This is a genomic window from Microcoleus sp. A006_D1 (assembly GCF_036702805.1).
Lineage (GTDB): Bacteria > Cyanobacteriota > Cyanobacteriia > Cyanobacteriales > Microcoleaceae > Microcoleus.
Window position 1 is genome coordinate 57,672 of record NZ_JAUBVZ010000003.1, and the last position, 46,674, is coordinate 104,345.

The window sequence follows — 46,674 nt, forward strand, 5'->3', positions numbered from 1 at the left end:
TCAAGTATTTGATGAAGGGTGGAGCGTTTACAGCGAAGATCGGCGCTATTATTACGATTCTCTGCACGCATCTCAGGCTAAACAAGTGCTGACCGCAATGGATAAATTAGCTGATTTACCAACAGCATTTTATGCTCCCGGTCACGGCCCGATCGTCCGTTACGGTCTCCACGAATTGAGCAATTTGTATCGGGAATGGAGCCAGCAACAAAATTCTAAAGACTTGACAGTTGCTTTGATTTATGCTTCGGCTTACGGGAATACTGCTACTCTGGCGCAGGCGATCGCCAAAGGGATTACGAAAGCTGGTGTTGCTGTAGAAAGCATTAACTGCGAATTTGCGGAACCGGGAGAAATTCAAGAGGCGATCGAGAAATGCGCCGGATTTATCATCGGAACTCCCACGCTAGCGGGACACGCGCCGACGCAAATTCAAACTGCTCTGGGAATTGTGTTATCTACAGCAACTAAGAGCAAGTTAGCGGGGGTTTTCGGTTCTTTTGGCTGGAGCGGTGAGGCGATCGACTTAGTTGAAGGTAAGCTGAAAGATGCTGGCTATCGCATTGGATTTGAGCCGATTCGAGCCAAGTTTAAGCCGACGGCGGCGACGATTCACGAGTGCAAAGAGGCGGGAACGGATTTTGCTCAAGCTTTGATTAAATCGCAAAAATTGCGGGCACCGAAACCGCAGTTGACTGGTGGGAGCGATCGCACGGAACAAGCTGTCGGAAGATTAGTTGGTTCGCTGTGCGTAGTCTCGGCGAGGCGCGGGGATGTTACGAGTGCGATGTTGGCTTCGTGGGTGTCGCAAGCCACGTTTAATCCCCCTGGCGTGACGATTGCGGTGGCTAAAGATCGATCGATTGAAGCTTTGATGTACGCCGGAGATAAATTTGTGCTGAATATCTTAGCAGAAGGACGACAGTTGCGGAAGTATTTCATGAAAAACTTTGCTCCGGGAGAAGACAGATTTGCCGGAGTCGAAACAACAGAAGCTAGCAACGGCTGTCCGGTTTTGACTGAGGCTCTAGCTTATCTGGAATGCGAAGTGATAAGTCGGATGGAATGCGGCGATCACTGGGTAGTTTATGCGGCGGTGGAAAACGGTCATTTGCTGAAAAATAACGGGGTGACAGCGGTGCATTACCGGAAATCTGGGAGTCATTATTAAATTGCGATTAGGACACGGCAATGCCGTGTCCTTACAGGTTTGTAGTGAGGAATTTATTCCTCAGATTGTGATGATGAATAAATTCCTGATTACCAGAAAGAATTGGTTTAAAGCCGGAACCCTTGTAGGGAAAAATCAAAAGAGGACTATGGATTACTCCAATCCTCTTCCTTTATATTACTTCCGGTTATATCGTAATTATCTTACCACAGAGAACGCAGAGGAAGCAGAGAAAGAGGAGAGAAATTTATCATTCCGATGCTACCGGATTTGATATCAATTATCAACTGTCAACTATCAACTGTCACTTGTCCTCAGCAGTCTTTTCGGGCCACAGATAGATAGCGCCAGAAATCAAAGTCAAAGCCACAGAAACCCAAAACGCAATTAATGCCGGAAGGTTCCACGCTTCGGATAGAGGAGCGATTAAAAGTGCGATCGCCACAATCTGACTCACCGTCTTCAACTTGCCCCAAATATTAGCTCCCGAAATCGTAGTTTTATTAACACGCCACCCGGCAATTGTCAACTCCCGCCCCAAAATCAAAAACACTGCCCAAGCCGGGACTTTACCCAACTCAATCAATACTAAAAGCGGCGCTAGCACCAACAATTTATCCACCAAAGGGTCGAGAAACTTGCCCAAATCGGTAATTTGATTCAACTTTCTAGCCAAATAGCCGTCCAGCCAATCAGTAGCCGCAGCTACCACAAAAATCGCGGTGCAAATCCAGCGGCTTTGGGTGCTTGGGTCGTACAAACCGTAGAGCAGAAACGGCACTCCCAGCAAGCGAGAAAAAGTAATTGAATTAGGCAAATTCATAAGACAGTTGACAGTTGACAGTTGACAGTTGACAGCTTGGTCGAAGAGCGCAGTCGAAGGGAGCTCGTCGTTGGGTTGACAGTTGACCGAAGGAAGAAGGATGAAGGAATAGTAAAAAAATTAAGGGCAAGCTTTTTACAAGCTTGCCCTTAATTTAACATTTTTTTGTAGCTGTTTAACGTTGAGAAAAACAGCTTTTAGATATATATTCATCGCAGCTCACAAAAAACAAACAGACAACCCAAAACAGCAGGTTAATTAAAACGCACCGTTTTTATTCAATACAACCCAAATTGTTTTGCAAATCAGACTGATGTCGTAGACAACAGACCACTTGCGCTGATAGTCGAGATCCATGCCCACAATCTCGTCAAAGTCTTTAACTCCAGAGCGTCCGTTGACTTGCCACTCGCCAGTCAAACCGGGTTTGACATTTAAACGCTGCCAGTGAAAATCGTCGTAGCCAGCGACTTCATCGGGAGTTGGCGGTCGAGTTCCCACCAAACTCATGTCCCCGACTAACACGTTCCAGAATTGAGGCAACTCGTCCAAGCTCGTGCACCGCAAAAAGCGGCCGACGCGAGTAACTCGCGGGTCATTTTCATTCTTAAAAATGTGACCCTTGGCTTGGTTGGTAACTAGGTGTTTGAGCTTTTCTGCATCCACAACCATCGATCGAAATTTCCACATTCTGAAATCTCGCCCTTTGAAGCCGCAGCGGACTTGACTGTAGAGCAGCGGGCCCGGACAGTCAAACAGCATCACTACCGCTACTGGCAGCGCCACCGCAGCAGTAATAGCCAATCCCACCAGCGAACCCAAAATGTCGATCGACCGCTTTACCTTGCTCGTTACGGATCGGTGAACCTGCTGTTTCGATACACAAACTTTGTAAGTAGATTTGGGAATAAATAGGGACAGTATTTCGGATAATACTGAGGATTTAGAGGCACCCATCGCAATTTTCATGTGATTCGTCTCAAACTTAACGACATCTCACGTCCATCTTATGAGACTCCCCGAAATCGGGAGAAGCGGAATCCTTAGGCTTTGCACAATCTTTAAAAAGCTACAACACTTTTATAAAGTTTCTGTGTATTTCCTTGGAAAACGTATAAGTTTTTAGTAAAATTAAGTACATTCACTGAAAAAAGTGAGTTTTTGGGCGCAAAAAGCCAGTTTCTACGGAGAATATTCGGCAAAGACAGGAGGATTCCACTGAGAAACCTGGTTTTTAGGGGTTCACCGATAACTCTGGGTGCGAATCTCCCAAGCAATTGTGAGCGGCTCTAACAATTTTTGCTGACTGGTAGAGGCGAGTTTCTCTAAATATTCGCGAACAACCTTAGCGTGTTCGATATTCAAGCGATAACCGCGCGAGACATCTTCAAAGAAAAGTGGAAGAGCTAAAATTGCTTGCCAATCGGGATTTTGCCTTGACTCCTGGGCCAGCAGCATGAAATCTTGCTCCTCCGGCAAAAGTCCCGCGGGCAATTTTCCTGACAAAATCCGCAGAATCCTGGACTCGCAGGTGCGGGTATTCACGCCCTGGCGTTCCAACAACTGCAAAATTTCCTCAAATCTCAGAGTTTCTGCGCCCAAAACCTGCATTAATTCCCACAGCAGAACAAAGTCGCTGTACTGCTGCTGCGGTACATCCAAAATTTGAGGATACAGAGCTAAACTCGCCAACCCGCAGGCAACTCGACCAAATTTTGCCGAAATATTTGTAGGTTTAAATACAGAATTAAATGCAGAATTGTGAAACTCAGAAATATCTCGATCGCTCTCGAACTCCTGGTCTTGAACCACGATCGCATTCGGCAGCTTTTGGCGCAACCAGCGGGCGATCGCAGGCCAAGCACCCATGCCCCCCGCACAAATCGCCTGATTGATGCCCGCCGGCGACATTCCCGCGCGGCTGAGCAAAGCATTTAATTCGCGGTTCAACTGCTGCACAAAAGGCACTAAAATCAGACTTTCCAAATCTCGGCGCTTCACATCCCAATGTCGATCGCCAATATCCAAAACAAAACTTTCTTGATGCTGCAAAATAACTTTCAAATGCCTTGCAGCCTCCAACAGTTGCAGCCCAAAAGCAGAACCTTGCAATCGCTGCTGCAATTGGTAGCGACTCGGCAAATCGGGGTATCCCGGACGCGGCAAATCGATCGACATTCCCCAAGTTTCATTTTTCGCCAACAACTGACAGACAATATCCTGATCGAAAGCATTACCAGCCGCCTCAAAACTTTGACAAATAAAATCAGCACGAGTTAAATCTTGAAGATTGGACGGCAATTCAACTAAAGCTAATTCCACCGTCGCCGCCCCCGCATTCAAAATCAAAGTTCCGCCGCTAAAAGACGAAGCATTCACCGCCAGCGACACAGATTTGTCCTCAGCGCCCTCAACAGAATCCAGCGCTGACGACGACTGCACCAACCTGGAATTTTTGACAGGAGTAACAGCAGCAAGCAAAGTGGCGATCGCATCCTCCACCACAAAAATTTGCGAAGCCGAAGCCACCAGATCCGCGCCCAAAACAGCCTCCCGCAGGTTAAACCGATAAGCATCCGACCAGTCGGCCGGAGTACCCAAAATTACACCCTGCAAGTCTAAAAGCGCCGCATCGAGAATTTCCGCTGTCAGTCCCGAAGCCCTACAGATTAAATTAGAAACTGGCAATCCTGCAAAATTTGGCGCCGGGATGGCAGCATCGGAAATTTTCCCCGCTGAGTCAAATTTGTGCCCCTGCTGACTCGGATTCAAAGTAGCCAGCAGCGCCCGCAAACCGTGCAGCGGCAAGGCGATGGAAATAGCCCGATCGGGCGACCACTGCAACAGCGGTTCGTACATCCCAGCAGCTTCGCGTTGATAAGGAATGCTGACTTTTAAAGGCAATTTAAAATTTTGCAGTAAAAATTCTCCCGCAGCTAAAGCAGTCGGGTGCAATCCCACCGACTTGACTGTCACCTGCGGCCCTGTGCCACCTGAGGTTGTTTCTTGCAGCACCGCAGCCGAGGGAATCCGAAAGCTCGCGCCCGCAGTGGCGCCCTTGGCCTGCGGTGCTTCCCAGTAAATCGGGTGCAACTGACCGCTGGTGCGATCGAGCAAAGCCGCCGACAGCCCGCTGCAACCGAAATCTATGCCCAAATACCAGCTAGAATGCGGTCGAGTCCTGGAGGAAGGGGCGATCGTACCTGCAACAGAATGCTGCTGTCCAACAGCCTCGCTCCCTGCGGTTTTCTCCTCAACAAATCCAGCTTTACTCTCTGTCGAAATTAGGTTTTTTTTTTGACTTTCTGGAGAATTCGATCGCAGTTTGTCCGTTTGTGCAGTTTGCGCCGCAGGGCGATCGATCTGGTTCAAACTAGCCAAAATGTCGTCTAGGGTTAACTTCGATTCGTCTTCCTCAGCAAACAAGTTATCCTCAAGTTCGTCTTCCAAAACAAAGGGTTCATCGTCTGAGGAGAGTTCCAACTCATCGGAGAACAAATCCTCCAGCGTGCCGAGTTCTTCTTCAGCAGGCTCCGCAAAGGAATTTTCTGCACCGCCCTCGGAGGAATTCGCCGAAAAATCCAAGCTGTTAAGCGCTGAGAAATTGGAGTTCCCGGAACTCGTATTTGACAATCCCTCCAGATTGTAGAGGTCTGTCTCCAACAGTTCCAGAGTATTGTTGTCCAAATTTAGAGCTCGATCGAGGTCATCTTCTAGAGCCTCGACGGGTAGCAAATCCTCGTCCGGCGAAGCTTGGATGTAGGCATCGTCGAGCCGCTGCGACGAACTGTGTAACTCGCCTGTTTGAACGTCACCGGCACTGGGTACGCGGGCGGCACTGGGGTGGGGAGGGCTAATTTCGGCAGGCGTTCTCAGATCCGGCCCAGGTACAGCAGCAGTATCGAACTGCTCGCCTCGGTTGTCAGGAGTTTCTCGATTTTGTCGATCGTCCGAGTCTAGTTCCGGCTCGGCGGTTGAGGCTGGCGGTTCGGAAATCGATGGTACGGTTGCAGCTTGCGGTTCAAATAAATCTTCTGTATCTAAAGTTAGATACTCTACAGAACCCGCGATCGCAAAGTCTGAATCTTCACCTGCTAGAAAATCTTCCAAGGATTCGCCTTCATCCAGCAAATTCACAAACAAATCTTCGGCACTATTTAGGGGTTCGGCACTTCGATATTCTGCCGCAGTTTGAGATGGAACCGCTGCTATTTCAGCAGCATTTTCTGTATTTTCAATCGTGAAATTTTCTAGTTCTAGTTCGGCGACTTCTCCTGCGAACAAACTCGCGTACAAATCCTCAACATTTTCGCCATTTTCTGCTAATATATCTTCCGACTCAGCGCCGGGAAACCGAGTTGCAGGTCGCGGTATTTCCGGTGCCTCACCCAAGAAAGATTCTTCCAAATCCGGGAGCGAGAGCGGAGCTATCAGGCGATCGCGCTCGCGCCTCAACTGTCCGAATTGCGGAGAAATTTCTGTACCAGCGTAGGGCAATCTGTCTTGTTCTTCGAGTTCGCGACGGAGATTGGGCTGCGGGACTGAGGGTTCGATCGCGGTATTTGAGAGTGCGGGAGTGGCATCAGAGCGATCGACTGGGGTGCCGCGAGCACTTTCGAGATTTGTGAAGTCGATCGTCGGCTGCACGTAGGAAGACGCTGCTGTACCCAACTGTGCCGCCAAGTGGTTAACCAAAGCCGCGAACATCGCCTCGCTCTGCTGGCTCAAACCGTGCATATTTTCGATGCCTTGTCCCAAGGAAGCTTGATAGCTTTCGAGATTGGCGTGCAAAGCCTCGAACACGATACCCATCGTCGAATCAAGCCTCATCAACAAACTGTCGGCACGAGCTTGAAACTCTTCCATTTGCTGGACTCTCTGAGCCGGTGTCAGCAGCGGGTGTTCAGAGGAGGTTTGTGAGTTAAGTGTTACGTCAACAGCCGGTTGCTCAGATTGTGCTGCGCTGCTTGGCAACAACTGATGTTCTAGACTACCGAGAAGTTGGGAAAAATCCCGCTCCAAAGTTTCTTCCAAGCGGGTTCTGAGTACCTGCAAGAATTCAGAAATGATTTGCTGTTGGTTTGCTTGTTGCTGAGCTAGCGATTGTTGCTGCTGCCGTTTTGCTTCTAGCTGTTTGATTTCTTGAATTAGAGCTTGCTGCTCTTGCCGCAGAGCTTCTATGTCTTCTTGAAGCGGCAGAGTCAGGGTGGAACGCAGGTGGCTGATTTCTCCGGTAACAGCCAGCACGATCTGCTCTGCTGCTGAGGGGCGAGCGGGTGGCATCGGCACTTTGGGAACTGGAACTGGTACCGGGCGGACATTTGGGCTGGGGGGCCCCTGGCGGGCCGCTACCTTTGAGTCTGGGGAAACCAGATAAGCGCGAACTCGCTCTAACAGTTGGCGCTGGTGGACAGTATCGATCGAACCCGTCCAAGGCAAGCGGGGTGCGGGCTTGCTGAGTACCTCGTCAATCTCAGCAATCAGTGCTTGAATTTTGTACTTCTGAGAATTCAAGGGGGAACCTCTGGGAATGCGGCTTGGGAGAAACTTTACCGGAAAAAGACTGAAGTCAGGCGGCAGATATGCCAATAGATAGAATAATCTGAATGCGAGTCGGTCAATAATTTACTAACATTTTCTGACAACCGTGAATCAACCTTTTCGCTTCGGATGACTTCTATTGCCATCATAGGTTAGGCGGTACTTCCGCATCAAATGCCCGCTGCTATCGACTGTAAGTGCTCTCAAATTCTGCTGTTTTCCTGGAACCAGCGCAGCTATCGGGCAGGCCGCAACCGTCACCCGGAGTTTGGCGTTGCTGTGGGCGCGCCCCGCTGTGCGATCGGGTAATCTGTCTCGATCTTTCACCGACTCGGAAACAACCTCAAACAATCTGCGATTTGGGATGCCGGGATGCGGGATTGTCCGCGTGCAGTCGATGCGAGCAACCCTTTATGATAGCTTTTTATCTATGTTCATGGCTAGAGATTAATGGTACAATAATCTCGGGGCATCATAAGAGGTTGCTGAAAACTGCGTCGGTTTCGGTGGTATGCGACGATCGCCAACCTTGAGCCGGGAATGGCTGTGGATGTTGTTGGTAGTGCTGACATTTGACAAGTTCCAGGCAGTTGCAGTCGGATTTGGTGGCTGTGTTCCCGGTGTGAAAACTTGTAGTTCCGCTAGCGGACGATCGACTGCCGGGTCGGCTGACCACAAATCTCTCAGCAGTGTTAAGCTTGTCATCGCCAAGTGCTGGTCTTCGGTAACTCGATCGCTCAGTCGCTTGCCACCTTGCTAAAATTTGGTGAATAAAATTTGCTCCGCGGTATATATCTAAACAATTATGGTATAGTCTTTAGTTTCTAGCTCCCAATCTGAGCTTGAGGCTATTAATTTCCATATTCGACCTTTGACGCCAAACTTGAGAGGAAAAATTGCCGATTTTAGATACTTGTTTCTCCGATCGGGAATCTCAAATCGAATGACTCGGCTGCAAGCTATTTCTAACTGCCCAGCGCAGATCAAGCGCATAAATTAAAATGATGGCCTCATGGAAGACCGCTTTAACGCCCGAGATCCGCAGTCCAATATAAATCAATTGATAGTTTCTACTCCTTTTTTTGCAGGCTTGCCAGATCCTGTAATCGAGAGAGCAACTGTCCACATCGTTACCCGCAGTCATCCGTCAAATCAAGTGATTTTACTCGAAAATGACTGGGGGACATCAGTGTATTTTATATTGGATGGTTGGGTGAAAATTCGCACCTACAACCTAGACGGAAAAGAAGTAACACTGAATATTTTAGGAAAAGGAGAACTGTTCGGGGAAATGGCCGCGATCGAAGAAGCACCGCGATCGACAGATGTCATCACCCTAGCCCCGACACTGATCGGGAATATGCCAGCTCAGGATTTTGTGCAGTTGATTCATACCGAGCCGCTCGCAGGCATTCGACTAGCTCAACTGATGGCGCGCCGCCTGCGGCAAGTCAATCGTCGCCTGCGTTTGCGAGAGTCGGACAGTACCTCGCGAGTAGCAGATATTCTCTTATTTTTGGCAGAGGGACAAGGCAAAATCATGTTAAGTGGAGGTACAGAAATTCCCAACCTGCCACACCGAGAATTGAGCAGCCTCAGCGGGCTGGCTCGGGAAACCGTAACACGAGTGCTCAGCAAGCTGGAAAAAAAAGGAACAATTCAGCGCGAACGTGACGTTTTGTGCATTCCCGACCTGCACGCACTGGAGCGTCTGTTAGTCTAGAAGTATCAGAGATTGCTAATTTTAATTAAATTCAAAAGCATTCTCTGTTAACTACTAATAATGATTTACCGCAGGAGGTAAAGCTGTGAGTTTTAAGAAAATTTTCGCCGCCGTCGATGATTCGGATCTCGGCCACCGCGTCTTCAGTCAAGCTTTAGAATTAGCTGTGGGCGATCGAGCCGAGATGATGCTATTTCACTGCGTTACTGTCAACACGCTGGGCGAGACGGCAGTGCCAATTCCGGTAGATTTGGGCATGAATGTCGAGTTAATGAATCAAGCTTATCAAGCTCAACGTTTGCGGCTGGAAAGCGAGGTAAAACAGTCTGAGGGTTTGCTGAAAAATTACTGCGACGCCGCAGCAAAACAAGGATTGCAGGCAGAATTTGACTGCAAAATGGACGGCGATGCGGGGCATTGTGTCTGTGAATACGCCCAAAATTGGGGCGCAGATTTAATCGTAGTGGGGAGGCGCGGCCGCACGGGGTTCACAGAAGCTTTCCTCGGCAGTGTCAGCAATTATGTCGTTCACCACGCATCGTGTTCGGTGTTTGTAATTCAAGAAGTCAAAGCTGAAAAATGATACTGCTGAAAATTTTGGGTGAGAATATCCATCTAAAATCAGACTTGCGTTCGTACTTAAGCCCGGTTTCTGGGAGCAATATTAAATTTGGCGGTAAGGCATCCAAACAGTGAAACCGGGAATCAACTGTATAGGGCGCAAGTCCTGTAAAATCTAAAATCTAAAATCTAAAATCTAAAATCGGGAATCAGGCGTATAGCGCGCAAGTCCCGTAAAATCTAAAATCTAAAATCTAAAATCTAAAATCGGATGAGTGATTTTTTGTCAGCAGATGCCGGGTCTAATTCGGGCAGTTCACCCAGTACAAATAACGAGCCTCCAACCGCCGATATTTCAGAAATGGCGGGCGATCGCACAAATCCAGATACCCGGACGCCCGCTGCTGGGGAAGCGCCTTTGAGGCTGGTAGAAACGGCATTTTTGGCAAGTACCGCTAGTTTGATTTGGCTGGTAAATTATTACTTTCCGCTGGGGCCGTTGCTGCGGGTTTTTTTCCCAGTGCCGATCGCCCTAGTTTACCTGCGCTGGGGCAACCGAGCAGCTTGGATGTCAGCATTAGTTTCGGGTTTGCTGCTGTCGGTACTCATGGGCCCGACGCGCAGCATTTTATACGTGATGCCTTTTGGAATTATGGGAGTTGTGCTGGGAGGACTTTGGAGGCGCAAAGCGAGTTGGTCTCTCTCTATTAGTTTGGGGGCGCTAATTGGTACTGTCGGCTTCTTTTTTCGGTTTTGGCTGCTGTCAATTTTGGTAGGTCAAAACCTGTGGGTTTACGTAACCGTCCAGGTAACAGAGATGGTGGAATGGGTGTTTGTGAAGCTGGGCTGGCTAAGCGTGCCGAATTTGAACACCATTGGGGCGATCGCCGCCGGGATGATTTTAGTTAGCAACCTTGTTTATTTATTTGTAGTGCATTTAGTAGCTTTGCTGCTGTTAGATCGTTTAGGAAATCCGATTCCGCGGCCGCCGCGCTGGGTGCAAGTTTTAATCGATTATGAAGAGTAATACGAAGTTCGGCAACGGATGAGTGTAACGGATGTAACGGATAGAAGTCACAGGGAATAAGTCAGAAGTCACAGGGAAGAATTCAGAAGTAAATCAGAGGGAAGAAGGAAGATTAATGACCAATTCCCGATTACCAATGACAACTGTAAACTGTCAACTGACAACTATCAACTGACAACTGCCAACTGCCAACTGTCAACTGCCAACTGTCAATTGACTAATTATGATTTGTATTTATACAGAAATTGAACAAGGCCAGCGGTGGCTCGATCGCTATCGAGGACAGCAACCGATATTTGCTTGCGTGTTAGGATTTACGGCGACTGGCTTAATTCCGGGGATTTCAGCAGCAGGAGCAACCCCGCGCGATCGACAATTTACTTGTTTAGCGGATGCAGAATTTTTGTACAACGGCCCCCAACCCTCGCCCCAATATCCTTTGCCGCCCCTAGAAGCCGGAGCTTCGCCGGTACTGATATCTCGCGCTGTAATCGAAGCTTTGGAAATTCCCCTTTACCTGTTTAATGCAGGTTTACCCATCCCACCTCCGGTACCTGCAATTGATTTGGGCGGTACTGCGGCAAAATGTCTGATTTCCGGGAATGCTTTAGAACTCGAAACAGTCAAACATTTGCTGGAACAAGGATTAATTTGGGGAGCTAAATTAGCCGCCCAAACTAATAGCAGCTATTTGATTTTAGGGGAGTGTGTAGTTGGGGGAACGACTACTGCTTTGGGCGTGTTAATGGGTTTGGGTATTGCAGCGGCGGGGAAGGTTAATAGTTCTCATCCTCGCTGCAATCATACTCAAAAATTGGCTGCGGTGACAGCGGGACTCGATCGCGCTGGGTGGAAAATTGACCCAGAAAATAGCACTCCCCTGGAATTGGTAGCGGCGGTGGGCGATCCGATGCAGATAGCGGTGGCGGGAATGGCGATCGCCGCGAGTCGGACTTGCGGGGTGCTGTTGGCTGGCGGCACGCAAATGCTGGCAGTGTACGCTTTGATGCAGGCGATCGCCCGAGAATATGCTTTGGTATGGTGTCCCGAACAAGTTGCCGTGGGGACTACGCGCTGGGTGGCAGAAGACCCTACAGGGGACACGGTAGGACTGGCTCAGGATATCGGCGGTGTGCCTCTGTTGGCCGCACAGCTAAGTTTTGCGGGTTCTCGCTACCGGCAACTGCAAGCTTACGATCGCGGATATGTGAAGGAAGGTGTAGGTGCGGGAGCGTGTGCGATCGCCAGCGGCCTAGTTGCCAATTGGACTCCAACCCAACTCCTGCAAGCTGTAGAAGCTTTAGCCTCGCGGTGTGAAATTCAACATTAAGTAAGTAGTAGCAATAGATGCCGGATTTGCGAACTTCTCTATTTCTGCTTTCTCTCTGCGCCCTCTGCGCCCTCTGCGGTTCATAAAAAAAATCTTGTTCACCAAAGAAAGAGGATTGCTATTTCTCTACCAAATCTCGCCTTAATATGCTCTTCCCATCCTAATTGTGCGAGACCAAAAACTCCCTACAATAACTCTATAAATAGACGAGCAGAAATCAACGCAACTTGTATTTTTTACCTTGATTAAAGCTCGATCGCCAGCAGCAACATTTAATTAGACCTGCCTACCTGTTGCGAGTGCATTCTTTTGGCTAGCAACTGTTCTTCCAAGGCAGCAATTCGATTATAAGCCGCTGTTAGCTGAGCTGTAAGGCGCTGGATTTGAATCTCTGAACTCAGCTCTTTTTCCAGGCTTTGAGAATTCTTCTCGAAGTAGCTGTCATCTAACAGTACGTCCTTGTGTTCGAGGAGTCCGTCTAGACGGCTGTAGCTTTGATAGGGCGAGATTTTGTCATTTCCTACCGTCAGGGAGCGATCCTCGCTCTGCTCATGGGCCAGCTTCGTCTCCTTGGCGGACTCCAATAATTTTTCATTAAGGTTTTCTATGAGTTTGTACAGGGAATCGACTTGTTGAGTCAATACTGTAACTTGCTGGCGTAGAGCTTCCATACAGTTATCCGGGGAATTGTAACTTATATCTTTACATTCTAGGGAAATCTTTACATAACTGGGATTTACCACTAAATTATTTAATTTTTGAGGTAATTGTTGTGTTCCAAATCCAGAGGGTAGATTGAGGGACTCAGCTTGAGGATTTGAGATTTGAGATTTGAGATTTTAGATTGTCTTGGACGCTGAAACGGGGTTTTTTAACCGCTACTTCGTTCAAACTTTCAATCAGAGTTAAAAAACTAGGTTTCTGAGAGTCGGAGGGCGGAGTGTCTCGTGAGATTGACGGAGCGCCCCCAGTCCTTTGAGTCAAACCGATCGCGATCGCAGCAGAAGCGAGTACAATAGCTTTGTGTTTGAGGAAGAAATAAGATTAATCGCGCCAACTACCGGACTCGACAAACAATTATTTCCCGCGCCGCAGAACACAAAACATCGGTGTCAATATTTAGAAAAGCGGGTTCACAGGTGAAACGAAGGTCTTTGCTATTGGGGGCCGCCACCCTAACTTTAAGTCAATTGGCGGCAGGGTGCGACTCGAAGCCCACTCTCAAAATTCGATCGCTCAAAAACGGTATTCCGGCCCAAATTGTCAGCAAATTCAGCCGCGATTTACAACCGTCTCCGGTGTTGCAGGTAACGCAAGAAGGACAATTAAAAGAATTATTCGCTTTGTTGCAGGAGTGGAAACGGACACCCTCCGCCAAAAATCAAGCTGACTTGGTGATGTTGGGAGATTATTGGCTGACTTTGGCAATTCGGCAAAAATTGATTCAGCCGATCGATCCTGCTAAACTTGCTAATTGGTCGCAATTGCCCGAAAGATGGCAAAAACTCGTCCGGCGCAACGATGACGGCCAATTAGACGCTAAAGGTAAAGTTTGGGCTGCACCTTACCGCTGGGGAAGTACGGTAATGGCCTATCGCACCGACAAATTTAAGGCTTTGGGGTGGACTCCGACAGATTGGAGTGACTTGTGGCGAGTCGAATTGCGCGATCGAATTTCGCTACCTGATAGTGCTAGAGAAGTTATCGGTTTAACATTAAAAAAACTCGGAAAATCTTACAATACGCAGCAATTAGATCAAGTTCCCAACCTCAAAAAAGAACTCGCCAACCTGCACGCGCAAGCTAAACTTTACAGTTCCGACGCTTACCTGCAACCGTTAATTTTAGGCGATACTTGGTTGGCTGTCGGTTCATCTGGCGACGTACTGCCGCTGCTGCAAACTCAAAGCGATATTGCTGTAGTAATTCCCGCTTCTGGAACAGCACTTTGGACAGATTTGTGGGTACAACCCGCATCAGGAAAGCCAGTTTCGTTAGTTGAAAAATGGATTAATTTTTGCTTGCAGCCTCAGATTGCGCCTCAATTATCCTTGCTGGCTAAGGCTAGTTCCCCGATAATTATCGGCATGAAACCGGAGGATTTGCCGGCAGATATTCGCAGTAATCCTGTGTTGTTACCGGATGCTAAGATTCTTGCTGCTAGTGACTTTCTGCTGCCTTTCGGCGAGGCGGGGATTCAGCAATATCGATCGCTCTGGCAAGAAATTCGGCAAGTAGTTAAAACCAAAGAAACTGGTTTTTTTAGCTAATAGACCTCTTGCACTCATTCACAAATTATCTTGAAACTATCTGCGTTGCATCTGTGTTCATCTGCTTTTCATCTGCGGTTCCTGTATTAATCAAAGATTTATGCAATCTTGTCTAATCTGCGGACTACAGCGAAGAATTCTCGTCAAAAAACCCAGTTTCTGCCCCCACGGTATTACTCTAAAATCCTTTGATTTTGCCTCGAAGACCCGGATTTGAGAGAGATTCTAAATCAATTTTACAGCTTAGCCGATCGCCCTTACACGAATAAACCGCCAAAGCCGTCCCTTGACGGTTGCAAACTCGCAGATTGTAACCGTACTCGCTGGAAGCAGCGCCGAAGCGGTTGACAAACTGATAGCGCTCCATATAATCGAGCAAACTCCACAGTTGGCGGTTGACGATGACGATTACCCAAGTGTTGGTGCGATCGACAAACCAGCGATCGAGCAATTTGCCACCAAACTGTTTTTGAGCTAACCACAGACTCGGCACGCTTGGTTCGGCTTGCGAAAGCGGCGGCGGCGGCAAATTCGCAATGTTACCAGTCGGGCAGACGGGCTGCTGGGAAAACGCCGCAGATTGTCCCCACAGCAAGGCTGTGAAGCACGTAGAACTGGCAATTAGGAACAAAAATAAACTTTTTGTCAAAATGCCCTGCCTGCGGCGGTAAACTTGATTTTTGTGGCGAAATTTGTAGTAATTCAGCATATTATTTTAGATTGGAAATTTCGGATCGGTGCTTCCAGCATAGTTCTGAAGCTGCGCCATCCTCAATTTGAGAGAGCATCGGGACAATTTACCAGAAAGAATTGGTTTAAAGCCGGAACCCTTTGAGGGAGAAGTTAAAATCAGACTATTCATTACTCCAATCCTCGGACTTCTAAGTCAACTGTCAACTGTCAACTGTCAACTGTCAACTGAATGAAGGTTGTAGATCGTCCTGTCAGGTGTTCAAGTGCTCTAAAACAATCGTTTGGTTTGGATGAATTATCTTAGTTGACAACAAAAGAGAGAAAATCTGTGCGAGCATCCTCGATCCGATCGTGCAGTTGAGCTAGTTTATTTCTAGCTTTTTCCCTGCCTTTACTACCTTTTTGTTTAGGGAAAGATTGCGATTGAATTTTCTTACCAAAAACAATTATAAATCACAACAAAAGCTGATTTGTCATACCCCAAAAGTTAGAGATTTAATTGAGGTCAAAATTTGTTGTTTTTGATTGAGATATCAGTTGTAAAAAAGAATACAAATGCAGACAAACTGCAAACCGTGAGAGTCGTCAGTCAATCGATTTTAGATTTTAGATTTTAGATTTTAGATTAACCCCACGGATAAATGCGGGGGCTTGAGGATTTTAGATTTTACATTTTGGATTGATTCCACGGATCAATCCGGGGGCTTGTACCATCAATAAATTCTTGGTCAGTCATGCCAATCTAAAATCTCAAATGGTATGGGTGCAGGGATGCTCTCTTGGAAAATATCGAGTTCAGCAATAGGTGGTTGGCGATCGAAATACCGTGCCGGGCACAATTGCGATCGCACTCCGATGTTTCCCATCGTGCAAGGGTTTTGTTTTGCTCTGGGATTTATCCGTGGCGCCCGGTTCCAACTATCGACTAGATACCAATTGCACCCGACCGGCATCCATTTCATCCATTAGTAACTCTAAAGCTTCATAATCAATATCCGAGATGTACCCCAAACGGGTGAGCTCGTAGTTGATTTCGTTTTCAATGTCAGGCGTCAACTGCTTAATGTAGAGGGCTTTTTCTACAAGATGACGAATAGCATAAGTTGCTTGCATATTAGCTCGGAGAACTCCGTACAATTTAATTATCATCTGAACAGTCGATCGCGCGCGTGATCTAAATCAGAACTAACAAGTGATTTCAATTACATCGTGCAGTTTGACCCAACAGCTAGGGCAAAGTCGATCGCAATTTTGGCAATTTCTAAGACTCAACTTGGTGACCGACCAAGAAATAGTATAGTAGCTAACGTTTCCGTTCCAAATCTTACGGAAACTTTCATAAAAAACAGTAAATAAATAAAGATTCAGTAAAACTACTGAAAACAACTGGTCGGTTTCCTTGCGAGCAAGTTAGGCTCAGAGGAGTCAAGTAAGTTTAGGCTTACAACCTTCTAGCACAGTAGTTGAAAATACACAGCAACCATAGGTTTGATATATGCAGACACTTCTTGCCCAAAAAACAATTACGGTGATTCGACCCTTATACCACCTGAATGCAGCCACATCCGGAGAATTCGGAGTGCAACTAACCACAGCAATTTGTGCCCCCGAAGTTGGAGGGGTACTCGTAGATTTGGGGGAAGTAACATTTGTTGACAGTGCGGGTTTGATGGCATTGATTTCTGGCCTCAAGCAGGCGAAAAAAATGGGACGCAGGTTTAGTATTTGCTCGCTATCCCCTGGGATGAGGATGATTCTGGAACTCAGCCAACTCGATCGAGCTTTTGAGATATTTGAAAATGTCGAAAGCTTTGAAGCGGAAAACTCCTGTTTCAGTTGACAGTTGACAGTTGACAGTTGACAGTTGACAGTTGACAGTTGACAGCTTGCCCTCCGAGCGAATGGGTGATCCCAAGATTTTAGACTAAAGTTCCAGCTCGCAGATTAATCTGTGGAGTCAATCTAAAATCTAAAATCTAAAATCTAAAATCTAAAATTGACTGAGTGCGGTTGGCGTGTTGGCAGATTTTAAGGTAGGCTGCTTAAGAGTCGCAACAATTAGCGAGTCGAGCCGTGGCAGTAAAAGTCGAAGAATTACTTACAGCAGAAATTAATCAGCCTGCTCGTTATCTGGGAAACGAGTTAGGGGCTGCGCGCCAGCCTTGGGATGCAGCGTCTGTGCGCTGGGTGCTCACCTACCCAGAAGTATATGAAGTTGGTGCTTCCAATCTGGGGCACATCATCCTTTACAACATTTTGAATGCTGGGCCGAGACAGTTGTGCGATCGAGCTTATTTGCCCGCACCAGACTTGGCAGCAAAACTGCGATCGACCAAAACACCCCTGTTTGCAGTAGAATCCAGGCGATCGCTCACAGAATTTGATATTCTGGGCTTCAGCCTCAGCTACGAACTCGGAGCAACAAACATTCTGGAAATGCTGGATTTAGCCGGCATTCCCCTAACTTGGCAAGAAAGAGCGACAAATGACCAAAATGGCGGTCAAATGCCGCTGGTTTTTGCTGGCGGACAAACAGCAACCTCCAATCCCGAACCCTACGCTGACTTTTTTGACTTCATCGCTATGGGAGATGGAGAAGAATTACTGCCAGAAATTGGCTTGATTTTGGCAGAAGGCAAAGCTAATAATTTGAGCCGAGAAGCATTGCTGCTGGATTTAGCGCAAATTCCCGGCGTTTATGTCCCGCAATTCTACGATATGGCGGCAGATGGTTCTGTTCATCCCAACCGCCCGCAAGTTCCCGATCGAATTCTGCGCCGCGTGGCGACTCCCATACCAGCTTATTCGATCGGGCTAGTTCCCTATGTCCAAACAGTACACGACAGATTGACAGTGGAAATTCGCCGGGGATGCACCCGCGGCTGTCGCTTCTGTCAGCCGGGAATGCTGACTCGCCCCGCGCGCGATGTGGAACCTCAGCAAGTTGTAGAGGCGATCGAACAAGGGATGAAAGCCACTGGGCACAGCGAGTTTTCCCTGCTTTCCCTGAGTTGTTCCGACTATCTGGCACTCCCAGCAGTCGGGATGGAAATCAAAAACCGCCTCAAAGACAAAAATATCTCTCTGTCTCTACCCAGCCAGCGGGTTGACAGATTTGACGATAATATTGCTGACATTCTCGGCGGTACGCGGCAAAGCGGTTTGACTTTTGCGCCGGAAGCCGGTACGCAGCGGATGCGCGATATCGTTAACAAGGGTTTGACAAACGAAGAATTGTTGCGGGGTGTCAAAACTGCGGTCGATCGCGGTTGGGATAAAATCAAGCTGTATTTTATGATCGGTTTGCCCGGAGAAACCGATTTTGATGTGCTGGGCATCGCCGAAACAGTCCGCTGGCTGCAAAGGGAATGCAGGCTGGATGGCCGCCGGACACTGAATTTTAACTTGACAATTTCTAATTTTACGCCTAAGCCTCACACTCCTTTTCAGTGGCATTCGGTTTCTACTGCCGAGTTTTCTCGCAAGCAAAGACTCCTAAAGGGAGAATTTCGGGGGATGAGAAATCTTAAGGTGAATTATACTGATGTGCGGATTTCGGCGATGGAGGATTTTGTCGGTAGGGGCGATCGACGTTTGGGCGCTGTAGTCCGCCGCGCTTGGGAACTTGGCGCTGGTATGGATGCTTGGTGGGAAAGCTTGGATACAGCATACAAGGCTTGGACAAGGGCGATCGATGAATCGGGCCTTACCTGGAAATATCGTAAAGTCGAAAGCGGCGAGTGGAATCTGTTTGAGAAGGAAGAAGCAAGTTCGGCAGCGGATTCTGTAACGGATTTAACGGATACAAGTCAGAAGTCAGCAGTCAGTAGTCAGCAGTCAGAGGAATCAAGGAAGATTTTCCCAATTCTCCGCATCGAGGGCGGGGCCGCACCATCCACCGCCCCTACAAATTCCATGTCTCTCGATCAGGCTCTGCCTTGGGATCACCTAGACACGGGAATCGACAAAAACTGGCTAAAACTTGACTTGCAAAAGGCTTTAGAAGCAGCGACGGTTCCTGATTGTTCCTTTGAAGGGTGTTCGCGCTGTGGGGTTTGTGGCACGGATTTCGGACACAATGTGGTTGTGGATGCGCTGCCAATTCCTGAGTTTGCTGGGGAGTTTGTGCCGAATACGGAACGGAAACAGCGTTTTCGGGTTTGGTTTGGGAAGGTGGGCGATATGGCTTTGGTTGGTCATTTGGATTTGCTGCGATTGTTCGATCGAGTTGTGCGTCGAGCCGATTTACCCATTTCGTTTACCGGCGGCTTCCACCCGAATCCTCGGATTTCTCTGGCAAATGCCCTGCCTCTGGGCGTTACCAGCACTGGGGAAATTGCGGATTTTGAGCTAACTGAGCTGATGGATATTGAGATTTTTCGGGAAAAATTAGCGGCGACTTTGCCGGAAAATATTCCGATTTACAAGGTTGAGCCGATCGACCTCAAAGCTCCTTCTGCCAGTCAGTTGTTAGAAGCCGCGGAGTACGTGATTACTGTCGCAGCAACAGGCTCTTTGACGGAAAATCGCGAATTAGAGGGCGAAAATTCTGCTGCTGTCGGAGTCGCGGGAAATGCCAATTGGGAAGCTTGGGTGAGGACGATCGCCGAAAGTTCAGCTTTTTGGCGGGTGCACACTACTAAGTCGGGAAAGACTCAGGATGTGAATTTGCGCGATCGGCTGCAAAAACTCGAACTTGTGGAGCAGCAACCAGAAAGCACCGCCTCTGCTATCGGCGGTAAATCTGAAAGTATAGCCGTCTTGCGCTATACCGGCAGTTGTCGCAGCGATGGCAACTTGCTGAAGCCAGAACATATTGTGTTTATGCTCGAACAAGTCAGCCAGCAGGAAATTCAGCTTCTGCAAGTTCAGCGCAGTCAGCTAATCCTGGGTTATGGTTAGAATAGGGAAGCCGTAGGGGAATATTTCACCTCCGGCTCTCGATCGGGGTCGTTCCACGCTATAATTGCTTGTTATGGAAGCCCCGGCGGCTCGAGCGCTTTAGTCGCTCGCCGCCGTCGTCAACCAGCAACGCGGGCTGGGTGCAAATTGCTTCTGTTCAAGACTTCAAGCCTTTTTGTAGATTCACAGGCTAAATCTAGCGCCAAACCCGCAGGAGCGGGCTATGAACCAAGTTGAGGGATTAATTTCGAGCGATCGACTGGTTGTCGATCGTCGGCTTACTCAAAAATCTCACGGTTCAAGCAGCAGAGCGGGCATTCAACAATAGATCTTTTTGACAAGGTTTTAGGGTTGGCAAGGGCGGAGGTTGCAGTCGAATGCCAAGAGTAGAGTCTGTTGAGTGCGATCGCGCTTGAATTCAACAAAAGTCTAGGCGCTTTCACTCCTACTAACTTTCGCTCAAAACCAGCCCTCAACCACCACGCAAGCGGAGTTATCAGTTGGTAGTGTTCAGTTGTGTGTTAAGAAATTGGTACGGTGTCACTGAATTTATGCGCTGAGTTCAACGGAAGAGTTGCAAATATTGAATATTGAGTATTGAGGAAAGCAATTCTCAAATCAAAACTCAAGATTGCTAACTCGATAAAAACCTCCTTATTTCTATCTCTCAGATTTATCTGCTGAGCATAACTCATAACTCTCGTTCGGGCGGGTTTAACTAATTTATCTGTAACAGTTAACAGTTAAATTTCCTGACAGCACCAACTCACAGCTAATAACTCTTCCTGCTACTACTAATTACAGTTAAAGTCAGAGGCACTGAGAGCGCGTAAGTGTCTCTAACTTGCTGCCAGTTTTTTGAGGAAATTGAATGACAAAGCAGATAGTTATAGCAGAGCAGCATCGCATTGCTGCCGTCTTTTCAGAAGATCAAATTCAAGAACTCGTGGTAGCCACAGGCAGCCATCAAGTCAGCGACATTTACCTAGGAATTGTCGAGAATGTACTCCCCGGGATAGATGCGGCCTTCGTCAATATTGGCGACCCTGAACGGAACGGGTTCATGCACGTCACAGACCTTGGCCCGCTGCGGCTCAAGCGATCGGCAGGAGCAATTACAGAACTCCTCACCCCCCAGCAAAAAGTGCTGGTACAGGTGATGAAAGAACCGACGGGCAGCAAAGGCCCCCGGCTGACAGGCAATATCACTCTGCCGGGCCGCTATTTGGTACTGATGCCCTATGGCAGAGGAGTCAATCTGTCGCGGCGGATCAAGTCGGAAGCCGAGCGCAACCGCCTCAGAGCCCTGGCTATTTTGGTGAAACCGGCCGGCATGGGGCTGCTGGTGCGTACCGAAGCCGAAGGCATGACTGAAGAAGCGGTCATGGAAGATTTGGAAGTGCTGCAAAAACAATGGGAAGCCGTTCAACTCGAAGGCGGTACCTCGCGAGCGCCAGCACTGCTCAACCGCGACGACGATTTTATCCAGCGGGTGCTGCGCGATATGTTCAGCGGTGACGTGAACCGGATTGTGGTGGACTCGCAAAATGGCATCAAGCGGGTGAAACAGCAGTTGATGAGCTGGAACGGCGGTAAACTTCCTGCGGGAGTTTTGATCGACCACCACCGAGAGCGCGCCTCGATTTTAGAGTTTTTCCGCGTTAATGCTGCGATTCGAGAAGCCCTCAGACCAAGGGTAGATCTGCCTTCTGGCGGTTATATAATTATTGAGCCGACAGAAGCCCTGACTGTGATTGATGTCAACTCAGGCTCGTTTACTCGATCGGCCACAGCTCGCGAAACTGTACTCTGGACAAATTGCGAAGCAGCCACCGAAATTGCCAGACAACTGCGGTTACGCAATATTGCCGGGGTGATTATTGTTGACTTTATCGACATGGAATCCCGCCGCGATCAGTTGCAGGTGCTGGAACATTTCAATAAAGCTCTCAAAGCTGACAAATCTAGGCCGCAAATCGCTCAACTCTCGGAATTGGGACTGGTAGAACTCACCCGCAAACGCCAAGGTCAAAATATTTACGAGTTATTCGGCCACACTTGCCCTACTTGCAATGGATTGGGCCATCTCGTGCAACTCCCCGGCGAAGATGACATGGCCCCAGCGGTGCGGGAATCGGCCGATCGCACTGTTGCTACCTCCAACCGGGTAATGTTGAACTTGCCAGAAGGATTGGAACGCCGCAGCTTGGCGCCTGTAGCTGCTGCAACTCCTGCACCCGTAAGAGAAGAACGTTCCCCCGAACCTGCTCGGGCTGCTTGGGAACCGAGCAGCGAAAGTTTGGATTTTGTTGAGATCGGCGGCAACGCCTCGGCTTTAGACTTGCTCAACCATCCCAGCTATCAGGATTTGGGCAACGGAACTAGACGGCGCCGCCGCCGCCGGATTGGAGAAGAGACTTTTGCCCTCCCGGTGGTGGAAGAGGAACCGGTACGCAGCAAGTTGCGGCTGCCGAATACTTCGATCGCCCCCGTCGCGGAAACGCGCTCTGAGTACCAGGCACCTCCCGGCATCCGCGCAGCTTCCGAGGGCTTCGGGCTGGTGAATATGGCGACAGTTGGCCGGCGCGAGGATTTCGATCGCGTGCGCCCAACTAAGTCTGAGTTGCTGAAGCCGATGGTGGAGCCTCCAGAGGTGATTGCGGTGGAAATGACTGCCGAGGAGCAGGATGTTTACGCTTTGATGGGGGTTTCTCCTTTGGTGCTTACGGATCGCGGCCTGAAAAATCCTAAGAATGCGATCGTTTCGGTGACTCTTCCGGGAGCAGCCCCAAACAAGCCGCCTTTCGAGCAACTCGAATTTGAATTTGAACCGCCGGCGACAGCCGAAAATGTTGAGGAACATGATTATCCAGAAAGCTTGGTAGCTGAGCCTGCATTTTTAGAGGACGATGAGGCCCAAATTTACGGCGAGAGTTCGATCAACGAAACTGATGATTTTGCTCGCCCGGATGAAACCAGCGATGATGTGATGGGCTTCTCTTATGAGCCAGAGGAATCCAGCGAATTCGATGAGCCGATCGAATTCGATGAGCCGATCGAATTCGATGAGCCGATCGAATTCGATGAGCCGATCGAATTCCATGAGCCGATCGAATCCCATGAGGCGATCGAATCGAGCGAGCCGGAGGAGCCTGCTATCAACCGCCGCCGCCGCCGTCGCTCGTCTGCTGTTTTGGATGAGTGACATGAAGTCCGAGGGAAGGAAGAAGGAAGAAGGAAGAGGGAAGAAGGAAGAAGTAGAAATTTTTACTCTCTTTCCATCTTTCCATCTTCCCCTTTCTCCCTCGGGGGCGGGCACGCACCATCCACCGCCCCTACAATCTCCCTCTCTCCCTCAGATAATTGCAGGTGTTGACGAAGTAGGAAGGGGAGCTTTGTTCGGGCCGGTGGTGGCTGCGGCCTGCATTTTGCCCGACCAAGTTCTCGATGAATTAGTAAGTTGTGGGGTGCGCGACAGCAAGCAGTTGAGTGCCGCAGCCCGGAGTCGGTTAGCCGTGAAAATCCGGGCTGTGGCGGTTGACTGTCAAATTGGTGCGGCTTCAGTGCGGGAGATCGATCGCCTGAATATTTTGCAGGCTTCTTTGTTGGCCATGAAACGGGCGATTTTGAAGTTGAATGTCACGCCGGATTTGTGTTTGGTTGACGGGAATCAAAGAATACCCAATTTGTCGATCGACCAAGAGACGATGATTAAGGGTGATTCGCGATCGATTCAGATTGCCGCTGCTAGCATTGTCGCCAAAGTTTGGCGCGATGAATTAATCCTGCGGATGGCTGTCAAGTATCCTGAATATGACTTGACAAACAACAAAGGATATGGTACAAAAAAACATAAATTAGCTTTAGAACGCTGCGGTGTGTCTGTCTTTCACCGAACATCCTTTAGTCCCTGCCGAGAATCTTAAAATTCACAAGTCGTAGGGTGCGTCGCCATCAAAAATTCCCAAAGAAATATCGACAATCTTATAGCGACGCACCTGACAAACAGGGTTGAGTCTATAGTAGACCTCTTGCAAAATTCATTTTAATCAAATTTTGTAACAGGCAAGATGCCTGTTCCACAAGAAAAAATGTTTTTTGTGGAACGGGCCGAAGAGCCCGTCCTAGTTATTTTTGCAAGAGGTCTAGTAGTAGCGTGCGTCAGGTTAGAATGTTTTGACTACCGACTCAAAAAACACCCCCTGACGCACCCTACGGTTAGTTACTAAAATCTAAAATCTAAAATCTAAAATCCCATGACAGACACTTCACTAACAATTCCTGGGTATCGCATCCTCGATCGCATTTACAACGGCACCAGAACCCAAGTTTACCTAGCCGTTTCCCAATCAGACCAAAAACCAGTCGCCATCAAAATCCTGTTGAGCGAATATCCCACTTTCAACGAACTCGTACAGTTTCGCAATCAGTACACAATCACCAAAAATCTTGACCTGACAGGCATAGTCAAACCCCTGGCACTCTCAAACTACCGCAACGGTTTTGCTTTAGTCATGGAAGATTTTGGCGGCATCTCTCTTTCCGAATATACCGCCCTTCACCAACTAAGCACCGACGATTTTTTACCAATAGCTATTCAAATAGTCCAAGTATTAGAAGGACTCTATCGCAATCGAATTATTCACAAAGATATCAAACCCCAGAATATTCTAATTAATCCCAACACCAAAGAAGTCAAAATCATCGACTTCAGTATTTCTTCCCTTCTACCCAGACAAAACCAAGAAATTATCAGCCCTAACGTTCTGGAAGGCACACTACTTTATATGTCTCCCGAGCAAACCGGGAGAATGAATCGAGGTATCGACTACCGCACCGATTTCTACTCGCTGGGAGTCACATTTTACGAACTGCTAACAGGACAATTGCCCTTCAAATCTACCGATGCGATGGAGTTAGTACACGGACATCTTGCCAAAACTCCAACTCCCCCTATCGAACTCGTCCCAACCATCCCGGCAATTCTGAGTGACATCATAATAAAATTGATGGCAAAAACTCCCGAATCGCGCTATCAAAATGCTTTCGGACTCAGGTACGACTTGGAAACCTGTTGGAAACAGTGGCAAGAAACAGGCAAGATTAACCAGTTTACCTTGGCCAGTAGAGATATTTGCGATCGCTTCGCCATACCCGAAAAACTCTACGGCAGAGAAACAGAAGTTAACACATTATTAGCAGCATTCGATCGCATCAGCACTCCCCTCGATGGGCAAGGGGGAGTCGAAATCATGCTAGTCGCCGGCTTTTCCGGCATCGGCAAAACCGCCGCAGTCAACGAAGTACACAAACCAATTGTCGGAGCGCGCGGTTACTTCATCAAAGGGAAATTCGACCAATTCAATCGCGATATTCCCTTTTCAGCTTGGGTGCAATCCTTCCAAAATTTGATGCAGCAACTCTTCGCAGAAAGTAAGGCTGAAATACAAAAATGGCAAGCTAAGATTTTAGAAGCATTGGGTGAAAATGCCCAGGTAATTATCGATGTCATCCCAGAATTAGAACACCTAATTGGCAAACAGCCAGAAGTACCCGAACTCGAAGGAAGTGCCGCTCAAAATCGGTTTAATTTACTCTTGGGTAAATTTATCCGAGTTTTCGCCACAAAACAGCATCCTTTAGTGGTTTTTTTGGATGATTTACAGTGGGCAGATTCTGCTTCGCTGAAACTAATGCAGTTGTTGCTGGGCGACACAGATACCCGCTATCTGTTGTTAATCGGGGCCTATCGGGATAACGAAGTTTTTCCCGCCCATCCACTGATGCTGACATTGGATGAAATTCGGAAAGATGCGGCAACAGTCAATCAAATTACTTTAGCACCCCTAGATCAACATTCCCTAAATCGCCTGATTGCAGATACCCTGAGTTGTCCGTTAAAAAGAGCAGTTCCTTTAACAGAACTGGTGCTTAAAAAAACCCAAGGCAATCCTTTCTTTGCAACTCAATTTCTCAAATCCCTTCACAGCGATGAGTTAATTACCTTTGATTTTGACCGCAACTATTGGCAGTGCGACATTGCCCAAGTCAAGGCGCTAGCTTTGACCGATGATGTCGTAGAATTTATGGCGATTCAGTTGCAAAAGTTGCCTATAAATACTCAAGAAGTTTTGAAATTAGCTGCTTGTATTGGCAACCAATTTGACTTATCAACTCTGGCTATTGTCAACGAAAAATCTCAAGTAGAAACGGCGATTGACTTGTGGATAGCATTGCAAGAAGGGTTAATTATTCCCATCACAGAAGTTTACAAGTTCTTTCAGGACTCAGAATCCGTTGAAGTTACACAAACGTCTGAGTTATCGGTTCCCTACAAATTTTTGCATGACAGAGTGCAGCAAGCAGCATATTTTCTGATTCCCAAAGAGCAGAAACAGTCAACTCATCTCAAAATTGGGCAACTGCTGTTAAGCAATACGCCTGAAGCAGAAAAAGAAGATAAAATTTTTGATATTGTCAACCAGTTAAATATTGGAGTCGATTTAATTGACTGTCAGACTCAGCGAGATGAACTAGCTCAATTAAACTTAATGGCCGGAAGTAAAGCTAAAACTTCAACAGCCTATATAGCCTCCCTAAATTATTTGAATTTAGGTAGAAAACTTCTGGCAAAAGATAGCTGGGAAACCAGTTATGACTTAACACTACTTTTGTATGTAGAAGCGACTGAAGCAGCGTACCTCAACGCCGACTTTGAACAGATGGAGCAATTAGCTTCAATTGTGCTGCAACAGGCAAAAAATATTTTAGATCAAGTCAAAGTATATGAAGTTAAAATTTCCGCCTCCATAGCAGAAACTAAACAACTAGAAGCTATTAAAATTGGTTTGCAAGTGTTGCCTCTACTCGGAGTCAACTTGCCGCATCACCCAACTCATCAGGAAATTGAACAAACAGTAAAAGCCACAGCCGAGGCTTTAGCAGGAAAGAGCAATGAGGAACTAATGAACCTGCCTCCGATGACAGATGGGTATAAATTAGCAGCCCTGCGAATTATATGCAGTCTGACTCCGGCGACGGCTCAATCTGCACCATTTTTAACTCCGCACCTGGGGTGTGCAGAAGTCAATTTGTTGCTCCAATATGGCCATTCACTTTTCTCACCTTATGCTTTTGCTGATTATGCGATCAATCTCAATATAGTAGTCGAAGACTTTGAAGCATCTTATCGTTATGGCTGTTTTGCTGTCAATTTAGTTGAGCACTTAAATGCTAAAAAAATCAAGAGTGCTGTGTTATTTAAAGTGGCAGCATTTTCAGTTCATGGTCAACAGCATCTGCGGTTAACTCAGCCAATTTTTGCAGCAGGTTATCAAAGTGGTTTGGAAAATGGAGATTTAGCGCACGCCAGCTATTGTGCTATGGAAAAATGTCACTATGCCTATTTTGCCGGACAGGAACTATCAGCACTTGAAAAGGAGATGGCTAACTACAGTTATGTAATTGCCCAAAAACGGCAAATAACTCCTTTGAATTGGCTGAAAATATTTTGGCAAACAGCGATTAATTTATTGGAGAAAACAGAAAATCCGCTGCTTTTAATAGGTGAAGCATATAACGAAGCACAAATGCTGCCAGTTCTAGAAAAAGCCAACGATAGAGTTTCACTGAACTCGCTCTATCTGCATAAAATGATTCTTTGTTATTTATTCGATCGCAGCGATATCGGATTAGAAAATGCCGTAAAAAGTGAAGAGTTTCTCGATGGCTGCCTGGGTTTAATGAATGTTCCTATCTTCTATTATTACGATTCTTTAGTGCGACTTTCTGTTGCTAATTTTTCACCAGAACTCGGGCTGCTGAAGGTGGAAACTAACCAAGCAAAGCTGCTGAAATGGGCACAGTCTGCTCCGATGAATTTTCAACACAAGTATGACTTGGTAGAAGCTGAAAAAGCGCGAGTTTTGGGCAACACTATCGAAGCGATGAATTTGTACGATTGTTCCATAAAGGGAGCCAAAGAAAATGAGTACATCAACGAAGAAGCCCTAGCCCACGAACTCGCCGCTAAATTCTATCTCACATGGGGCAAAGAAAAAATTGCCCAAGTCTATTTAACCGATGCTTACTATGCTTACGCACGCTGGGGTGCCAAGGCAAAAGTTGAGGATTTAGAAAAACGCTATCCGCAATTACTCGCCCCGATTCTCAACCAAAAAACCAGCTTGCAGACAGGCGGAACACTTTCGCAGATGACTGATGTCACCCTCTCAATGACTAGCAGTTTGGAAAGCTCGGGATTTCTCGACTTGGCAACAGTTATTAAAGGATCTCAAGCTCTTTCAGGGGAGATTCAGCTTGACAAACTGCTCTCAACTTTGATGCAAACGGCAATTGAAAATGCTGGAGCTTCCAAAGGCGCTCTGATTTTGTACCGAGGAGGTAACTTAGTAGTTGAAGCTCTGGGAACTAGCGACTCTTCAGAAACAATATTCCTGCAATCCATTGCCCTGGAAACCAGCGTCAGAGTTCCCATAAATCTGATTAACTACGTAGCCAGAACTCAAGAATTTTTGCTCTACAACAATGTACCTAAAGAAAGCCAAAATATCCACGATCCTTATATCATTGAGCGACAGCCGAAGTCTGTTTTGTGCCTGCCTATCCAACACCAAGGCAAAATAATCGCCATTTTGTATCTCGAAAACAATCTGACAACAAATGCCTTTACTCCCGACAGATTAGCAGTATTAAAAATCTTGTCGTCTCAAGCAGCCATCTCCATAGAAAATGCCCAACTATATGCCAACTTAGAAGCCAAAGTCGAAGAACGCACCGAAAAACTTCAGCAGTCAGAAACTCGTTTTCGACAACTTTATGAGCAATCTGCTGATGCTATTCTGCTGTTAGATAACGGCGCTTTTATCGACTGCAACCCCGCCACGGTCAAAATGATGCGTTGCACTGACAAACAACAGCTTCTTTCCCTGCATCCGGCTCAACTTTCCCCGGAGATTCAACCTGACGGTAGAGACTCTTTTGAGAAAGCGAAGGAAATCACAGCCATAGCTTTCTTGCGAGGTAGTCATCGGTTTGAATGGATGCACCGCCGCATGGATGGAGAAGACTTTTGGGTGGAAGTATTGCTGACAGTGATTCCTGTAGATGGTAAGCAAGTTTTGCATACGGTTTGGCGAGAAATTGGCGATCGCAAACAAGCTGAATCAGCTCTGCACCAGAAAAATCAGGAACTAAGCGATACTCTGCAACAACTCGAAGCCACCCAAGAAGGATTGATTCAATCAGAAAAAATGGCAGCTTTAGGACAACTGGTTGCCGGAGTTGCTCACGAAGTTAATACACCCTTGGGCGCAATTCGCTCCTCGGCGGGAAATGTTTCTAAGTTCTTGAATCAAACCCTAGAACAGTTGCCGGCACTGTTTCAATCTCTCTCCCCAGAAGAAGCAGATAATTTCTTAAAATTACTCCAGCGTTCCCTGCAACAAGCAGCCAGCTTATCAACAAAAGAAGAACGCAAATTGAAAAGAGCTTTGAGAAGCCAACTGGAAGAATTAGGAATAGCCGATGCAGATATCGCAGCCGATCGCCTAGTGATGATGGGAGTGTATCAGGAAATTGACAGCTTTGTGCCGCTGCTGCAAAAACCCGATAGCTGGCAAGTCCTAGAAATGGCCTACAAACTTTCTGAACTAAAAAGAGGCATCGCCACGATCGACACAGCCACTGACAGAGCGTCAAAAGTCGTGTTTGCCTTAAAAACCTATGCCCGTTACGAACAGTCGGGGGAAAAGACAACAGCCAGCATTACAGAAGGCATTGAAACAATCTTAACTCTCTATCAAAATCAACTCAAACAGGGAGTTGAAGTAGTGAGAAACTATGCCGAAATCCCGCCGATACTTTGCTATCCAGATGAACTCAATCAAGTCTGGACAAATCTGGTTCACAATGCTTTGCAAGCCATGGATTACCGCGGCACTCTTACAATTGATTTGGCGGAGCAAGACGGGCAGGCTAAGATTAGTGTGACGGATAGCGGTAAGGGGATACCAGAAGAGATAAGAGCGAAAATATTTGAGCCGTTTTTTACTACTAAGCCGCCAGGAGAAGGTAGCGGATTGGGGCTAGATATTGTGAAGAAAATTGTGCAAAAACATCAGGGGAAAATTGAAGTCGAATCGATTCCCGGTCAAACTACATTTCATGTTTTTCTGCCCATGGGCGGTGTCTGAGCTGATGAGGGCGATCGCATCGCAGAATTATAGCGCCAGGGATCATCGCGATAGTCCCGATCGCACTACACTCCAAAGTATATTATTCCAACAAGGGAAACAATATTAGTCGATATTTTTACTGAATAAGCCGGATTTAGGCGGAAACTAGCGATCGAGCCGGAATACTTGCACTATGTGGATTATACTTGGCTAAGGCTCTGCGTAAACCCTTGTTGAATCAAAGTTGTGGGAGGCTCGATCGATCTAACTTGCTTGATCTTAAAAGGCGATCGGGCCCACTAAGTTAATTAACTATTTTTGCGTTAATTACTAATGATAAAGGAGGAATAATAAATGTCCAAACCAGTTATTTTGTGTGTTGATGATGAAAGAATGGTGTTGGACAGTCTGCGGACGCAGCTATCATCATCCTTTGGCAATAGTTATATCTATGAAGCAGCCGAGGATGGTGAGGAAGCTTTAGATTTAATTCAAGAATTAAATGAAGACGAGGTGAGTATTGTGGTGATTATCTCTGATTGGTTAATGCCCGGCATGAAAGGAGATGAGCTACTAATTCGCATCCACGAGCAATTCCCTAAAGTTGTTAAAATTATGCTGACAGGTCAAGCTGACGAAGTAGCTGTTAACCGAGCTAAAAAATTTGCAAATCTCCATTGCTGTTTATCTAAACCTTGGTCAGAAGCCGAATTATTGGAAGCTATTAAATCAGGTTTATCTCAACTATGAAACAACAGGTAATTGTCTGTGTAGATGATGACAACACTGTCCTCAAAAGCCTCAAAGCAGAACTCCAAGAAGCTGTCGGGAATGCTTATCTCATCGAAATTGCCGAGGGTGGGGAGGAAGCATTAGAGTTGATTGAAGAATTATTGTCAGATGGGTATGAAGTACCGTTAATTATTTCCGATCATATCATGCCGGAGATGAAGGGAGATGAACTATTAAAACAAGTCCATATACTCTCGCCTAAAACTATCAAAATCATGCTAACTGGGCAAGCAGATATTGAGGCTGTGGGAAATGCGATCAAAAATGCAAATTTATATCGTTATATATCCAAACCCTGGCAACGAGAAGACTTGAGTTTAACAGTAAAAGAAGCAGTAAACAGTTATCAGCAAAATCAACTGCTGCTAGCACAAAATGCCCAGCTTCAGCACATGAATCAGGAATTGGCGGATTTAAACCGCGAGCAATCGCTACTGATTGCGACACTCCACGACAACGAAAATCGCTTTATGCAGTTTTTGGAAGCAATGCCGGTGGGCGTGGGAGTGCTGAATGCGGATGGCAAAGTTTACTATATCAACAAAAAAGCAAAGGAGATATTTGACAAAAAATTCGTGCCTGATGTGCCAGGGGAACAACTATCAGAGGTTTATCAAGTTTATCAAGCCGGAAATCTTCAACCTTGCCCCGTGGAAAACTTGCCCGTCATCCGGGCATTGAGGGGCGAAACTTCTGTGGCTGACGATTTAGAAGTCCGGCACGGCAATCGGGTTATTCCCCTAGAAATTCATGCTACCCCGATTTACGATAAACAAAATCAAATTGTCTATGCTATCAACACTCTTCTAGATATCACGGAACGCAAAGAAGCTGAGGCAGAGCGCAAAAAGTTCATTGAGGAGCTGTTTGATGTCAATTGCAGTTTGGAACTTTCATTGGATGCAGAATTACAAATAGTTGAGGCGACAAGCCGTTTTGTACCCAATCAGTTTTTATCTTTTTTGGGATGTGACAGCATTGTGGGTGTGAAATTGGGAGACGCGGTGGAGCTGGAAATGTCGATTTTGTTTTCTGATATCCGCGACTTTACCACTCTCTCAGAACAGATGACACCGCAGGAAAATTTCAATTTTATAAATTCATATTTGAGTTATATGGAACCGCTGATTGTGGAAAATCAGGGGTTTATTGATAAATATATTGGTGATGCAATTATGGCTTTGTTTAGCGAGGGCGCGGATGATGCTGTGAAAGCGGGAATTGCGATGCTGCATACTCTTGCTGAATACAATCGACATCGCGCTTCTGTGGGCGATGTGCCGGTTCAGATTGGGGTGGGAATTAATACTGGTTCTTTGATGCTGGGTACTGTTGGCGGATGCAATCGGATGGACGGTACTGTGATTGGCGATGCGGTTAATTTGGCTTCTCGGATTGAAAGTTTGACGAAGAATTATGGGGTGTCGCTGTTAATTACTCAACAGACTTTTGAACGCTTGACAAATCCTGCTGATTATGCGATTCGGGTAATTGATCAGGTTCAGGTTAAGGGTAAGTCTGAATGGGTGACTGTTTATGAAGTTTTTGATGCGGATTTGCCGGAAGTGAAAGCGGGGAAGTTGGCTAGTTTGCAACTATTTACTGAGGCTTTGTCTTTGTACAATATGTATAATTTCAGGGAAGCTGCGGGGTTGTTTGCGGATTGTTTGCGGCAAAATCCGGGGGATAAGGTGGCTCGAATTTATTTGGAAAGGTGTCAATAGTTAAAGTCAGGGGGAAGATTATTAGAAGAAGAAAGACCGGGCGATTGAAATCGCGTCTACACAGACAAAACCCGCCTCCGCGGGTTGAAGAATGAGTGGAAATTACGTTATTTTCTTGAGTCCGCGGAGGCGGACATCGTTTGACGAGAAGCGGTTTCAACCGCCGTCCTGTCTTAAAAGACCGGGCGATTGAAATCGCGTCTACACAGACAAAACCCGCCTCCGCGGGTTGAAGAATGATTGGGCGTTTGAAATTACCTTATTTTCTTGAGTCCGCGGAGGCGGACATCGTTTGTGTAGCCGCGGTTTCAACCGCCGTCTTGTCTACGAACCGTTACTCGTTATCTCGACGCGATATTTATGGTTGTTCGATCGGCATTTCGATGATAAACTCGGCTCCTTGACCGGGTGCAGACACGCAACTCAGTTGGCCTCCGTGTTCTTGGAGGACTTTGTAGGAAATTGACAAACCCAAACCGGTGCCTTTGTTGGCGGGTTTGGTGGTAAAAAAAGCCTCGAACAACTGCTGGCAAACTTCATCGGGTATCCCGGGGCCGTTGTCAGAAATCCGAATTACAGCCTGTCCGTTTTGGACTTCTGTCTTAATTTTAATCTTGCTGCGGTTGGCTTTGGCTTCGGCAACGGATCGCCCGGCGTTGTATTCCTCGATCGCGTCGATCGCATTTCCGATCAAATTCATAAACACCTGATTGATTTTACCCGAATAGCACTCAACCAAAGGCAAATTTGCATAGTCCTTAATTACCGCAATTTCGGGATAGTTGCCGCGCGCCCTCAGCCGGCTTTGCAGGATTAGCAGCGTTCCTTCAATGCCTTCGTGCAGATTCACCTTGGTCATTTGAGAATCGTCTTTGCGAGAGAAATTTCTGAGCGATCGCACAATTTCCCGAATGCGATCGGCGCCAATCTGCATCGAAGACATCGCTTTCGGCAAATCTTCTAGCAGAAACTCTAGCTCGATATCCTCAATTTTATCTTGAATTGGTGCCGGTGGCTGCGGGCAGTGCTGCTGGTACATATCGAGCAAATTCAGCAAATCTTCGGTGTAGTGGCCGACGTGGACGAGATTGCCGCAGACGCTGCTAACGGGATTGTTGATTTCGTGAGCTACACCGGCTACCATTTGACCGAGTGTTGACATTTTCTCAGTATGAATCAATACTGCTTGAGTTTGCTGCAATTCGTGCAAAGTATTTTCGAGCTGAATTTTTTGTTGGGTTAACTCTGTTTGCGATCGCAGCAAAGCTTCCTCGCTGCGTTTTTGTTCGGAAATATCCGTAATCAACCCTTCCAAAGCGATCAATTCGCCCGAGTCCGAATACACTCCCAAACCTTGCTCCCAAACCCATTTAACTTCGCCGTTTTTAGAAGTAATTCGGTAATTTAGCTGATAGGGTCGATTTTCTTGCAAGGCAACTTCTACGGCATTACAGAAGATTTCGCGATCGTCGGGGTGAGTCAATTCCGAGAGAGAAATTTGCCCAGTCCCGATAAATTCTTCGGGAGAATAGCCCGATAACTGATAGCAACCTTCGCTGACAAACTCCATACTGCGATCGGCATCGTTGCGAAAACGGTAAGCCATCCCCGGCAAATTGCTCATCAGCGTGGACAAGGCGCGCTGGCTTTCCCGCAGTGCTTCTTCGGCGTGTTTGCGATCGGTAATATCCGTCATCACCGCCAGCATACAGAGTTCGCCATCCAAATTAATCAACTCTGAAGACAGCAAACACACCACCACCGATCCCGACTTCATCTGAAACTCGCATTCCTGACTGCGAACCACACCTTGTTCGTGCAAACTTTGCCTAAAATCAACTCTGTCTTGCGGCTTTACCCAAATATTTAATTCCGGTACTGTATGACCGATTATCTCCTCCCTAAAGTAACCGAGTGCCGACAAAAAACTGTCGTTAACTTCCAGAAACTGCCCCTCAGCAAAAGTAGTAATAGTCATTGGATCGGGACTCGATCGAAAAGCCTTAGAAAACTTTTCTTCCGACAAACTCAACTTTTTAATTGCTGCTTCCAACTGACTTGTCCGCTCTTTAACCCGGCACTCCAACACCTCGTTAGCTTGTTTCAGAGCCACCTGGGCTTGCACGCGATCGGTGATATCGCGCACCACGGCTTGCAGCCCCATTTTGCCGCCGATATCCATAGAAGTTAGCAGCACTTCCGCCGGAAACTCGGAACCGTCCAAACGGCAGTGCATCCAATCAAAACGGCAATTTCCTGTTTTCATAGCCGTATTAATTCGCTCTTGAGACAGACTTATAGAATCTTGTCCATTTGGTTGCAATAGCGGGCTAAATTCCGAAGGATGCTTGCCGCAAAACTCCGATTCTGTGCTGCATCCAAATAACTTTAAAGTAGCCGGATTGCAATCCAAAAAACCCTGTTCGTCTAGCAGCATTACCGCATCTGTCGTCGATTCGTACAGAGTGCGGAACTTCTTTTCTGATGCTTGCAAAGAAGCAATCAACTGCATCCTTTCCTCTCCCGCCCGCTTTTGCTCGGTAATGTCCTGCATTACTTGAGAAAAGCCCTGCAACTCTCCGCTTTCATCCCGCAAAGGAGTAACAATAATCTTCGCCCAAAATCTGGAGCCGTCTTTGCTCAAGCGCCAGCCTTCACTTTGATATCTACCTGCTGCGGTAGCTGCGGCTAATTTTTCTTGCGATTTGCGAATTTTAATATCTTCCAGCGTATAAAAGCACTCAGAGTTGAAACCGACTATTTCGCTGGCTTCATATCCCAAAATCCTTTTTGCTCCAGAATTCCAGCTCGCTACATATCCCTTAGTATCTAACATGAATATAGCATAATCTTTAACACCTTCGATCACCATACGCAGGCGTTCTTCACTTTCTCGCAGTCCAGCTTCTGCTTTTTTGCGCCCAGTAATATCTTCCACAAAACCTTCGTAGTAAAGCAGTTCGCCGTCTACATCGCAGACGGCCCGCGCATTTTCTGCAATCCAAATTACTGTTCCATCTCGGCGATAAATCTGCGACTCAAAATCGGATACGATGCCTTGTTCTTGTAAAGCTGAAACAAACTGATTGCGGCGATCGGGATTGACGTAAAGCTGATCGCTGATATCAGTCAGACTACCCATCAATTCTGCGGCGGAATTATATCCGTAGATCCGAGCTAAAGCTGGGTTAGCGCTGATGTAGCGACCATCGGGCGTTGTCTGGAAAATGCCGGACACAGCATTTTCAAACATACTGTGATATTTTGCTTCCATTTGGTGAAGTGCCTCTTCGATATCCAAGCAGTTGAGTGCTTTATTTTCCAATGTACACTCGATCATTGTGTTTTCTAATTTTTGGTGTCTCACTTTTGAATACCCTGCCCTATTTTTGTGTAAAATTCAATATTTTTGGCGATGATCTATTGGTAGCATGGAGGCTGTGTCGCCTCCGATAAATCAACGACCAAGCCGTGCGATTGTTGTCGGAATTCTCTAGGGGATGCAACAGATATCTGGACAGAACACTGTTGTGTCCCTACAGAATATGTGTATTCGCTCCGATCGAGAACTGCTAGAGTCCGAAAAAGTAATCACAACGCTGTATTTATTGACTTCATCTACTGCACCGTTAGTTGTTAGTAGAGTTATGAAACTTTAAGCAGTCCGACCAGTTTTTGTTTGGGCTAAAAATGACTATCAAAATCGGATTTGCTAATGTCTCTGCTGAAAGTTACAGTCGTTTGAGAAAAACCCGCCTGTTAAAAGCTCCTTGAATATATGAGAAATTACACACCCTGAAATTAGTTAACTGCAAGCTAGTTTTTGCTGTTTCGGCAGTGACTTCTAGAACGATCGAGCTTCCGGTACACCACCAACTGTCGATTTTTAGCCGATCGCTCTGAATGCTTGCCACCATTGCCAGTTAAAATTGATTTTGAGGCGGCAGATAACAGAGCTGACGGGCGATCGCTCTTGACGAGGCGGGCACCATATCTAAAATTGTCACAATCCCGGGGACGATTGTTGTATCAAAAACTTCATATTCGGATACTGCGGGCGGATAAATTCTGTAGCAGTGCTGTCATTTCGGCAAAAATCTGGGCTCCGGGGCGCAAAATTGGGTCAGCAAGTCTGGTAAAATCCCGATCGACTCTCGGCGCAGGCCCGACATCAACCAACCCACCCCAGCAAAAAAATCATTGTCGCTACATGACTGATTCTCCCGTACTTGCAACACCAGATATATCCGCAGCTTCAAGTTTGAGGGCGGATTCTCCCCTGTGGCCAGCCCTGCTGCAACAACTGTTAGACAGACAATCTCTCTCGCGCCCCCAATCCGCCGAATTAATGCACGGATGGCTAGCAGAAGCCATACCCCCGGTGCTTTCCGGCGCGATTTTAGCAGCCCTCCAAGCCAAAGGCATCTCCGCCCAAGAATTAGCAGGAATGGCTCAGGTATTGCAGTCTCAGGCCCTTACAGGCGAGCCAGAGAGCATTTTAGATCGCCAATCTCCCATCTCCAATCTCAAATTAATCGATACTTGCGGCACCGGCGGAGACGGCGCGTCCACATTTAACATTTCCACCGCTGTCGCCTTTGTCGCCGCCGCCGGTGGAGTTCGAGTCGCCAAACACGGAAATCGATCGGCATCCAGCAAAGTCGGCTCTGCTGACGTGTTGGAAGCTTTGGGAGTCCACCTGGGCGCCGATGCCGCCAAGGTAAAAGCTGCGGTAGACGAAGTAGGCATCACCTTTTTATTCGCGCCTGGGTGGCATCCCGCACTTAAGGCTGTTGCGCCGCTGCGGCGTACTTTGAATGTGCGGACTGTTTTTAACCTTTTAGGCCCGCTCGTCAATCCGATGCGCCCTACAGGGCAGGTAATCGGGGTGTTCGATCCCAGTCTGGTATCAACTATTGCCCAAGCTTTGGGCGAGTTGGGGACTGAGTTGGCGATAGTTGTTCACGGCCGAGAAAAGTTGGATGAAGCGGGTTTAGGTGATGTTACTGATTTGGCGATTTTGTCGGGTGGGCAAGTTGAACTGACTACTTTAGATCCTGAACAGGTAGGATTGACACCAAGTGCGATCGGCTCATTGAAAGGCGGAAATGTTGAGGAAAACGCCGAGATTTTGCGGAATGTTTTGCAAGGCAAAGGTACAGCAGCACAAATGGATGTTGTAGCTTTGAATGCGTCTTTGGCTTTTCAAGTCGGAGGTGCAATTCCTTTGGGCGATCACGCGGCAGGAGTTAGTTTGGCTAAGGACATTTTATCGAGTGGCGAATCTTGGTTGAAGTTGCAGCAGTTGGTAGAGTTTTTGCGCTAAATAAAGAAGTTCGTTCATTCAGTTGACTGTCAACTGTCCCAGGTCAACTGTCCCAGGTCAACTGAATTGCATCCGCTGCCGAACTTCTCTTTATGAGCGCGATCGAAATTCAATCACATCTTGCTTAATAGTCACATCTTTATTACCAAAAAAGTCGTGACCCAGCAGCCCGATGTCTAGTGCTGGGGATATGGGTACAACTACATTTTTAATCGCCAAACCGCCAGCTTCGATTGAAGTAAGATTGCCGAGAGAAAAAGTAGCCACTCCGTTGGGAGTTTTTGCTTGCACAGTTCCTTGCGGAACTATCCCCAAAGCGGTAGCCATTGCTGGGGTAATTACTGTGCGGCTGGCTCCAGAATCCACCATCATCTCGAACTTTTGTGTGCCGTTAAAGGTAACTTCTATGACTGGGATATTAGCTTCTCGGCGTTTAATTTTGACCAGAAACACTCCCGACTTGGCATCAGACTTAGGATCGGACTTAGCATCAGACTTGGCATCAGGCGAAGCAGCGGGGTTCAATTCTTGGGGGAGAAAACCGCAGACAGAGCGGCTCAAGCTGAGTGTTTGGCCGCTGGAGTTCCGCATGAAGCACCCCTCACTTTCTTGAGCCGTCGCTGGCGAGGAGTTGACTGCGGTGTAAACTAAAATTGAACTGCTCAGAGAAATAACCGCTGTTAAAGCCAGTACAGGTTTTCGCAGGTTTTGAGCGATCGGCAGAGGCTTTTTTGAGTTGGAGGGTAAAGGCAAGGGAGATTTGCAGGCCATGGTTTGATAAAACGGTTTAGGTCGATCGTAACAACGACAACTGCCTTTTGGTATAGATAGTCCGGGACTCCGGCACCAGCACTTTTTACCCTCGGCTGGCACAAATCAAAATAAGATCTGTATATTACCGGCTAGCATCAAATCCCAGGCAGTGGTAAGAATTAAACCAAACGAAAGTAATTCAAGGATGCCATGTCACTTTCAACTGCACAACCCGCCCTCCTAGTCCTGGCTGACGGTACTGCTTACCGCGGCTGGTCGTTTGGTGCTGACGCCACCGTCGTCGGCGAAGTAGTCTTCAATACGGGAATGACTGGCTACCAAGAAGTTTTGACAGATCCCAGCTATTGCGGTCAAATTGTCACTTTTACTTATCCAGAATTGGGCAATACCGGGGTAAATCTCGAAGATGAAGAATCTTCGCGGCCGCAAATTCGAGGGGCGATCGCCCGCAACGTATGCAGCCGCCCCAGCAACTGGCGCTGTTCCCAATCCCTGCAAGACTACCTGAAACACTACGAGATCCCCGGCATTTACGGCATCGACACCCGCGCCCTCACCCGCAAAATTCGCACTGTGGGAGCGATTAACGGCGGCATTTCCACCGTGATTCTCGACCAGGCGGAGCTTTTGGAGCAAGTGCAAGATGCCCCCAGCATGGACGGGTTGAATCTGGTGCGGGAAGTGACCACCCGCGAGGTCTATGAGTGGTCAGAAGCCACAGATGCGGTGTGGGAGTTCAGTCCCACAGTCAAGCCGGATAACGGCGAAATGTGGACGGTGGTAGCGCTAGATTTTGGGATCAAGCGCAATATTCTGCGGCGTTTGGCGAGTTACGGCTGTCGGGTAATTGTTGTACCCGCTGACACGTCAGCCGAAGCAATTCTCAAATACAACCCGGATGGCATTTTTCTGTCCAACGGGCCCGGAGATCCCTCGGCGGTAACGGAAGGGATCGCGACTGCGAAAGCTCTGCTGAAGTCGGACAAACCTGTGTTCGGCATCTGTATGGGACACCAGATTCTGGGCATTTCCTTGGGTGCAGAAACTTTTAAACTCAAGTTCGGCCACCGGGGATTGAATCATCCGGCGGGTTTAACTGAGCAAATAGAAATTACTAGCCAAAATCACGGTTTTGCGATCGACCCTGATTCCCTAGTCCCGGAAGTAGAAATTACTCATCTCAATTTGAACGATCGCACCGTCGCCGGATTGAAGCACAAAACCTTGCCGCTGTTCTCAGTCCAGTACCACCCGGAAGCCAGTCCGGGCCCCCACGACGCTGACTATTTGTTCGATCGATTCGTGCAGTCAATGCGAGAAAATCAGAAAGTACCAGCTTAGCCAGTGGGCAGTGGGCAGTTAGTAGTTGGTAGTTGGTAGTTGGCAGTTGGTAGCCAGCCCGCTTGCTTGCCGAAGTGTCGAAAATTTAGCCGTAGTTAGCCGTAGTTAACAGAGGCTATTGGTGCAGATGGCTACCGACAACTGGCTACTGACAACTGACGACTGACAACTGGCTACTGACAACTGACAACTGACAACTGACTGCTGACAAAAAAAACAGTAGACAAAAAACCAAAAAACTCGTATAATGAAGCCTCGACTTTAAGCCATATCTAGCTAGGAGGGTGTCATTCCTGAGTCATTGACCCTGACCGTTAGCCTCAGAGGCACTCGCGAAGTCAAGAATAACCATCAGTTATTTCGCTTGACTGGCCTGCTGGACGCTTTTTCTGAGGCAACTTTTCGGAAGGTACTAAGCAAATGTATTGACGAGGGCCCAAAACACGTAATTTTGGACTTGTCTCAGATTGACTTTGTGGATAGTTCCGGCTTGGGTGCTCTTGTGCAACTTGTCAAGAAAGCCCAAACCTTGGAAGGGACATTGCAAATTGTCTCAAATCCCCGCGTAACTCAGACTGTTAAACTGGTTCGCTTAGAGAAATTTTTGTCTTTGCAGCCTTCGGTTGATGAGGCGGTAAAAAACGTCAAGGATGCTTGACGCCAAAGTGGATTTAATTAGCTATCCGGTTCTCAACGCTGGATAGCGAATTTTTATGGTTGTGCTGGTAAAACAATACCGATTTTCAGAGAAGCTGCTCAAAGCGCCAGCCACGATTTCCCCCGCTGCTTTGAACTCCTTTCTGTGGAGGGGGATGAAAATATGTGTGGCAAACACGCGAAAAAATGGTATAAGAAAGGGAACTAGCAGGTGTAAGCGATCGCCTTAACAAAGCCGTGCAGTCGCTATAATTGCTGAAGAGACGAAAGACGAAATAAGTAAGTTGTAGAAAAACCAAGCTGTGCGGAAGTTTTATTTAAAAAAGTATGTCGCCTCTAGCCGATGACGGGCTCAAACTGAGTCTGACTGATATCAGTTTAAATCGACAGCATCCTGCGAGGGCGACAGCAGCAGAAATAGAAAGGATTTCGCCCGCAGCGTGGGCATATTTGGGAGATGCAGTATACGAACTCTACATTCGGAGTTCGTACTTAATGCCACCAAAAAGATTGCAAGCTTATCACGAATTGGTGGTGGGGCAAGTACGAGCCGAAACTCAAGCGCGTCACTTGCGATCGATCTCTCCTTACTTGAGCAGTACAGAATTAGCAATTGTCAAGCGCGGCCGCAATGCCGTATCGGGCCGTTCCAAGCGAGCCGATCCAGAAATATACCAACAAGCCAGCAGCTTAGAAACTTTGGTGGGATATTTGTACCTCACCGATCCCGAAAGATTGACCGAAATTATGGCACTTTTAGAACTAGAGACTGAAATAATTTAGCAGTTAAGAGTTGGGAATGGCGAGGGATTAATTAACAATTATTGCACGGCGACCAACCTAAAACAGCAAAAATCTCGCTCCCGTCAAACAGGATTTATCAGTCAATAATTAGCAAGTTTAGCACCGCAAAATCCTTGCTCCCGAACCTGCTTTCTCTAAAATCTTAAAGCCCCAAGATTGCTCAGTCAATCAAGAATCAACAACCTCAAACCCCCAAGATCGATCGATCTCAAATCTAAAATCGTTTTCACTGCGACAAGAAACCAATGAGAAAATTTACCAAACCAAACTCCTCGCGCCCAAATTCCGACAGCAAGCCATTCAGAAGCGAAGGCCGCCGTCAGGACTCGCAACCATCCTCTCCCCGTTTTGAACGCAAGCCCCGTCCCGACAGCTCAGGAGACGCGCCTCAAAGGCGATCGAGCTTCTCCCCCCAATCGCGAGAAATGCCCGTGCGAGCAATTTACAAACGGAATGTCGAAGGCGACAGCCAACCCTCCGCGCGCAGACATTTCAAAGACAGAGCTCAAGACAGCAGCCCGCAGCCAGCCCGCAACAATTTCCGAGACAGAGACAGAGCTCAAGACAGCAGCCCGCAGCCAGCCCGCAACAATTTCCGAGACAGAGACAGAAACGCAGACAGCAGCCCGCAGCCGGTGCGCCACAATTTCCGAGACAGAAACGCAGACAGCAGCCCGCAGCCAGCCCGCAACAATTTCCGAGACAGAAACGCAGACAGCAGCCCCCAGCCAGCCCGCAACAATTTCCGAGACAGAAACAGCAGCCCGCAGGAATCCCGGGGCAATTTTTACAAAGACAGAGACAAAAGCAGCAGCCCGCCGGAATTTCGGGGGAATCATTTCAGAGACAGAGACAAAGACAGAGACACTCGCCCTGTTGACACTGCCTCAAATACAGTCGTACAACCAGACACAGACACAGACGACATGATTTACGGCCGCCACGCCGTGCAAGCAGCCTTAGAAAGCGACCAAGTTCTGAACCGAATTTGGGTTGTCCCCCACCTGCGCTACGATCCCCGCTTTCACAGCTTGCTCACCGAAGCCAAGGCCAACGGCAGCATCATCGACGAAGTAGACGATTTGCGCCTCGACTACATCACGCGCAAGGCAAACCACCAAGGCGTAGCCGCCCAAGTATCCGCTTACGAATACCTGGATTTGAGCGAACTAATCGCACAGGCTAAGGCTGCTTGCGAAGATCCCGTAATTGTGGTAGCAGAAGGACTCAACGACCCCCACAATCTAGGGGCGATTATTCGCACCGCAGAAGCACTGGGAGCTCAGGGCATGGTGATTCCTCAGCGGCGGGCCGTTGGGATTACCTCGGCAGTGAGAAAAGTGGCAGCAGGGGCATTGGAAAACCTGCCAGTAGCCAGGGTGGTCAATCTTAACCGGGCGCTGGAAGAATTGAAAGAGGCTGGATTCTGGATTTATGGCACTGCCGCGGGCGTCGGTGACTCGGTAGAGACAATCAAGTTCTCTGGGCCCACTGTTTTAGTTGTGGGCGGTGAAGCTGACGGTTTGAGCCTTTTGATACAGCGCGGATGCGATGGATTAGTTTCAATTCCTTTAAGGGGAAAGACTCCTAGCCTGAATGTCTCGGTAGCAACGGGAATGGCTTTATACGAAATTTACCGCCAGCGCGGGCCCAAAAAATTTCACGTACACGGATCGTAACGGTCAGTCGATTTTAGATTTTAGATTTTAGATTTTAGATTGACTCCACAGATTCATCTGGGAGCTCGAACTTTGCTCTAAAATTTGGGAATCATCCACGACTCAAGTAGGGGGGTTGTACCCGTTTCTTGCGGGGCATTAGCCCACATCCTAAAGCTGGGGGCTTCTGGCCCCCAAACTTCCCATCTTTGGTGATTGAAAAAAAGAATGCAACACAGTATAACAAAGTGTAAATAACGAAGGCCTAGGCCTTGCCCGCAGCACTCTGGAAAAAACCGTAAAATACATTGCAAAATCACATGAAAGAACTTTTGATTAGCTTACTCAACTTTTTCGGATTGGCTTGGTGGGTTGAAGTTAAAACTTCAGCGCCTCGGTGCATTTACTATTTTGGCCCGTTCTTGAATGCTCAAGAGGCGGAATCTGCAAAAGCAGGATATGTAGAAGACATAGAAAATGAAGGTGCAGAAGGTCTTAGTGTTTCGATTCAGCGCTGCAAACCTATTGCTTTGACTGTTGCAGATGATTTGGGAAAGTTTGGTGATGGAGGGCTGTTGCCTGTTTAGAGCGGTCTGTTTGGTGATTAATTGCTTATGAAAAATTCAAAACTCAAGACTCGCAATTGCCAATAGCTTGGGGGAAATTCTCTATCCATCGATCGATATCTGCGATTACCCGATCGGGAATTTCCCAAGGAAACAAGTGGGCTGTATCGGGATAGCACTGCCACTGACTATTGTGTAGGTGGCGGGCTGTTTCTAAACTGGATGCTGAGGTGATATGCCGATCGCCCTCTCCGGCCAATACCAAACTGGGACATTGAATGTCGCCCAGGTGGAGCAGTCGGTCGTATCCGGCCCTGAGAGCGGTATTTAACGCCTTTGTAGCCGCGCTGGAAGTCTGGAGGTAGGCGGGAGTACCTGCCTGTGCTAAGTAGCGGTAAGGGGTGGCTGTATGCTGCTGTATCAAGTAGCGAAAGAGCGATCGCCTGCCAAAAGTATCGATATTCCACTGCCAACCGGGTATCGCCCAGTTGATAATTCCAGCTAAACCGGTGTAAAGGTTATCTTGCCAAGAGATGGGCGGGTGACTGCCGCGCGGTTTGGCGGCGGATGCCAGGACAATCAAACCTGACACTCGCTGGGGATATTTTATGGCTAATTCCAGGGCTAAAATCCCTCCCAAAGACCAGCCGATGACTAAACAGCGATCGACTCCCAATCGGTCTAAAAGTGCTTCTAAATCAAGCAGGTGGTCGGTCATTTCAAAGGGATTTGAGGTGCGGCTGTTGCCGTAGCCGCGCAAGTCTGGGGCGATGGTTTGGAAGCGCTTTGATAGGTGTTCTGTGAAGACGGACATACAATCGCCGGAACCGGGATGGCCGTGCAAGCAGAGAATCGGAAATCCTTCGCCTTTGACGGAAACGCTGAGTTTTTGGTGGGGCATTTTTAAGAGAAGGAAGAAGGAAGAGGGAAGAAGGAAGAAGGAACTTCTTGATAAGCTGTTGCCCTTTTAAATGGCCGATTCGGAACGGGCTAGAAGCCCATTCCACAAGACTTTGATTGTTTTTTTGAGATACAACAATTAAAATGTAGAAATTCCTAATCGTCTTGGCGGTTGCTATAGCAATCAAAAGCAGGATTTGTGGGATGGGCTTTGAGCATCGTCCAGGGATTTGTGGGATGGGCTTTGAGCATCGTCCAGGGATTTGTGGGATGGGCTTTGAGCATCGTCCAGGATTGATGCTTGAACCAGATTCGTATTTTGGTGAACCTAGCCCCGGAGTGGTTAAAAGCTGGGATTCTTACTAATATAATCGGCAATTTTAGCAATAGACTGGCGGATTTGTAGATCGCCGCTTGTGCGGCTGTCAATCACAGTCATCACATAGGCTTCGCCGTTAATGCTCATTGCCAAAGTTGTGCCGAGTACCAGGGAATTTTCACCTGTTTTTTCGCCCAACCACTGAGCTTTGGTTCCTTGCAAGGCGGCAAATCCTAAATCGCGATCGTACTGGCGGTTGAGAGTTTCTATTAATATTTTAGCACCGGGTGTTTCGCCGTTGTAAATTTGCACCATCATTTCGGTGAGTTCGTTAGCAGTCACGCGGTTGGCACCCGAACCGGGGTTGGTGGGCATAATGTTTGCCCCCATTAATTTGTAGTTGACTCTGGTGACTTGGTAGCCACGATTCTCTAAGAATTGATTGATGTAATCGGCACCCAAATAATCGATTAGTTGATTGGTGGCGATGTTGCTGCTGCGATCGATCATTTCTTCTAACAGTAGCTGTAGCGGGTAATTGCGATCGGACAAAATCTTCGTCGATGAGTCTTCGGTGAAATTGCCAGGTTCGACGAATACTTCCTTGTTTAGACTAATTTTTTCTTTTTCGAGTTTTTGCATTAGGGCGACAGCAATCGGCAGTTTAATTAAGCTGGCCGGGCTGACAGGAGGCAAATCGCCCCGCAGGTTGACGCACTCTCTCGAAAGGTGGCAAATGCCGATCGATGCTTGATTCGACAAACCACTTTCCCTGGCAACCACCGCCAAAAAATCTGATTTTGCTTGCTGTACTTGAGAGGTGGCTGCTGTTAAATTGTCCCTGTATTCTTGAGTTTTGGAGGCTGTGAGGGGAGCTAAAAATGAATTTTGCGGAACTTCCTGCAAATTGTTGAGGGCCTGGTGCCACAAAAATTGAGTTTGCTGCCCCGATGCGATCGACTGATTTTCCTGCCGTCCAGTTTCTACGGCTTTGTTAGCCAAACGGACTGCTTGCTGCAAGTTGTCGTTAGCTCTCTGTTCTACTAATATTTGAACTTCCACCGCTTGCAACTGAGAAAGCAGTTTTTCTTGAGGATTGCCGGCGAGGGGAACTAAGCCCGAGAGCAGGGTTGGTTCTGGGGAGGGTGAGGCGGGTTGTTCTAATTGAGTGACCAGCCGATCGCGAATTTTGTAGAGTTCGTCTAGGGAACGCGGGTTAGATTGAGAGAATGAACTGGCGATGGTTAACACCTGAACCAGTCCGATGCCTGCTACTACTGCCGCCATTTTGTTTGCGATCGACCAAAAATGCTTTAACCCTCGCATATTCCACATCCTCAACACAACCAAATTCAATCTAAGCAGCTATTGTTACATCAGTCAAACGATTTGAGATTTTGGATTTTAGATTGAAGAAGAAATCTCGAATCAGAAGTGTAAAAGTTCGTTAGCGAAGCCCTCGAAAAGGATCGCGCCGCCGCGCCAAAATAAATAAACAGTCCTGGACGCATCAAGCCAAAGAAACCGGGTTTTTTACCTAATCTACGGGTCAAAACCCAAGATTTCGTAAAAAAAC

Annotated in this window: 35 protein-coding genes (1 of these 35 cut by a window edge); 19 read left to right on the forward strand and 16 right to left on the reverse strand. The window is 47.5% G+C overall.

Features of this window, described 5'->3' with window-relative positions:
* Positions 1–1,171: the 3' portion of a diflavin flavoprotein gene (locus QUB68_RS05895; RefSeq protein ID WP_332990287.1), read on the forward strand. 575 nt of this gene lie to the left of the window's left edge; only the last 1,171 of its 1,746 coding nucleotides appear in the window; its start codon lies beyond the left edge, outside the window; it ends in the stop codon at positions 1,169–1,171.
* Between the two features lie 304 nt (positions 1,172–1,475).
* Here QUB68_RS05895 and pgsA read toward each other — a convergent pair whose 3' ends face one another.
* The 5 genes from pgsA to QUB68_RS05920 all read right to left on the reverse strand — a co-directional run bounded on the left by pgsA (position 1,476) and on the right by QUB68_RS05920 (position 8,240).
* Positions 1,476–1,994 carry a CDP-diacylglycerol--glycerol-3-phosphate 3-phosphatidyltransferase gene (gene pgsA, locus QUB68_RS05900; protein WP_332990289.1) on the reverse strand — a complete coding sequence of 173 codons (519 nt, stop codon included), beginning with the start codon at positions 1,992–1,994 and terminating at the stop codon, positions 1,476–1,478.
* A 258-nt stretch (positions 1,995–2,252) separates the two neighbouring features.
* On the reverse strand, positions 2,253–2,963 hold the full coding sequence (locus QUB68_RS05905; RefSeq protein ID WP_332990292.1) for a sugar transferase: 711 nt from the start codon (positions 2,961–2,963) through the stop codon (positions 2,253–2,255).
* Between the two features lie 273 nt (positions 2,964–3,236).
* Positions 3,237–7,508, reverse strand: coding sequence for a hypothetical protein (locus QUB68_RS05910; RefSeq protein ID WP_332990295.1), 4,272 nt, complete (start codon positions 7,506–7,508; stop codon positions 3,237–3,239).
* A 138-nt stretch (positions 7,509–7,646) separates the two neighbouring features.
* The gene (locus QUB68_RS05915) at positions 7,647–7,886 is read right to left on the reverse strand and encodes a hypothetical protein (protein ID WP_332990298.1); all 240 of its coding nucleotides are present in this window, start codon (positions 7,884–7,886) and stop codon (positions 7,647–7,649) included.
* A 96-nt stretch (positions 7,887–7,982) separates the two neighbouring features.
* Positions 7,983–8,240: a hypothetical protein gene (locus QUB68_RS05920; RefSeq protein WP_332990300.1), complete on the reverse strand. Its 258-nt coding sequence runs from the start codon at positions 8,238–8,240 to the stop codon at positions 7,983–7,985.
* A 307-nt stretch (positions 8,241–8,547) separates the two neighbouring features.
* On the opposite strand from QUB68_RS05920, the gene QUB68_RS05925 reads away from it, so the two are divergent.
* From QUB68_RS05925 to cobT, 4 genes are all read left to right on the forward strand, one after another.
* Positions 8,548–9,258: a Crp/Fnr family transcriptional regulator gene (locus tag QUB68_RS05925; RefSeq protein ID WP_332990302.1), complete on the forward strand. Its 711-nt coding sequence runs from the start codon at positions 8,548–8,550 to the stop codon at positions 9,256–9,258.
* Between the two features lie 85 nt (positions 9,259–9,343).
* Positions 9,344–9,841, forward strand: coding sequence for a universal stress protein (locus QUB68_RS05930; RefSeq protein ID WP_332990304.1), 498 nt, complete (start codon positions 9,344–9,346; stop codon positions 9,839–9,841).
* Positions 9,842–10,090: 249 nt separating this feature from the next.
* On the forward strand, positions 10,091–10,846 hold the full coding sequence (locus tag QUB68_RS05935; RefSeq protein WP_332990307.1) for a DUF2232 domain-containing protein: 756 nt from the start codon (positions 10,091–10,093) through the stop codon (positions 10,844–10,846).
* Positions 10,847–11,069: 223 nt separating this feature from the next.
* Positions 11,070–12,176 (forward strand): nicotinate mononucleotide-dependent phosphoribosyltransferase CobT, encoded by a 1,107-nt coding sequence (gene cobT, locus QUB68_RS05940; RefSeq protein ID WP_332990309.1) that lies wholly within the window; start codon positions 11,070–11,072, stop codon positions 12,174–12,176.
* 272 nt (positions 12,177–12,448) lie between these two features.
* Here the strand turns inward: cobT and QUB68_RS05945 are convergent, their stop codons facing one another.
* On the reverse strand, positions 12,449–12,847 hold the full coding sequence (locus tag QUB68_RS05945) for a hypothetical protein (RefSeq protein WP_332990311.1): 399 nt from the start codon (positions 12,845–12,847) through the stop codon (positions 12,449–12,451).
* 468 nt (positions 12,848–13,315) lie between these two features.
* Between QUB68_RS05945 and QUB68_RS05950 the strand changes: the two genes are divergently transcribed.
* A complete protein-coding gene (locus tag QUB68_RS05950; RefSeq protein WP_332990313.1) occupies positions 13,316–14,446 on the forward strand; it encodes an extracellular solute-binding protein in 1,131 nt (376 codons plus the stop codon).
* A 178-nt stretch (positions 14,447–14,624) separates the two neighbouring features.
* Here the strand turns inward: QUB68_RS05950 and QUB68_RS05955 are convergent, their stop codons facing one another.
* From QUB68_RS05955 to QUB68_RS05970, 4 genes are all read right to left on the reverse strand, one after another.
* The gene (locus QUB68_RS05955) at positions 14,625–15,155 is read right to left on the reverse strand and encodes a hypothetical protein (protein ID WP_332990315.1); all 531 of its coding nucleotides are present in this window, start codon (positions 15,153–15,155) and stop codon (positions 14,625–14,627) included.
* Between the two features lie 6 nt (positions 15,156–15,161).
* Positions 15,162–15,308 (reverse strand): hypothetical protein, encoded by a 147-nt coding sequence (locus QUB68_RS05960; RefSeq protein ID WP_332990316.1) that lies wholly within the window; start codon positions 15,306–15,308, stop codon positions 15,162–15,164.
* Positions 15,309–15,867: 559 nt separating this feature from the next.
* Positions 15,868–16,005, reverse strand: a complete 138-nt coding sequence (locus QUB68_RS05965; protein WP_332990317.1) for a hypothetical protein — start codon at positions 16,003–16,005, stop codon at positions 15,868–15,870.
* A 52-nt stretch (positions 16,006–16,057) separates the two neighbouring features.
* The gene (locus QUB68_RS05970; RefSeq protein ID WP_193975465.1) at positions 16,058–16,252 is read right to left on the reverse strand and encodes a hypothetical protein; all 195 of its coding nucleotides are present in this window, start codon (positions 16,250–16,252) and stop codon (positions 16,058–16,060) included.
* A gap of 382 nt (positions 16,253–16,634) precedes the next feature.
* Here QUB68_RS05970 and QUB68_RS05975 point away from each other — a divergent pair, with 382 nt between their 5' ends.
* The 7 genes from QUB68_RS05975 to QUB68_RS06005 all read left to right on the forward strand — a co-directional run bounded on the left by QUB68_RS05975 (position 16,635) and on the right by QUB68_RS06005 (position 32,753).
* Positions 16,635–16,979 (forward strand): STAS domain-containing protein, encoded by a 345-nt coding sequence (locus tag QUB68_RS05975; protein WP_332990318.1) that lies wholly within the window; start codon positions 16,635–16,637, stop codon positions 16,977–16,979.
* Between the two features lie 233 nt (positions 16,980–17,212).
* Positions 17,213–20,041 (forward strand): TIGR03960 family B12-binding radical SAM protein, encoded by a 2,829-nt coding sequence (locus QUB68_RS05980; protein ID WP_332990321.1) that lies wholly within the window; start codon positions 17,213–17,215, stop codon positions 20,039–20,041.
* An 871-nt stretch (positions 20,042–20,912) separates the two neighbouring features.
* Positions 20,913–23,246 carry an Rne/Rng family ribonuclease gene (locus QUB68_RS05985; protein ID WP_332990324.1) on the forward strand — a complete coding sequence of 778 codons (2,334 nt, stop codon included), beginning with the start codon at positions 20,913–20,915 and terminating at the stop codon, positions 23,244–23,246.
* A gap of 1 nt (position 23,247) precedes the next feature.
* Positions 23,248–23,967 carry a ribonuclease HII gene (locus QUB68_RS05990; RefSeq protein WP_332991141.1) on the forward strand — a complete coding sequence of 240 codons (720 nt, stop codon included), beginning with the start codon at positions 23,248–23,250 and terminating at the stop codon, positions 23,965–23,967.
* Between the two features lie 330 nt (positions 23,968–24,297).
* Entirely contained in the window at positions 24,298–30,255 is a 5,958-nt protein-coding gene (locus tag QUB68_RS05995; protein WP_332990326.1) for a trifunctional serine/threonine-protein kinase/ATP-binding protein/sensor histidine kinase, read from the forward strand.
* A 336-nt stretch (positions 30,256–30,591) separates the two neighbouring features.
* On the forward strand, positions 30,592–30,987 hold the full coding sequence (locus QUB68_RS06000; RefSeq protein ID WP_332990329.1) for a response regulator: 396 nt from the start codon (positions 30,592–30,594) through the stop codon (positions 30,985–30,987).
* Positions 30,984–32,753: an adenylate/guanylate cyclase domain-containing protein gene (locus QUB68_RS06005; protein WP_332990331.1), complete on the forward strand. Its 1,770-nt coding sequence runs from the start codon at positions 30,984–30,986 to the stop codon at positions 32,751–32,753. The genes QUB68_RS06000 and QUB68_RS06005 overlap by 4 nt, the downstream gene beginning before the upstream one ends.
* Positions 32,754–33,111: 358 nt before the next feature.
* Here QUB68_RS06005 and QUB68_RS06010 read toward each other — a convergent pair whose 3' ends face one another.
* A complete protein-coding gene (locus QUB68_RS06010; RefSeq protein WP_332990333.1) occupies positions 33,112–36,093 on the reverse strand; it encodes a PAS domain-containing sensor histidine kinase in 2,982 nt (993 codons plus the stop codon).
* A 391-nt stretch (positions 36,094–36,484) separates the two neighbouring features.
* Positions 36,485–36,670, reverse strand: coding sequence for a hypothetical protein (locus QUB68_RS06015; RefSeq protein ID WP_332990335.1), 186 nt, complete (start codon positions 36,668–36,670; stop codon positions 36,485–36,487).
* 293 nt (positions 36,671–36,963) lie between these two features.
* Here QUB68_RS06015 and trpD point away from each other — a divergent pair, with 293 nt between their 5' ends.
* Complete coding sequence (gene trpD, locus QUB68_RS06020; RefSeq protein ID WP_332991143.1) at positions 36,964–38,079, forward strand: anthranilate phosphoribosyltransferase; 1,116 nt, start codon at positions 36,964–36,966, stop codon at positions 38,077–38,079.
* Positions 38,080–38,169: 90 nt separating this feature from the next.
* Here the strand turns inward: trpD and QUB68_RS06025 are convergent, their stop codons facing one another.
* On the reverse strand, positions 38,170–38,850 hold the full coding sequence (locus tag QUB68_RS06025) for a retropepsin-like aspartic protease family protein (RefSeq protein WP_332990337.1): 681 nt from the start codon (positions 38,848–38,850) through the stop codon (positions 38,170–38,172).
* Between the two features lie 192 nt (positions 38,851–39,042).
* Between QUB68_RS06025 and carA the strand changes: the two genes are divergently transcribed.
* From carA to QUB68_RS06050, 5 genes are all read left to right on the forward strand, one after another.
* Positions 39,043–40,194, forward strand: coding sequence for a glutamine-hydrolyzing carbamoyl-phosphate synthase small subunit (gene carA / locus QUB68_RS06030; protein ID WP_332990340.1), 1,152 nt, complete (start codon positions 39,043–39,045; stop codon positions 40,192–40,194).
* 301 nt (positions 40,195–40,495) lie between these two features.
* Positions 40,496–40,852: an STAS domain-containing protein gene (locus tag QUB68_RS06035; RefSeq protein ID WP_293132685.1), complete on the forward strand. Its 357-nt coding sequence runs from the start codon at positions 40,496–40,498 to the stop codon at positions 40,850–40,852.
* A 326-nt stretch (positions 40,853–41,178) separates the two neighbouring features.
* Positions 41,179–41,634: a Mini-ribonuclease 3 gene (locus tag QUB68_RS06040; protein ID WP_332990343.1), complete on the forward strand. Its 456-nt coding sequence runs from the start codon at positions 41,179–41,181 to the stop codon at positions 41,632–41,634.
* Between the two features lie 266 nt (positions 41,635–41,900).
* On the forward strand, positions 41,901–43,334 hold the full coding sequence (rlmB, locus tag QUB68_RS06045; RefSeq protein WP_332990345.1) for a 23S rRNA (guanosine(2251)-2'-O)-methyltransferase RlmB: 1,434 nt from the start codon (positions 41,901–41,903) through the stop codon (positions 43,332–43,334).
* A gap of 299 nt (positions 43,335–43,633) precedes the next feature.
* A complete protein-coding gene (locus QUB68_RS06050) occupies positions 43,634–43,900 on the forward strand; it encodes a DUF1816 domain-containing protein (RefSeq protein WP_332990347.1) in 267 nt (88 codons plus the stop codon).
* Positions 43,901–43,943: 43 nt separating this feature from the next.
* On the opposite strand, the gene QUB68_RS06055 is transcribed toward QUB68_RS06050, so the two are convergent.
* The 3 genes from QUB68_RS06055 to QUB68_RS06065 form a co-directional block, all read right to left on the reverse strand.
* Positions 43,944–44,780, reverse strand: a complete 837-nt coding sequence (locus tag QUB68_RS06055) for an alpha/beta fold hydrolase (protein ID WP_332990350.1) — start codon at positions 44,778–44,780, stop codon at positions 43,944–43,946.
* A 155-nt stretch (positions 44,781–44,935) separates the two neighbouring features.
* Positions 44,936–45,064 carry a hypothetical protein gene (locus tag QUB68_RS06060; RefSeq protein WP_332990352.1) on the reverse strand — a complete coding sequence of 43 codons (129 nt, stop codon included), beginning with the start codon at positions 45,062–45,064 and terminating at the stop codon, positions 44,936–44,938.
* 58 nt (positions 45,065–45,122) lie between these two features.
* Entirely contained in the window at positions 45,123–46,424 is a 1,302-nt protein-coding gene (locus tag QUB68_RS06065) for a serine hydrolase (protein WP_332990354.1), read from the reverse strand.
* Positions 46,425–46,674: the final 250 nt, after the last annotated feature.

What these genes read in the sequence shown, in the direction of transcription:
- QUB68_RS05995 (WP_332990326.1), top strand. Translation starts at nt 24,298, where the DNA reads ATGACAGACACTTCACTAACAATTCCTGGGTATCGCATCCTCGATCGC.
- QUB68_RS06055 (WP_332990350.1), bottom strand. Translation starts at nt 44,780, where the DNA reads ATGCCCCACCAAAAACTCAGCGTTTCCGTCAAAGGCGAAGGATTTCCG.
- QUB68_RS05960 (WP_332990316.1), bottom strand. Translation starts at nt 15,308, where the DNA reads ATGAATAGTCTGATTTTAACTTCTCCCTCAAAGGGTTCCGGCTTTAAA.
- rlmB (WP_332990345.1), top strand. Translation starts at nt 41,901, where the DNA reads ATGAGAAAATTTACCAAACCAAACTCCTCGCGCCCAAATTCCGACAGC.
- QUB68_RS06060 (WP_332990352.1), bottom strand. Translation starts at nt 45,064, where the DNA reads ATGCTCAAAGCCCATCCCACAAATCCCTGGACGATGCTCAAAGCCCAT.
- QUB68_RS06050 (WP_332990347.1), top strand. Translation starts at nt 43,634, where the DNA reads ATGAAAGAACTTTTGATTAGCTTACTCAACTTTTTCGGATTGGCTTGG.
- QUB68_RS05965 (WP_332990317.1), bottom strand. Translation starts at nt 16,005, where the DNA reads ATGGGAAACATCGGAGTGCGATCGCAATTGTGCCCGGCACGGTATTTC.
- trpD (WP_332991143.1), top strand. Translation starts at nt 36,964, where the DNA reads ATGACTGATTCTCCCGTACTTGCAACACCAGATATATCCGCAGCTTCA.
- pgsA (WP_332990289.1), bottom strand. Translation starts at nt 1,994, where the DNA reads ATGAATTTGCCTAATTCAATTACTTTTTCTCGCTTGCTGGGAGTGCCG.
- QUB68_RS06065 (WP_332990354.1), bottom strand. Translation starts at nt 46,424, where the DNA reads ATGCGAGGGTTAAAGCATTTTTGGTCGATCGCAAACAAAATGGCGGCA.
- cobT (WP_332990309.1), top strand. Translation starts at nt 11,070, where the DNA reads ATGATTTGTATTTATACAGAAATTGAACAAGGCCAGCGGTGGCTCGAT.
- QUB68_RS06015 (WP_332990335.1), bottom strand. Translation starts at nt 36,670, where the DNA reads ATGGTGGCAAGCATTCAGAGCGATCGGCTAAAAATCGACAGTTGGTGG.
- QUB68_RS06025 (WP_332990337.1), bottom strand. Translation starts at nt 38,850, where the DNA reads ATGGCCTGCAAATCTCCCTTGCCTTTACCCTCCAACTCAAAAAAGCCT.
- QUB68_RS05955 (WP_332990315.1), bottom strand. Translation starts at nt 15,155, where the DNA reads ATGCTGAATTACTACAAATTTCGCCACAAAAATCAAGTTTACCGCCGC.
- QUB68_RS05990 (WP_332991141.1), top strand. Translation starts at nt 23,248, where the DNA reads ATGAAGTCCGAGGGAAGGAAGAAGGAAGAAGGAAGAGGGAAGAAGGAA.
- QUB68_RS05935 (WP_332990307.1), top strand. Translation starts at nt 10,091, where the DNA reads ATGAGTGATTTTTTGTCAGCAGATGCCGGGTCTAATTCGGGCAGTTCA.
- QUB68_RS05925 (WP_332990302.1), top strand. Translation starts at nt 8,548, where the DNA reads ATGGAAGACCGCTTTAACGCCCGAGATCCGCAGTCCAATATAAATCAA.
- carA (WP_332990340.1), top strand. Translation starts at nt 39,043, where the DNA reads ATGTCACTTTCAACTGCACAACCCGCCCTCCTAGTCCTGGCTGACGGT.
- QUB68_RS05985 (WP_332990324.1), top strand. Translation starts at nt 20,913, where the DNA reads ATGACAAAGCAGATAGTTATAGCAGAGCAGCATCGCATTGCTGCCGTC.
- QUB68_RS05905 (WP_332990292.1), bottom strand. Translation starts at nt 2,963, where the DNA reads ATGAAAATTGCGATGGGTGCCTCTAAATCCTCAGTATTATCCGAAATA.
- QUB68_RS06000 (WP_332990329.1), top strand. Translation starts at nt 30,592, where the DNA reads ATGTCCAAACCAGTTATTTTGTGTGTTGATGATGAAAGAATGGTGTTG.
- QUB68_RS05945 (WP_332990311.1), bottom strand. Translation starts at nt 12,847, where the DNA reads ATGGAAGCTCTACGCCAGCAAGTTACAGTATTGACTCAACAAGTCGAT.
- QUB68_RS05970 (WP_193975465.1), bottom strand. Translation starts at nt 16,252, where the DNA reads ATGCAAGCAACTTATGCTATTCGTCATCTTGTAGAAAAAGCCCTCTAC.
- QUB68_RS05920 (WP_332990300.1), bottom strand. Translation starts at nt 8,240, where the DNA reads ATGACAAGCTTAACACTGCTGAGAGATTTGTGGTCAGCCGACCCGGCA.
- QUB68_RS05975 (WP_332990318.1), top strand. Translation starts at nt 16,635, where the DNA reads ATGCAGACACTTCTTGCCCAAAAAACAATTACGGTGATTCGACCCTTA.
- QUB68_RS06010 (WP_332990333.1), bottom strand. Translation starts at nt 36,093, where the DNA reads ATGATCGAGTGTACATTGGAAAATAAAGCACTCAACTGCTTGGATATC.
- QUB68_RS06005 (WP_332990331.1), top strand. Translation starts at nt 30,984, where the DNA reads ATGAAACAACAGGTAATTGTCTGTGTAGATGATGACAACACTGTCCTC.
- QUB68_RS06040 (WP_332990343.1), top strand. Translation starts at nt 41,179, where the DNA reads ATGTCGCCTCTAGCCGATGACGGGCTCAAACTGAGTCTGACTGATATC.